The organism is Duganella sp. 1224 (genome assembly GCF_013408245.1).
Lineage (GTDB): Bacteria > Pseudomonadota > Gammaproteobacteria > Burkholderiales > Burkholderiaceae_D > Rugamonas.
This window is the reverse complement of the sequence record NZ_JACBYS010000001.1, coordinates 1,025,534-1,083,204: the sequence shown is the minus strand read 5'-3', so window position 1 is coordinate 1,083,204 and position 57,671 is coordinate 1,025,534. Positions and strand designations below refer to the sequence as shown.

Genomic DNA, 57,671 nt, shown 5'->3' with positions numbered 1-57,671 from the left:
GCGCGCGCCATCGGATTGCTCTCTTCCACCATGCCCTTGAGTTTCTGGCTGGCGTGGAAGGTCACGACGCGGCGCGCCGTGATCGGGATCTCTTCACCGGTCTTGGGGTTGCGGCCCGGCCGCTGCGGCTTGTCGCGCAGCTGGAAGTTGCCGAAACCGGAGAGTTTGACGGCCTCGCCGCGCTCCAGCGCATTGCGGATCTCGTCAAAGAAGGTCTCCACCATGTCCTTGGCCTCGCGCTTGTTCAGGCCGACCTGCTCGAACAACAGTTCGGCCAGTTCCGCCTTGGTCAGCGTGGGCAAATCTTTTTCCGCATCCTGGCGCACTTTGGCAACCTGCATGGCCCGGTGCAAATCGGCAGCCAATGCGGATTGGAGTACGGCGGAATCAACGTCGTTGTTATTAATTTTCCAGCCCTGCCTTATAGTAAAAATGAACAAGTCCGGCATGGCCGGACTCCGGTAACAACGTCATTCCGGCCGCCGGAACGACGCCGGGCGCCTCAAGAACGCAGACGCGCAGCGTGTTTCTGCCTGGCGGCGTCGCCGGCGGCGGCCATGACGGCTTCCACCACATCGTCCTGCAGCGTGTTTTGAGTATCTTGCAAGCTAAAGCGGAAAGCAAGCGATTTTTCGTCAGCCTCCAAACCTTTACCACGATATTCATCAAACAAAACAATAGCTTGCACAATTTTTCCTTGTGGCAACTCTTGCACGGCAGCATTAAATGCATCCAGCAGATCCTGCGCCGGGACCGCCTGCTTGACGACCACCGCCAGGTCACGGGTGGCGCCCGGGAACTTGGAGATCTCATCATACTTTGGCACCGGTCGTTGCTGCAAGGCAATCGCATCCAGTTCGAACACGATCGGCGCGTGCGGCAACTCGTATTTCTGCAGCCAGCGCGGATGCAGCTCGCCGATGAAGCCGATGACCTTGCCATCCAGCAGCACGTGCGCCGCGCGGCCGGGGTGCAGCGCCGGGTGCTCCGCCTTGACGAAGCGCAGTTGCAGCGGCGCGAACAAGTGCTCCAGGTCGGCCTTGACGTCGAAGAAATCGACCGCGCGGGTGTCCAGGCCCCATTGCTCGTCGGCCACCGGGCCGTAGGCGATGCCGGCCACGCGTTTCGGCTGGTGGTAGCCGGCCACGGTCAGCGGGCCGTCGGCCACGCTGGCGTCGCGCTGGTAGATGGCGCCGATTTCGAAGGCGCGCACGCGGCTGGCCTTGCGGTTCAGGTTGTAGCGGACGTTGGCCACCAGGCTGCCCACCAGCGTCGAACGCATCACGCTCAGCTGGCTGGCGATCGGGTTCTGCAGCTTGATCGGGTTGTCGTTGCCGGCGAAATCCTGCTCCCAGGCGGCTTCCACGAAGCTCATGTTGACCACTTCCTGGTAACCGAGGTCGGCCAGCTGGTGGCGCACGGCGAACAGCGAACGGGTGTTTTCCGGCGCGATGATCATGGTGTTGGCCGCCACCGGCGCCACGGTCGGAATGTTCTCAAAGCCGTAGACGCGCGCCACTTCCTCGATCAGGTCTTCCTCGATTTCGATGTCGAAGCGGTACGACGGCGCGGTCACCGAGAACACGCCATTCTCCAGCGTGAACGGCAGCGCCAGGCGGGTGAAGATATCGGCGATGACTTGATCGTCCAGCGCCACGCCGATGACCTTTTGCGCGCGCGCGGTGCGCATCTGCACGGGAGCGCGCTGCGGCACGTTGACGATCTGGTCGTCGATCGGGCCGACCCTGGTGTGGGCGGTGCCGCAGATCTCGATCAGCAGCGCGGTGATGCGCTCGATGTGCTCGACGGTGGTGGCGTAGTCGACGCCCCGCTCGAAGCGGTGCGCCGCGTCGGTCGAGAAGTTGTACTTGCGGGCGCGGCCCTGGATGGCGTTCGGCCACCAGAACGCGGCTTCCAGGTAGATGTTTTCGGTGTCCAGCGAGACGGCGGTGGCGTCGCCGCCCATGATGCCGGCCAGCGATTCGATTTCCTGGTCGTCGGCGATCACACCCACCCACTCGTCCACCGCCACGGTGTTACCATTCAGCAGCTTCAGCGATTCGCCCTGGCGGCCCCAGCGCACGTCCAGCCCGCCGTGGATCTTGTCCAGGTCGAACACGTGGGTCGGACGGCCCAGTTCCAGCATCACGTAGTTGGAGATGTCCACCAGCGCCGACACCGAACGCTGGCCGCTGCGCTCCAGGCGCTGCTTCATCCAGTCCGGCGTGGCGGCCTTGGCGTTCAGGCCGCGGATCACGCGGCCCGAGAAACGGCCGCACAGGTCCGGCGCCGAGATTTTCACCGGCAGCTTTTCGTCCAGGTTGACCGCGACCGGACGGCAGGTCGGCGCGTTCAGCGCCACGCCGGTCAGCGCCGACACTTCGCGCGCCACACCCAGCACCGACAGGCAGTCCGCCTTGTTCGGGGTCAGCTTGATGGTGAATTTGAGGTCGTTCAACGCGTAGTAGTCGCGGAAGTTCTTGCCGATCGGCGCGTCGTCCGGCAGCTCCAGCAGGCCGCTGCCCTCTTCCGACAGTTTCAGTTCCTTGGCCGAGCACAGCATGCCCTGCGACTCGACGCCGCGCAGCTGGCCCACCTTGATGTGGAACGGCTTGCCGTCGGCGCCCGGCGGCAGCACGGCGCCGGCCATCGCGCACACGACTTTCAGGCCCGGGCGCACGTTCGGCGCGCCGCAGACGATGTTCAGCAGCGTGCCGGTGCCGACGTCGACCTGGCAGACGTTCAGGCGGTCGGCGTTCGGGTGCTTCATCATTTCGCGCACGTGACCCACGACCACGTTGGAGAACGGCGGCGCCACCGGTTCCACTTCTTCCACTTCCAGCCCGGACATCGTCAACAGATGGGCCAGTTCGTCCGAAGTCATCTTCGGATCGACCATGGTACGCAGCCAATTTTCAGAGAATTGCATAATCAAACCTTTTGTATGTGCCGTCGTACCGGCGCAGGCCGGTACCCATGGAACGCATGCTCAGCATGGGTCCCGGCGTTCGCCGGGACGACAGTGGCCGTGTTAGTTGAACTGCTTCAGGAAACGCAAATCGCCTTCATAGAACAGGCGCAGGTCGTTGATCCCGTAGCGCAGCATGGTCAGGCGCTCCAGGCCGGAGCCGAACGCGAAACCGATGTACTTTTCCGGGTCCAGGCCGAAGTTGCGCACCACCGACGGGTGCACCTGGCCCGAGCCGGACACTTCCAGCCAGCGGCCCTTCAGCGGCCCGGAGCCGAACGCGATGTCGATCTCGGCCGACGGTTCGGTGAACGGGAAGTACGACGGACGGAAGCGCACCTGCAGGTCGTCGGTCTCGAAGAAGGCCTTGACGAAGTTCAGGTACACGCCCTTGAGGTCGGCGAAGCTGATGTTCTCGGCGATCCACAGGCCTTCGACCTGGTGGAACATCGGCGAGTGGGTGGCGTCGCTGTCGACGCGGTAGGTGCGGCCCGGCGCGATCACCTTGATCGGCGGCGTGTGGCTGCGCGCGTAACGGACCTGCATCGGCGAGGTGTGGGTGCGCAGCAGCAGCGGCTTGCCCTGGCTGTCGTTGCCTTCGATGTAGAAGGTGTCCTGCATCGAACGGGCCGGATGATTTTCCGGGCTGTTGAGCGCGGTGAAGTTGGTCCAGTCGGTCTCGATTTCCGGGCCGTCGGCCACGTCGAAACCAATGGAGCGGAAGATTTCTTCCACACGTTCCCAGGTGCGCATCACTGGATGGATGCCACCGCCGGCGCGGCCGCGGCCTGGCAAGGTGACATCGATCGCTTCGGCGTTCAGGCGGGCTTGCAGCTGGGCTTCGGCCAGCGCGTCACGGCGCGCGGTCAGCGCGGCTTCGATCTGCTGCTTGGCGGCGTTGATCAGCGCGCCCTGGGCCTTCTTGGCGTCCGGGTCGAGCTTGCCCAGACCCTTCATCAATTCGGTGATCTGGCCGGTCTTGCCCAGGTATTTGGCTTTGGCGTTTTCCAGTGCGGCGGCGTCATCTTTGGCCGCGTCGAAGTCCTGCACTGCGGAGGCGACGAGTTGTTCCAGGGAGTCCATGCGTTTTTCTTATCCTTGAATCAAAAACGGGGCACAGGTGTGACCCTTGCCCCGTTCTCTTGCGTAAATCAGCGCTTAGAAATTAAGCAGCGATTTTAGCTTTAACGACGTTGACAATCGCAGCGAACGCTGGTTTGTCCATCACAGCCATATCGGCCAGAACCTTACGGTCCAGCTCGATCGAAGCTTTCTTCAGACCGTTCATGAAGGCGCTGTAGGTCACGCCATGCTCACGGGAAGCGGCGTTGATACGAGCGATCCACAGACGACGGAAGACGCGCTTCTTGTTACGACGGTCGCGGTAGGCGTACTGGCCAGCGCGCATCACTGCTTGCTTGGCAATACGGTATACCTTGCTGCGACGGCCGCGATAGCCTTTGGCCAGGTTCAGTACTTTTTTGTGACGGGCACGCGCAGTAACCCCACGTTTTACTCGAGGCATAGTAGCTCCTTAAATGAGTGTGAGATTAAGCGGATGGCATCATTGCGTAGACGCGCTGGACGTCGGTCGCATCGATGTTACGGGTGCCGCGCAGTTGACGCTTGTTCTTGGTCGTCTTCTTGGTCAGGATGTGGCGCTTGAAAGCCATACCCGATTTAACGGTACCACCTGGACGCACGCGAAAACGCTTTTTCGCGGAGCTCTTGGTTTTCATTTTTGGCATAGATGTTCTGCCCTCTCGGACAGCTCCTATTAAACAGGATTACAGGTGGTGGCCCACTGCCACGCTTAGATGCCTGCTCTCACTTGTTTTTGCAGCGGATGCGAGTCCACTACATTTACTACAGCCGACGATTATATATCAGCTTTCACCCCAAAGCAACAAAGGGTCAGACCCCGTACGGGGTCTGACCCTACAATCGCGGCAGCACACCCGTTGGGGCGGCCGTGGGTTACTTCTTTTTCTTCGGCGCCAGCACCATGATCATCTGACGGCCTTCCATTTTCGGGAACTGCTCGACCTGGCCATGCGGCTCCAGGTCGGCCTTCAGACGTTCCAGCATACGGAAACCAATATCCTGGTGCGCCATCTCGCGGCCGCGGAAGCGCAGGGTGATCTTGGTTTTGTCACCGTCTTCCAGGAACTTGATCAGGTTACGCAGCTTGATATTGTAGTCGCCGTCATCGGTACCCGGACGGAATTTGACTTCCTTCACGGAGATGACTTTTTGCTTCAATTTCGCTTCGTGAGCCTTTTTCTGCTCCGAATACTTGAATTTGCCGTAGTCCATCAAACGGCAGACCGGCGGGTTCGCGTTAGGCGCGATTTCCACCAGGTCGACGTTTGCCTCTTCCGCGAGGCGGAAGGCTTCGGCCAAAGTCACGATACCGAGCGGCTCGTTATCGACCCCAGTTAAACGCATTTCAGGGGCAGTGATTTCGCCATTGATGCGATGCGACTTGTCAGTAGCTATGGTGATTCCTTTTAAAATCTAATGAAATGCCAGTGCGCTCAGGCCTTGGTGGCGACGTCTTGCTGAAGTCGCTCTATCAGGGCATCGACGGACATGACGCCCAGATCGACATTGCCCCGTGCCCGCACGGCGACGGTGTTGGCATCCCGCTCCTTGTCGCCCACCACGAGGATGTACGGCAGTTTTTGGACGGAATGTTCACGTATTTTATAGTTTATTTTCTCGTTGCGCAAATCGGTCTGTACGCGGAACCCGCTGCGACGCAGCTTTTCAGCCACTTGGGAGACATATTCGGCCTGCGCATCGGAGATGTTGAGCACCGAAACCTGCACCGGCGCCAGCCACGCCGGCAGCGCGCCCGCATAGTTTTCGATCAGGATGCCGATGAAACGCTCCATCGAACCGACGATCGCGCGGTGCAGCATGACCGGCACCTGGCGGGTGTTGTCGGCCGCCACGTACTCGGCGCCCAGGCGCTCCGGCATGAAGAAGTCGACCTGCATGGTGCCGACCTGCCATGGGCGGCCCAGCGAATCCTTCAGGTGGTACTCGATCTTCGGACCGTAGAACGCGCCCTCGCCCGGCAGCTCGGTCCAGGTCACGCCGCAGGCGCGCAGGCCGGCCCGCAGCGCCTCTTCGGCCTCGTCCCAGATGGTGTCCGAGCCGATGCGGTTGTCCGGACGCAGCGCCAGCTTGACCTCGATGTTATGAAAATGGAAATCCGAATACACTTCCATCGCTTGCGTGTGGAAAGCCACCACTTCCGGCTGGATCTGCTCGTGGGTGCAGAAGATGTGGCCATCGTCCTGGGTGAAGCCGCGCACGCGCATGATGCCGTGCAGCGCGCCCGACGGCTCGTTGCGGTGGCACTGGCCGAACTCGCCGTAGCGCAGCGGCAGGTCGCGGTACGAACGCATGTTGCTGTTGAAGATCTGCACGTGACCCGGGCAGTTCATCGGCTTCAGCGCGTACGAGCGGTTTTCCGATTCGGTGACGAACATGTTTTCGCGGTAGTTGTCCCAGTGGCCGGTCTTGCCCCACAGGCTGGCGTCCAGGATCTGCGGCGCCTTGACTTCCTGGTAGCCGTTGACTTGGTACTTGTTGCGCATGTACTGCTCCACCTGCTGCCAGATGGTCCAGCCCTTCGGATGCCAGAACACCAGGCCCGGCGCCTCGTCCTGGAAGTGGAAGAAGTCCAGCTGCTTGCCCAGCTTGCGGTGGTCGCGCTTCTCCGCCTCTTCCAGCATGTGCAGGTACTGCTCCTGGTCTTCCTTTTTCGCCCAGGCGGTGCCGTAGACCCGCTGCAGCATCTCGTTCTTGCTGTCGCCGCGCCAGTAGGCGCCAGCCAGCTTCATCAGCTTGAAGACTTTCAGCTTACCGGTCGATGGCACGTGCGGACCGCGGCACAGGTCGGTGAAGTTGCCCTCGCTGTACAGCGACACGTCCTCGCCTGCCGGAATCGAAGCGATGATTTCCGCCTTGTAGTCTTCGCCGATGGATTTGAAGTAGGCAACCGCCTCGTCGCGCGGCAGCACCTTGCGGGTGACCGGCTCGTCCTTCTTGGCCAGCTCGGTCATTTTCTTTTCGATGGCGACCAGGTCGTCCGGCGTGAACGGGCGCTTGTAGGAGAAGTCGTAGTAGAAACCGTTGTCGATGACCGGGCCGATGGTCACTTGCGCGTCCGGGAACAATTCCTTGACGGCGTAGGCCAGCAAGTGCGCGGTCGAGTGACGGATCACATCCAGGCCTTCTGGATCCTTGTCGGTGACGATGGCCAGATCGACGTTCTTGTCGATCAGGTAGGACGTATCGACGACTTTACCGTCGACCTTGCCAGCCAGCGCGGCCTTGCCGAGGCTGGTGGCGATGCTGGACGCCACTTGAGCAACGGTGACTGGACCGTCGAATTCACGGGCGGAACCATCAGGAAGGCGAACTGAAATCATGGTGATCTCCAATGCCGGCGCGCGGGCCGGTGTTTAAAAAATGCAGACGAAAAAAAACGCGGGCTAGCCGCGTTTTTCTCTTTTCTTCAAGCAAAAGAATCCCGTTGACTAGCGTCACTCCCAAAGCTTGGTAGTAGTTCGCGGTGTCATAACCGTGATTGCCTTTCTCGCTCTTACATATACTGGTGGGCGGTGAGGAATTCGAATCCCCGACCCCTTGGATGTCGACCAAGTATTCTAACCAGCTGAACTAACCGCCCGTTGACCTGCTCAATTGTACTGCTTTACTACGAATTCTGGTGGGCGGTGAGGAATTCGAATCCCCGACCCCTTGGATGTCGACCAAGTATTCTAACCAGCTGAACTAACCGCCCGAAGACCAGCATTATAGAGAGCGATCGGAAGAAAAACAAGGGTAATCATCGGAAACATTTCTATTTCTCCTATGAAGACATCAAACCATGGCCGGGCGGACATACATTACACTATTGCTATTCCCATTCGACAAGCCGTCCATGCAAGCACACACCTCGCCCTCGCCGTCCGCCCATCTGCACGAACACCGCGCCGGCGACGCCCGCTATAAACACTACACCGTGCAGCGCAGCCAGTCGGTGCTGGCGTGGTCGCTGCTGCTGACGCTGGGCTTCGCCGTGGTGGAAGTGGTGACCGGCTTCATGTCCAATTCGCTGGCGCTGATTTCCGACGCCGGCCACATGGTCACCGACGCCGCCGCGCTCGGCCTGGCGCTGCTGGCGCAGGTCATCGCCAAGCGGCCGCCATCGGCGCGCCACTCGTTCGGCTTCGGCCGCGCCGAGGCGCTGGCGGCGTTCGTCAACAGCCTGGTACTGCTGTTGCTGGTCGGCTGGATCGGCTACGAGGCGCTGAGCCGCTTCTCGCGTCCGGAACAGGTACATGGCGCCACCGTGTTCATCGTCGCCGGCATCGGCCTGGCGGTGAACCTGGTGCTGGCCTGGCTGCTGTCGCGCGGCGATAGCAATATGAATACGCGGGCGGCGCTGGTCAACGTGCTGGGCGACCTGCTTGGCTCGGTGGCGGCGCTGGTATCGGGCGCGGTGATCTATTACACCGGCTGGATGCAGATCGACCCGTTGCTGTCGCTGTTCGTGGCGCTGCTGATACTGCGCTCGACTGTCGGCGTGCTGCGCGAGTCCTATCACTTCCTGATGGGCGGCGTGCCCGAGCAGATCGACTACATCAAGGTCGGCGCCGACCTGGAGCAGGTGGAAGGCGTGTGCTCGGTGCACGATCTGCACGTGTGGGATATGTCGCCGGGCGAACCGGCGCTGATAGGCCACGTCGAAATCACCGATCTGGCGCGCTGGCCGGACATCCTCCACCGCATCAAGGCCATGCTGCTGGAAAAGCACGGCATCGATCACACCACGCTGCAGGCGGAAGTCGCGCCGCAAGGCAAAGCCCCTTACTGATCGCCATGAAAAAACTTCTGTGCCTGCTGCTGCTGACCGCCCTGCCCGCGCTGGCGCAGCCACTGGAGGAGGTGCTGGCACGCTGGGATCGCGACCAACATCCCGACCTGCGCAGCGTGCTGGTGATGCGCGACGGCGTCATCGTCGCCGAGCGCTACTACAACGGCGAAACCGCCGACACGCTGCACGACATCCGCTCGGCCGGCAAAAGCATCACCGCCCTGCTGGTCGGCGCGGCCGCCGACCGTGGCAAACTCAGCCCGGACGGCCGCATCGACAGTTACTGGCCCGCCGCCAAAGGCACGGCGCTGCAAGGCGTCACGCTGGACCAGGTGCTGACCATGCGCTCCGGCCTGGCCGCCTTCGACGAGGACCCCGCCTCGCCCGGCAACGAGGACAAACTGGACGAGGCCGCCGATCCAATCGCCTTCGCGCTGGCGGTGCCGGCCGACGCCACGCCCGGCACCCGCTACCGCTACAACTCGCTGACCTCGTACGTGGCCGGCATCACCATCGAACAGGCGACCGGCATGGACCTGGAAGCGTTCGCGCGCGAAGCGCTGTTCGCGCCGCTCGGCATCACGCGCTGGCAATGGCTGCGTGACGCCGCCCATCATCCCAAGGGCCAGGGCAACTTGTTCCTGCGCACGCGCGACCTGGCCCGCATCGGCCAGATGGTGCTGGACCAGGGCATGTACCAGGGCCGCCGCGTGATCAGCGCCGCCTGGCTGCGAGCCGCGCTCGCGCCGCGCGTGGCCATTGGCGAGGTGGACCGCTACGCCGACCACTACGGCTATTTCTGGTACCAGAAGACATACGGCAACACCGTCGTGCATTTCGCCTCCGGCAACGGCGGCAACAAGATCTACGTGATTCCCGCCTCGCGGTCGGTGGTGGTGGTGACCTCCAGCGCCTATGGCAAGGGCTACGGCCAGCGCCGCTCCGCCGCCATCCTGCAAGCCATTCTCGACACGCCTCCATGAAACGACGCCACTTCCTGTGCGGCAGCGCCGCCACGCTACTGGGCGCCAGCGCCTTCGCCAACAACCCGGTCGCCGAAGCCTTCGCCGCCAGGCAGCCTTTCTACGGCCTCGTCATGCTGGCGCGGCGCGGGATGCCGGTGTCCGTACAAACCTTCGGGCTGTCGAACATTGAAGACGGCACGCCGGTGCGCGAGGACACGCGCTTTGCCGTCGGCTCCATCTCCAAGTGGCTGACCACCACCACCGTGCTCAAGTTGGTCGAAAGCGGCAAGCTGGACCTGGACGTCACCATCGGCAAGCTGCTGCCGTGGTATCGCGCAGACGGCGCCGACAAGGTAACGTTGCGGCACCTGCTATCCAACGCCAGCGGCATTCCCAACCAGTTTACGCCGGCGCTGAAAGCCGATCCGGAAGTACGCTTCCTGCCGCTGACCACGCGCCAGGCCATCGACCGCTTCTGTTCGGGCGAGCTGATCTTCCCACCCGGCAGCCGCTTCGACTACGTCTCGACCAACTGGTACATCGTCATCGGCATCATCGAAGCAGCGACCGGCATGCCCTACCAGCAAGCGATGCGCGCCATCACGCTTGATCCGCTGAACCTGTCGGCCACCAGCACCGACCGTGCCGGCGCGGCCGAAGCCTACGCCACCATCCAGCCGCCGGCGCGCAAGGTGGACGCGCACCAGCACTACATGGTGGCCTCCGGCGGCTACTACAGCAGCGCCACCGACCTCCTGAACGCCGCCCGCGCCGTCTTCAACGGCGGCTTCCTCAGTCCGCAATCGCTGCAAGCGATGACGCACATTGAAGTGCCGAGCGAAAACTACACGCTGGGCGGCCGCGTCAAAACGCTGGAGCGCAACGGCCAGCGCCACACCTACGCCTGGGAAACCGGCCGCACCGGCGGCTACCGCGCCGTCCTTGGCCACCGCCTCGACGGCGAAGAAACAGTCATCATCCTCAACAACACCGACCTGTCGCAAAAAACGATGGACGAGTTTGCGTATGACCTGCTGGGAGCGACGCTGCCGAAATGAGGCCGACCGCTATAATGCTGTCGCCTCACGAATGAACCACGCCATCTATGCAGAATTTTGAAAAACGCCGCGACCGATACAACGCTTTTGCGTCGTTCGAAAACCCATTGGTCAACCTGAGCTTCGAGCTGGAAGTGCCGGACTTCCGGCCTTACTGCAAAGCGCGCGGGCTGCCGAGCTTCCACTTCTTCTTGTACCACGTGCTGCATGCGATCAAGGGCATCGACAACTACATGTACCGTATCTACCAGGGCGAAGTGATCAAGATCGACGACTTCTGGGCCTCGTATACCGTGCTCAACCAGGACCACAACCTCAACTTCGCGCGCTTCGTGATGACCGACGACCTGAACGAGTTCATCGCCCGCAGCGTCGCTGCAGCCCAGCAAGCGGCAACCTCCACCAAGCTGATCAACACGGCCGAAGGCCTCAGCGAATACGAGCAGCGCCGCAACATCTACATCACCTGCATGCCGTGGCTAAAGCTGTCCGCGATCGAACACCCGATCTACGAGCACAAGACCTACGACATCCCCTCGTTGGCCTGGGGCCGCTACAGCGCCCCGCGCGACGACGGCAAGCTGACCATGACCATGGCCGTGCAAGCCCACCACGGCTTCGTCGACGGCTACCACGTCCACCTGCTGGCCCAAGCGATCGCCACCCGCATCGCCCAAACAATGGCATAAAAGACGGGGTCAGGTCCTCCATTTCTACACGGCCTCAACCGCAACGCGGTTGAGGCCGTGTAGAAATGGAGGACCTGACCCCGGAGTTACGGAGTTACAACTCGCGCAGGAACGCTTGCACCGCCGGCGAAGCGCGGCCGGCGCGAGAGCACACGAGGCCGAATTCGCGATAGAGCCGCGGCTGCAATTGCATCATCCGCAAGCCGCGCTGGTCCTGCGGCAAGGCTGATTCCGGTATCACAGACACGCCCAAGCCCTCGCGCACCAGCACCGCGGCACTGGCCAGATCACGGACCGTGACGCGAATATCGGCCAGCGTCACGCCGGCCTGCTGCGCCAGACGTTGCGCGTGGACATCGCAGCCGCCGGTGGCCAGCACAAACGGCTGGTCGGCCAGCTCCTGCCACGTCACGCCCTGTTCGCTGGAGCGGCGCCCGAGCGCATGCTGCGCCGGCAGCAGCGCCACCCATGCATCGCGGCCGATGATCACCGCCTCGCGTTGCGGCGCCGGATTCAGCACCACGCCCAGCTCGATCGTATCGGCCGCCAGCCACGCCTCCACCTCCTCATCCGTCCCCTCCAGCGCCACCACATCGATGCCGGGATGACGCCGCCTGAACGCCGCCAGCAGTCCCGGCAACACGGTGGCCAACACCGACGGAAATGTCGCCAGCCGGATGCGGCCGGCCTGCAGGCCGCGCGCCGCGTCGCCCAGCGCGCGGATCGCGTCGAATTCCGACAGCATGGTGCGCGCATGCCGCATTACCTGCTCGCCGAACGCCGTCAGGCTGACCTCCCGTTTCTCACGCACCAGCAGGGGTGCGCCCAGCGACGCTTCCATCTGCGCAATCGCCTGACTGGCAGCAGACTGCGACAAGCCGACCTGCTCCGCAGCGCGCGAGATATTGCGCAAGTCCGCCACTGCGGCCAGCAAGCGCCAATGGCCCAAATTCATCATTAGAAAAACTGATAGATAGTTTCTGAAGTATTCATTTTACAGCGGACCGGCGCGCTGGCTACAGTGACGGCTCACCATGAAAGGAAGCCACAATGAAGCTGTATTACGCACCGCAGACCTGCTCGCTGTCGCCGCTGATCGTCCTGCACGAGCTGGGCCTGCCGCATGCATTAATCAAGGTCGACAACCACACCAAGCGCACCGCTGACAACAGGGACTTTCGCACCATCAATCCGAAAGGCTACGTGGCGGCACTGGAACTGGACAATGGAGAAATTCTGACGGAAGGACCGGTCATCCTTCAATATCTGGCCGACCTGAAGCCGGAGGCAAGGCTGGCTCCGCCGCCCGGCAGCTGGCCGCGTGTACGGTTGCAGGAAATGCTGAACTTCATCACCAGCGAGATCCACGCCGGCATCACGCCGCTATTTAACAGCGACCTGCCCGAAGCCGCTCAGGCGATCGTCCGCGAGCGCCTGCTCCGCCGCGTGCCGATACTGGACACCACGCTGCAGCGGCAAGCATGGCTGGTGGGCGACAGCTACACCGTCGCCGATGCTTATCTGTACACCGTCCTGGGCTGGTTCCGCTTCTTTGACATCAGCCTGGACCAATGGCCGGCCATCGCCAGCCACACAAAACGCGTCGCCGCGCGCCCCGCCACGCTGGCCGCAGAGCAAGCGCACGCATAAAAGACGGGGTCAGGTCCTCCATTTCTACACGGCCTCAACCGCAACGCGGTTGAGGCCGTGTAGAAATGGAGGACCTGACCCCGGAGTTAGGCGCGGCGGGCTTCCTGGACGCCGGTGACTTCGGCGATGGCGTTCAGGGCTTTCTGCAGCTGCGCGGTGGCGCCGATTTCAGCCGTGAAGGTCATGCGGGCGAAGCCTTTGGCAGACTGGGTGTTCACGCCGATCACGTTGATTTTCTCGCGCGAGAAGATCTCGGAAATGTCGCGCAGCAGGCCCTGGCGGTCGTTGGCCAGGATGAAGATGTCGACCGGGTAGACCGTGTCGGCGCCGGCGCGGCCCCACTCGGTCACGATCACCCGCTCCGGTGCCTTGGCGCGCATTTCGGCGAAGTTCTTGCACGTGGCGCGGTGGATCGACACGCCCTTGCCGCGCGTGACGAAGCCGACGATGCCGTCCGGCGGCGCCGGTTTGCAGCACTTGGCCAGCTGCGTCATCAAGCCATCCGTCCCCACCACCAGCACGCCCGACTTGGCGCCCTGCTCGACGCTCGATGCCCGGCTCTTGCCGAGGAAGACTTCGTCCACCGGCTCGGCCGGCTCGCCGCTGTCGTGCAGCGCCTGCTCGATGTGGCGCAGGCTGAACTCGTCCTTGCCGACCGACAGGAACAAATCGTCCACCTTGGCGAAGCCGAGCTTGTTGGCCAGCGCCTCCAGGTTGACCGCCGTCTTGCCTTCGCGCTGCAGCGTTTTTTCCACCATGGCGCGGCCGTGCGACAGCGTTTCCTGCATGTCGATGGCGTGGAACCAGGCGCGGATTTTCGAGCGGGTACGGGTCGCCACCGTGTATTCGTCGCTCAGCCAGTCGCGCGACGGGCCGGCGGTGCCGGGGGCGCCCTTGGCGGTGATGATTTCGCAGGTCTGGCCGTTTTTCAGCGGCGTGTTGAGCGGCACCATGATGCCGTCCACGCGCGCGCCACGGCAGCGGTGGCCGACGTCGCTGTGCAGGTGATAGGCGAAGTCGATCGGCGTGGCGCCGACCGGCAGTTCGATCACGCGCGCTTGCGGCGTCAGCACGAAGATGCGGTCGTCCAGCGCCGCGGCCTTGAGTTTTTCCACCCACTCGCGCTGCTGGTCTTCCTCGCCGACCACGGCGTCGGCGACGTCGGTCTTCCACGCCAGCAGCTGGCGCAGCCAGGCGATTTTTTCGTCGTACTGCTGGGCGGTGAAGGTGGAGCCGCCGGTTTCCTTGTAGCGCCAGTGCGCGGCCACGCCGTATTCGGCGAAGCTGTGCATCTCCTGCGTGCGGATCTGCACTTCCAAGGGCCGGCCATCTTCGGCCGTCACCACCGTGTGCAACGACTGGTAGCCGTTCGGCTTGGGTCGCGAGATGTAGTCGTCGAATTCCTTGGGAATCGGCGTCCAGATATTGTGCACCACGCCCAGCACGGTGTAGCAGGTCTTGACGTCGGCGACGATCACGCGGAAGGCGCGCACGTCGTACAGGTCGGTAAAGTCCAGCTCCTTGCCCTTCATCTTGCTCCAGATGGAGTAGATGTGCTTGGGCCGGCCGAACACCTCTGCCTGGATGCCGGCCGCCGCCATCTCCGCTTGCAGCCGCGCGATGGCGTTGGTGACGAAGCCTTCGCGCATCATGCGCTTTTCTTCCAGCATCTTGGCGATGCGCTTGTACGTTTCCGGTTCGATGAAGCGGAACGACAGGTCCTCCAGCTCCCATTTCAGCTGCCAGATGCCGAGACGGTTGGCCAGCGGCGCGTACAGGTCCAGCGTTTCGCGGCCGTAGGCGGCGGTCATGTCGTTGAACAGCTTGATGTCGGCAAAATAGCGCAGCGTGGTCACGCACGACGCCAGCCGCACCAGCACCACGCGCATGTCGGAGGCCATGGCCAGCAGCATCTTGCGCAGTGTTTCGACCTGCGCCACCGCCAGTTGCTGGGCGTTGCGGCCACGGCCGGGCGCGGCGGCGCCGCTTTGATTTTGCGTCAGCTCACGCAGGCGGATCAGCTGGCGCACGCCGGACACCAGCTCGTTGACGTCCTGGCCGAAGCGCGGCTCGATGACGGCGGCCTGTTCGGTGTCCAGCACGGTCAGCTCGAACATCAGGCCGGCCAGGCGCGTTTCCAGGTCGGTGCGCAGAAAGGCCAGCGTGCCGGCCACGCCGACCGCGAAGTCGAGCGCCGGCTGGCCGCTGCTGCATAATTTGTCGGCGTAGGCGGTGCTGGCGAATTCCAGCGCCGCCAGCATGCGGGCGCTTTCGTCGGGCGTCAGGCCTTGCACCAACTGCTCCGACGTGACGCTGTTCAGCGCAGTGGTCGATACCATGATGTTCCTAGCGCTGCGCGGCGATGACGACGATTTCCACCAGCCACTTCGGATCGGCCAGCTTGGCCTCGACCGTGGCGCGCGGCGGCGTGTGGCCCTGCGGCACCCAGGCGTCCCACTCCTCGTTCATGCCGGCGAAGTTGGCCAGGTCGCTGATGTAGATCTGGCAGCTGAGGATGCAGGTCTTGTCGCTGCCGGCTTCGGCCAGCAGACGGTCGACGTGGCCCAGCACCTCGCGCGTCTGGCCGCGGATGTCGGCCGAGGTGTCCTCGGCGATCTGGCCGGCCAGGTAGACGGTGTTGTTGTGAATCGCCACTTCGGACAGGCGCTTGCCCACGTGCAGTCGTTTGATTTCCATACTTGTTTAACCTAACAGGAATTGCTTTGCTATTTGAATCTGGTCGTCGTGGATGAAGGTCGGCGCGTGGCCGACGTTCGGAATTTCCACCAGTTGCGCCTTGGGGCCGCGCTGCGTCATCTGCTGCGCCGTTTCCGGCGACAGCAGGTCCGACTGGGCGCCGCGCAGCAACAGCGTCGGACAGGTGATGGCGTCGTAGGCGGCCCACAGCATGGCCTGGTCAGCCTCGGCCTTCTCGGGCGTGGCCGAGCGGAACGGCAGGGCCAAGCCCATATCGTAATGGCGCACCCACTTGCCGTCCTTGTCCTGGCGCAGCACGTCGGCGGCCAGCTTGTGCCATTCGTCCTCGGTATGCTCGCCGAAGGAGACGGACACGTCGCGCACAAACCTGGCGCCCTGCTCAAAGCTGTCGAAGCGCAGGTCCTGGCCGATGTAGTCGCCGATGCGCTGCATGGCCTGCGTGGCCAGCGTCGGGCCGATGTCGTTCAGCACCAGCTTGCGGATCGGGTTGCCCGGCAGCGACGCCAGCCCCATGCCGATCAGGCCGCCCATCGAGGTGCCGAACCAGTCGACTTGCTGATGCTCGTCCGGCAGCACGCGTGCCAGCAGCGTCACGATGTCGCTGACGTACTGCGGAATCACGTACAGCTGCGGGTTGCGCAGCCAGTCCGAGCGGCCGCGGCCGACGATATCCGGGCAAATCACGCGGTAATCGCTGGCGAAGGCGCGCGCCATACTGTCGAAGTCGTCGCCGACGCGGGTCACGCCGTGGACGCACAGCAGCACATTGGGATTGCCCTCATCCCCCCATTCTTTGTAGGACATGCGATGCAGGCCGGCCAGCGACAGACATTGAACGGACTTTATTTTTGCTTCGAGCATGCGGTTCCCTTAATGGTTATTTAAACTTATGCAGATGTTCAGACATACCATTTTACCGCGTTGTGGCTAAAATCTTAGCGAAGTGTAACGCAGCGCGCATTCAATCACCAACCCTCCAGAGGACAGTATGGCAAACAAGACTTTGAACGGCAAAACGGCACTGGTCACCGGATCGACCTCCGGCATCGGTTTGGGCATTGCCCGCGCACTGGCGGCGGACGGCGCCAACGTGCTGCTGAACGGCTTTGGCGACGCCGGCGAGATCGAGCGGCTGCGGGCCGATCTGGCCGCGGAGTTTGGGGTGCAGGTCGCCTATCACAACGCCGACATGACCAAGCCGGACGACATCGAGGCCATGATCCGCTACGCAGAAGACAAGTTCGGCGGCGTGGATGTGCTGGTGAATAACGCCGGCATCCAGCACGTGGCCAACGTCGAGGACTTCCCGGTGGCCAAATGGGACGCCATCATCGCCATCAACCTGAGCTCGGCGTTCCATACCTCGCGGCTGGTGCTGCCGCGCATGCGCGAGAAAAACTGGGGCCGCATCATCAACCTGGCGTCCACCCACGGACTGGTGGCATCGGCCGGCAAATCGGCCTACGTCGCCGCCAAGCACGGCCTGATCGGCCTGACCAAGGCCAACGCGCTGGAAACCGCCACGACCGGCGTGACGGTCAACGCCATCTGTCCCGGCTTCGTGCTGACGCCGCTGGTACAGAAACAGGTCGACGACCGCGCCACCCGGGACGGCATCAGCAACGAGCAGGCCAAAAAAGCGCTGTTAGCGGACAAACAACCTTCCGGCGAGTTCGTCACGCCGGAAGAACTGGGCGCGCTGGCGGTCTTCCTGTGTTCCGACGCGGCCAGGCAAGTGCGCGGGGTGGCATGGAACATGGACGGCGGCTGGGTCGCCCAATAAGGGGCGCGGACGGCGCCGTCCCACCCCGCACACCGCGGCAGCCAGGGTCTGCCCCCGCACGGGGCCAGACCTTTCCGTCCGGGGTACTGCAAGCAGGCGCAGATATCACCACCGCGAATTTGCGGGTTTCCACAATAGTGATATCTGTCCGCCTGAGCGATGATGCACTCCTCACAGAAACACACGAGGAGACCCCGTGAAAAAACCATTCTATAAAGTCCTGTACGTACAGGTCCTGTTCGCCATCGCCTGCGGCATTCTGCTGGGCGTGTTCTACCCGGACAGTGGCGTGGCCATGAAACCGCTGGGCGACGGCTTTATCAAACTGATCAAAATGATCATCGCCCCGGTGATCTTCTGCACCGTGGTATCCGGCATCGCCGGCATGCAGGACGTGAAGAAGATCGGCCGCGTGGGCGGCAAGGCGCTGTTGTACTTCGAAGTGATTTCCACCTTCGCGCTGGTGATCGGCCTGTTCGTGGCCAACCTGGTCAAGCCGGGCGCCGGCTTCAACGCCACTGCCGCCACGCTGGACACCAAGGCCATCGAGCAGTACACCACCAAGGCGCACCCGCTGACCACCACCGACTTCCTGATGAACATCATCCCGAACACGGTGGTCGACGCCTTCGCCAAGGGCGACATCCTGCAAGTGCTGCTGATCGCCATCCTGTTCGGCTTCGCCATCTCGCTGCTGGGCGAGCGCGGCAAGCCGCTGGTCAAGCTGATCGACGACGCCTCGCACGCCATCTTCGGCGTGGTCAACATCGTCATGAAAGTCGCCCCGATCGGCGCGTTTGGCGCCATGGCCTTCACCATCGGCAAATACGGCATCAAATCGCTGCTGCCGCTGGCCACCCTGATGGGCTGCTTCTACGCCACCTGCGCCATCTTCGTCATCGTGGTGCTGGGCACCGTGGCACGCCTGACCGGCTTCTCGATCGGCCGCTTTATCCTGTACATCAAGGAAGAACTGCTGATCGTGCTGGGCACCAGCTCGTCGGAATCGGCGCTGCCATCGCTGATGCGCAAACTGGAACGCCTGGGCTGCCCGAAATCGGTGGTGGGCCTGGTGGTCCCGACCGGCTACTCGTTCAACCTGGACGGCACCAACATCTACATGACCATGGCCGCCCTGTTCGTGGCCCAGGCCACCAACACCGAGCTGACGCTGCTGCAGGAACTGACCATCCTCGGCGTGGCGATGCTGACCTCGAAAGGCGCGTCGGGCATCACCGGCGCCGGCTTCATCACGCTGGCCGCGACGCTGCACGTGGTGCCGGACATTCCGGTGGCCGGCATGGCGCTGATCCTGGGCATCGACCGCTTCATGTCGGAATGCCGCGCGCTGACCAACTTCGTCGGCAACGGCGTGGCCGCGATGGTCGTGTCGAACTGGGAAAAAGAACTGGACCACGACAAGATGAAGGCCGAACTGGCCAATCCAGGCTCGACCGTGCAAGCCGACGACCTGGAACCAATGGAGCCGGTGCGCGCTTAAGCCCGTCCGTTTCCACTGAACGCCCCGCCCGGCAACACGCCGCGCGGGGCGTTTTTTGATACCGCGTCGCAAAATCTAGCGCTCATGGTTTATTTAGACAAGCAGCTTAGAAGCGTGCGTTTCACCGGGGCCGTATGGTTCTAGTGACGCTATCCCACAATGCCAACATCCCTGCTTCGTCCTTTGCACTATTTCCTTTTACTGTCATTTCGAAGTGAATTTTAGGCGCGGCCGGCGACGGTGCCGCTCGCATCGTTTCCAGGGTAAAGCCTAGTTGTTTTTCTTTCTCCTCCCCCAACTCGACAGAAGCCCCCCATTCCTGGGCTTTCATGCCAGACACCGTCAATTCACCTTTTCGCAGCACCGATTCTCTGGCCTCAAATTTTCTTAGCAAAGAGTCTGGGCCGCCAACGCGCTGCAATAGCGATTCAGCATCATCGGGACGGAAGGTGTCGACATCGACGGCAAATACGATGTCGGGCGAAGCAGGGTTCTTAAAGCGTAAGGTGGCCGATTCGGCGCGATATGACCCGCTCACGCTTAGTCCACTAAAACAAAATGATCCTGGCGCATCGTTTGGCGTCTCTTGAGGCGCAATATTTTTCATCAGCGCAAACAGCAATTCTTCGGCCTGCGGAGCCTGATTTTTATATGAGTGAATGGTCGCGACCAAGTACTGATCGCGAAGCAGCCAATGGATCTCGCTCTGATAGGCGTCGGCTATCTCATTGACCCGATACAGCACTGCGCCATCGGGCAACTCACGGGTGAGCGTCAGCTTGTCCGTCTCGCCGTGGCTAGCATCTGCCAACTCCGCTTGGCGTGTCTTGATCGCTGCAACGAACGCGGTCTGGTTTTCTATTGGTTTGACACGCACATCGATTCGGGCGCTTTCGACCGCAACCTGTTGAGGAGTAAATGCGGCTGAGGCACCGGACTTTAGGCCGTACCCGTCCGGCAAGTCCACAAGACTACGTCCAATACACTGTGTTTTCATGACTGAATTTGTTTTTATGTGGGTTACAGGGGCATTTTTTCTTGCGTCACATCCGACAACAAGCAAAAAAAAGAATACGCTGACAAAAAATTTCATAGTTGAGCCAATGCGACTATCTTTGTTATTGCATAGTGGGTGACACGTTGTGCAGTCGGATCTTTATAAGATGGTTCATGTGAAAAGCCATGTAGCCGGAACTGCTGGCGAATATGGCTTCCACCATCACGTCGAGGCGCCATGCCGGAGCTTGCGGGCACGGTACCATCTCCCCTGCCATCTTGCATGGCACATTGAATTTCCCAAAAACTGGTGTCATAGGTAACCACGCTCCCACCGAACGGGCCGTAAGTTGACTGTACTTCGGTTGCCCCTCCAACAAAGATCTTATTTTTGCCTGACTCTCGCACCATATTGTGCGTGTAGACGGTAGCCTGACGCTCTGTCGGTGGTTTCCCCTGCTCTGGCAGCAAGCCTTTACGCATCTGCCACTTGATGTTCTCAAAACTGGCTTGCGCGCCCTCTCCCGCACCATAGTAAATGAATGTATGCGGATGATAACGCCCGGAGATTTTGTTATGAAAATCTTTCGCTCGCATGACGTTTTTGCTGAACTCATTCCAGTCTATCGGCGTTCCGTTAGCCGGCGATAACCACTCTTCCCTCACCAGTCCCCACCAACGGTCTTTAACCAAATAAATTTCTTCATAGGGATCAGCAGCGGGCAGATTCAGAATGTTCTTGCCCTGTGAATCGGATACCGATAGCCAGCGTGGCCGATACCCATGCGCCGGCAATAATTGCAGCGCTCCCGGCGCTTGCGCAAATACAGCAGTCACCTCTTGCCCCGAAGAGCCTATCACCAGCGCCGCGCCAAAATCCTCGTCTCGCATTCCCACCTTGCAACGTCGATAGGCAACGGCAGCGCCGACAGCAGGCATAACACCATGGACAACACCCGCGATTTTATCCTGCATGCCAGGTAACTGTGCGCAAAAGCGGGCAACGAGTCCTCCCATTGAATGAGTAACTAATATCACCTGATGACACTTGTAAGCTCCTCTGTTATTTTCCGCGATAATTTTTTCTATTCGCGCCTTAAGCCTTGCTCCGGCCACTTCATTGGAGGCAAGCCAGTTGTAGCCACAGGCATAAACAGGGAAGCGGCATTTAGCGCGCTTTAATAAATCATCAGACATAATCGGAGCGGTGACATGCCCTTCCTCGGCCATCACAGGCAAACCATTCATTACCATGGGAATGCCGGGATAAAGTTTGGGTTCAGGGCGGGGCGCTCCGGGTGTCGGCGTGGCACTGATGGAAGTGTAAAAAAAGTCCTGCCATTGAGCTGGATTAAACCCTTGCCCGTTCATCTTATCTTCTAACCAAAGCAAGAATTCATGATAGCTGGTTTCACCTACCTCTCCCCAACCACGTTCCGTGTAAGTCTCGCGGCGGCTGACTGACCCCGCGATTTTCTTGGGCACATTCCCGTCCTTGTAGACATTCGTCCGCTGTGGATGTAATACTTGCTGGCGCGCCCCCGGGCCTTTGCTAGCCCAGCGCCATGCCAACCCGATCGGCTGTCCTCTTGTACTGTTAAGCAGCCAAACTGGCTCTCCGTCCAAATCAGCTAAATTGCTGCCCATAATCCCGGGCACAAAAATAATCGGCAGCGAAACCATAGGCGGCAAAGTCAGCTTGACTGTATCGAGCAAGCTGCTGCCGGTCAGTTGCCAGTCGAAGGTCGGCTTGCCATTGGCGTCGAATCGCGCCTGTTGGCCACGCTCTCTGTTGGGTGGTACTGATGACATCACGAGTCCTTATTTCGCAACACCTAGAATAACGATTTGCAAATTCTCCGGCCTGAAGCCGCTCTGCAGTGGAATTCGGCCTTCGCCGTCGGTGACACCTTCAATACGGCCGCCGTCCTCCTTGACGATGGCATAGCGCATGTTTTTGATAGGATCGCCAGCGGGATCCAACAGTTGGAACTTTTCATCGAACGCCAATGTCCCGCGTGGCAACAAAGGCATGTCCGCGCTAAGGCTGGCCGCGCCACCAAAATTTTTCTTGCCGGCATGGATAGTCAACTTGCCGGGGCACTGCACCGTGATGTTGCCGCCCTCGATGGTGATGTTGGCGCCGCCGGCGGTGGACAGGCTGATGCGCTTGGCCGCCGCCCAGTCCACGCTGGCGTTAGCGCTGACGATGTTGATGTCGTCGCGCGCCTGCACTTTCAGTTCGTCGGCCTGGGCCTGGACGTCAATGGCGTCCTTGGCGGCGACCAGCTGCATGCCCAGCCCGCCCTCGCCGGCCTTGACCGCGCCGCCCAGCACGCCGATAGCCTGGCCGCTGTGCGCGCGCAGCTGGCCGCCGACCATGAGCTGGCTGTCGTTGCCGCTCATGAGCGAAATGGTTTCGCCGCTGGCCATTTGCACCGCCGCGCCGGAGGTGACGCCGATGCCGCGCTTGCCGCTGATGGCGATGATCGGCGCGCTGGCGTGCGGCAACTGGTCGTCGCCCGGTGCGGTTTTCTTTTCCGCAGCATCGGCCTTGGCCGCGTCGAGGCTGGCGTTGCCGACCATACCCGACACCGCCGTCAGCATCGCCTGCAGCGGCGGCGCGTTCGGATCGAGCGTGCTGGCGTTCGCCTTGGCCGCGCCGATATGGCCGGCCAGCGCCACGGTTTCATGCGTCTTGGCCGCGTCACTAAAGGTTTCCCCTAGCTTGACGGCTTGCTTGAGCAACGCGATGCCGGCGGCGTTGTCGCCGGCCGGATCGCGCCGCATGGCGCTGTGATCGAGTTTGTAGCTGGAGATCAATAGGCCGGCGCCGGCGCGCACTGCGCCGTAAGCATCGGTGCGCAACTCGGCGCCCTGTCCGCGCAGACTGCCGCGATAGTTGTCGGCGCTGTGGATCAGGTGGCCCAGATTCAGTTCGCTGGCGGCGTGGGTGGAGCGTAGCTGCACGCGGCCTTGGGCGTCGGTGTCGTCGAATAGCAGCTGGTTATAGCCGGAGCCGCCGAATTCCTTGCTGCGCACGCCCCACAGCGCGGCGGCGTTACGGTGGCCGCTACTGTCGCCCGACGCACCGTGCCACAGCGGGCTGTTGCCGCCGGCAATGTTGCCTTGGGCAGACACCGCATGATCCGAGGCGGGCTGGAAGATCGATGATGCGTCGTCACCGTCGTTGGCGCCCCCTGGCGTAGGCGCCACACCGCCCTCGCCCTGGCCGTTGTACAGCGCACCGATGATGATGGGCCGGTCGATGTCGTTCTCGATGAATTGCACCAGCACCTCCTGGCCGATGCGCGGCAGGAACTGGCTGCCCATGCCGCCGCCCGCCGAGCGCTGCGCCACGCGCACCCAGCAGGTGGCGCCGCCGCTGTCTTGCCAGTGGTAGCGGATGCGCACGCGGCCCAGCTTGTCGCAGTACAGTTCGTCGGCGCCGGCCGGGTGGCTCAGGCCATCAGCGCCGACCACGATCGCGCTCTGGGCGCCGCGCGCGGTCGGCTTCGGATGGCTGCGGCCGTCGCTGCCCGGCAATTGCGGACGCCAGATGACGTCGGCCGCCACCGCGTCAAAACGGTTGGCGTAGCCGCTCTGGCGCGCTTGGGCGATGGTCAGGGCGAAGTCGTCGGGGGCGTCGGCGGCTACCCCTTGCAACAGTTCAGGAATCGGCCCGAACAACTCGGCCAGCGCCTGCTGCGCCGGCGACGGCAGGTTGTTGACGCCGACGCTACGTACGCGCAGCAGAACGTAGGCCTGCTCGCCGTCTGTGCTCAGCGGCCCTTGTGTGAGCGTGAAGCGGGTGCCGGCGGCCATGGTGCGCACGGTCGAGCGGCCATGCCACAGCTGGGCGGCGGCTTCCCGGCCCTGCATCTGGATGTCGGCATAGCGCTGCGCCTGCGCGGCGTTGGCGTAGGCATATTGGCCGGGCACGTCGTAACTTTCCAGCGGCGGCAGCTTGCCGGATGGCAGCCGCGACGGCGTGCTGGCGTTGACGGCTTGCTTGGCCTTGTAATCGTAGCTGAGCAAGGTGGTGAGCGATGCCGTCACGCGGCGCCGCGCCTGCAGCGCCTGAATGGTGTCGGACGCCTCACCGACGCGCGCGCCGTGAAAGCGGATGCCCCCGCCGGCCACGCTGCTGGCGTCTTCCGGCGTGGCGCTGAGCTGGCTGCTGTCGGCAAACAGCACCACGGCCACGCCGTCGTCGGTGTGTTCGTAGCGCCAGGCCAGGCCTTCTTCGGTCAGCAGGCGTTGCACGAACTCCAGGTCGGATTCGCGGTATTGGCAGCAGTAGCTGCGCGCGACGGCGTCGGCCATGAACGGTTCAGTTTCCTCGCTCCAGCGCCATTGCGCCCGCGGCGCATAGCCTTCGAAGATTTCGTCGACGATTTCCACTACCGTGCGGTCTTGCCACACGCGGCTGTTGCGGACCTGGCCCAGGCGCCACAGCCACGGCGTCAGGCGCAGGCGGAAGCGCGCCAGGCCACCTTCGCTGCCCAGCATGGCGGCTTGCGTGATTTCGCCGCGGAAGTGGGTGCGCGTGCCATCGGCCAGGCTGACGGCCAGCGCGGCCTGCTTGCCCAGCAGCGGCGCCAGTTCAACCGAAGCGTTGGTGGACAGCACGATAACGTCGCGCGGGCCGACGCCCTGCACGCTGTCGTCGGCGGCAAACGCTTCGACCAGCAGGCCGCCGGAGCCCAAGTCGGTGTCGTCGTCGCCACCCAGGCTCAGTTCGTACAGACGGGTGGCGCTGGAGAACTGGGCCAGTGTGGACAGGACTGTTTGAAGCGCGGCACTCATGATTCGGCAGCAGTTTTCACCGCCGCCGGCTGCTTGCACTCAGGCTCCTTGCTGGCGGTGGTCGCGCACAGGTGGGCGCGGCATTGGGCGGCGCCCGCTTCGTTCATGCGGCCGCATTGCTTCAGCTGGTAGGCCGGCGTCGAGGGTTCCTTGGATGGCGTCTTGGCCGACTGCACATGGGTCATCAGCGCGGCCAGCAGCGTGACGTCGTTATCCGGCTGCGCTTTGGGCTTGGGCTTGGCCTCGGTCTTCTTGGCGACCTGCGCCGGCTTTTGCGCCGCCTTCTCGGTTTTCTTGTGCTCCGGCTTGTGCGGCTTTTCCAACGCCGCCGTCAACTCGGCGTGCGGCGCCTTGGGCGGAATGTCGTTCAGCACCTCTTTCAGCGAACGGGCGTCAGCTGGCGCACTGACGGCGGCCGTGTCTTCGACGATAGTGGCGGCGGGCGCTGCCGGCGCCGATGCGGCGGCGGACGGCGCAGCCGGCGCAGGCGCAGCCGCCGGCGCGGCGGCCACGGTCAATACCGGTTCCGGCTCGGCGGCCAGCCAGATGCCAATACCGGCGGCCAGCACCACGATGCCAACGGCAGCCGCCAGTAGCACGGGCTTGCGGGCCCGCTTGGCGGCCGGCGCGGCCGACGCGCCGCCTGCTGGCCGGCGTTCCAGGCCATCAAACACGCTGGTGCGCCCAGATTCCGCCTGCGGCGCCTGCGACAGCAGGCTGGGACGGCCGCTGGACGGACGGCGGTCTTCTTCACGTTGCAAAATCAGCTCCCTTGTTAATTTCGCACGACTTTACGACAAACAAGAAAAATGTGCCGCACGACTCGGCAATTCAATCGTGCGCGGGCTTGTCAGATCCCTAATATATACTCAGAGCAATGCTTTTTAGACATTAGTCTGCGCTGAGGGTGATGTGTTTTTACTGGTGGTAACTCTTTATTTTGTGCTCGCGTGCTTCATCAGCTGGATGGTGCTGTTCCCGTCCGGGCGCGAATTCGTGGTGTCGGCACTGGCCGGGGCCAATGCGCGCCTGCAGCAAAAGCTGGGCCGTCTGGCCGATCGCCGCCGCGCCGAACTGGGTGCGTTGGGTCGCACCGGCAAGGCATCGGTGGGCGGTCTGCGCGACTTTTTCGCCGAGCATTACCTGCTGTGCCTGGGCGGCCTGGCGCTGCTGACGATGCCGCCGCTGCTGGCGCTGTTGCTGGCGCGGCCGTCGCTGAATGGCTTCGACAGCTCGACGCGCGAGGTCAACACGCAAGTGGCCGGGCTATTGGCGGGCGAGCAGCTGGTGCCGCCGCCTGCGCTGCCGCCGCTGGTGTTCACCACCGCCGAGGTGCAGCTGGAGCGGCCGATGCTGGTGTCGGCCAGCCGCGACTGGGCGCTGCTGGACAGCGTCTACGCGCAGCGCCTGTTGATGGTGTTCCGCATCATGAAGGAAAAATATGGCTATGACATGGCGCTGCTGGAAGGTTACCGCAGCCCGGAGCGCCAGAACACGCTGGCGGCGATGGGGTCGAGCGTGACCAATGCCGCCGCTTTCCAGAGCTGGCACCAATATGGCCTGGCTGCCGACTGCGCATTCCTGCGCGACGGCAAGCTGGTCATTTCAGAACGCGATCCGTGGGCCATGCGCGGCTATCAGCTGTACGGTGAAGTGGCCGAATCGATGGGGCTGACTTGGGGCGGGCGCTGGAAGATGATGGACTTCGGGCACACGGAGCTGCGCCGCACCGGCGTGATGAAATAAGAGGAGACGACAAGTAATGGTCTGGTTACGCAACGTTGCCTTGACTGCCCTCGCGTTTGGCGGCAGCTGGGGCGGCGCCATCTGGTTCTGGCGCGAGACAAATCGCATGCCGGCCACCAGTGAACTGGTGCTGTACCTGCTGGTGCTGCCGCTGCTGCTGCTGACGGCGTGGTGGGCCGGCCGCAAGGCATGGGCACGCGCCACCGCACCAGCCGCGCCAGAGGCCAGCACCATCGCCGGCAACGCCAGCACCGCGACCGAGGCCCTGGCTGCCGCGCCGCTGCCGGCCGCGTTGACCATCGCCGCCACCGCGGTGCGCGCGCCGCACGGTGAATCGGTCGACGAATTGCGCGCCGCGCTGGCCGAACACCGGGCCCGCCCCCAGCTCGACAGCGAACTGTATGACGACGAGGGCTACCCTATCCTGAGCGCGCGCCTGCCCGACGCCGGCGATGCGGCGCTGCGCGAGGAACTGGAGCAATGGCGCCGTCAGCAGCAGCTGGACGATCCGCGCCTGGACGCCGCCCAGTGGCGCGCGCTTGGCGCGGCCAGCGCGGTGCTGACCGATCTGATGGCGCACACCACGCTGCACCGCGACCTGGCGCCGTGGCTGGAGCAGCAGCAGGCGCGCCAGCAGGGCCGCCTGCCACCCGACACCCCGGCTGCGGTGGCGCCGCCGGTGCTGCAGCTGCTGGTCTTGTGGCCGGCGGAATGGCAACCGGCGCAGCGCGACCTCGGCTGGCAATGGCTACGCCTGCTGGCCACGCAGGCCGGCTGGCCGCAGTCGCTGATTGCGCCCGCGATGCCGCAGCAGGACGACGATGCCGGCGCGCTGCTGGCGCAACTGCTGCAGCGCGCCGCCAATCCGCGGCAACCGACGCTGGCGCTGGTGATGGCCGCCGCTTCGCAGCTCAGCGACAGCGCCGTCAGCCGCCTGTCCAATCAAAACGCCTTGTACACCGCCGCGCGCCCGCAGGGTCACATACCGGGCGAAGGCGCGGCCGGCCTGCTGCTGGCCGACGCCGTGGTGGCGCGGCAGCTCGACGCCGACGGCTGCGTGCTGCAGGCGGTGCACACCGGCCGCCGCGCCGCCTCCGCCGACACCGTCAAGCGCGACACCGACACCTGCCTGTCCAGCGCCATCGCCGACGTGCTGAAGGAAGCGCAGGTGGACGGCGCCGCCATCGAACTGGTGACCGCCGACACCGGCCACCGCACCACCCGCGTGACAGAACTGATGCACGTGGTGACGGCGGCCGCGCCGCAGCTCGATCCCGGCGCGGACGTCATCAGCATGGGCACGGGCAGCGGCAGTTGCGGCGCCGTCGCCTGGCTGACCGCGCTGGCGGTGGCCGACGCCGAGGTGCGGCAGCGCGGCGGCCCGGCGCTCAGCATCAGCAACGAAGATCCTTACCGCCGCAGCGCCGCGCTGGTTCGTCCGGCGCCAGCGGCATGACATTCCAAAGCAACCGAGTCCAATCATGATGCAAAAATTCTGGCTGTTTCTGACCCAACGCCGCACGCTGATCGTCATCGGCTGGCTGGCCTTCGCGGCGCTGCTGTTCCTCGCCAGCGCGCTGCTGCAATGGCCGCCGTCGGTGCCGTGGATCGTGCTGGCGATCGCGCTGGCGTTTGGCGCCATCGTCTGGTACTGGCGCTACCGCAAGACCCAGCGCGCCGCCGGCAAGCTGGGGGACATGCTGGAGCAGCAGGCGTCCAAGCCGGTCAAGGCCGATCCGGCCCAACGCCAGGAAACCGAGGCGCTGCGCACCCGCATGCTGGAGGCCATCAACACCATCAAAAATTCCAAGCTGGGGCAAACCTCCGGCAACGCGGCGCTGTACGAACTGCCGTGGTACATGATCATCGGGAATCCGGCCGCCGGCAAAAGCACGGCGGTGGCCAGCTCCGGCCTGCAGTTCCCTTTCGCCGACAGCAAAATCGTGCAAGGCGTGGGCGGCACCCGCAACTGCGACTGGTTCTTCACCACCGACGGCATCCTGCTCGATACCGCCGGCCGCTATTCGGTGGTGGATGAAGACCGCGGCGAGTGGTTCGGCTTCCTCGACCTGCTGAAAAAATACCGCAAGAAGGCGCCGATCAACGGCATCATCATCGCCGTCAGCGTGGCGGAACTGACCCGCAACCGTCCCGAGTTCGCCATCAACCTGGCCAAGAATCTGCGCCAGCGCGTGCAGGAACTGACCGAACGGCTGGAGGTGCACGCCCCGGTCTACGTGCTGTTCACCAAGGCCGACCTGATCACCGGTTTCAATGAATTCTTCCAGGACGCCGAGCGCGGCGAGCGCGACAAAGTCTGGGGCGCCACCCTGCCCTACAGCCGCAACACCAGCAGCGAGGAAGTGCTGAACCAGTTCGATGCCCGCTTCGACGAACTGTATGAAGGCCTGAAAGACCTGAGCGCGGCCAACATGGCGCTGCAATGGCGTGAGCGCATGCCGCCGGGCGTGTTCACCTTCCCGCTCGAATTCAGCTCCATCAAGCCGGCGCTGCGCACGTTTGTGGCCACGCTGTTCGAGGAAAATCCATTCCAGTTCAAGCCCGTGTTCCGCGGCTTCTACTTCACCAGCGCGCTGCAGGAAGGCGAAACCGTATCCGCTTCGTCGCAACGCGTGGCGCAGCGCTTCGACCTGCAACTGAAGCCCGCCGAACACGAGGAAGCCCACCAGCAACAGGGCTACTTCCTGCTTAACCTGTTCCGCAAGGTGATCTTTGCCGACAAGGACCTGGTGGCCCAATACGCCAGCCCGGCCAAGACGCGCATGCGCTATGTGGCCTTCTTCGCCGCCACGGCGCTGGCCGGCCTGGCGCTGGCCGGCTGGAGCTGGTCGTACATGAACAACCGCCAGCTGGTGGCCAACGTGCAGGCGGACCTGGACCAGGCCATCAAGGTGCAGGAAAAGTCGATGGACCTGCAATCGCGCTTTGCCGCGCTGGAGATCCTGCAGGACCGCATCGAGCAACTGGACAAGTATGAAGAAAACCGGCCGCTGTCGTTGAGCTTCGGCCTGTATCAAGGCTCGCTGCTGGACCGCAAGCTGCGCGAGGAATACTTCAATGGCGTGCGCGAGGTGATGCTGAAACCAGTCGGCCAGACGCTGGAAGCCTTCCTCGGGGAGGTCAACAATGGCGCGGCGCAGCTGCAGCCGATGTCGCGTCCACTGACGGCCAGCGGCAGCGGCAGCAACTCGGCGCCGCCGAATGCCACCCCGGCCGAAGCCGCTGCCGCCATCAACAACAGCGCGCAACAGTTCAAGGATGCGTCGCCAAGCGACGCGGAAGACGCCTACAACGCGCTCAAGACCTACCTGATGCTGGGCGATAAATCGCGCGCCGAAGCCGGCCACCTGAACGACCAGATCACCCGCTTCTGGCGCGTCTGGCTGGACACCAACCGAGGCACCATGTCGCGCGAGCAGATGATCCGCAGCGCCGAGCGCATGATCTCGTTCTACCTGGCGCAGATCAACGACACCTCGTGGCCCCAGATCGATACCCGCCTGGCGCTGGTCGACCAGACCCGCGACAACCTGCGCCGCGTGGTGCGCGGCATGCCGGCCCGCGAGCGCGTCTACGCCGACGTGAAGGCCCGCGCGGCCACCCGCTTCCCGGCGGTGACGGTGGCCTCCATCGTCGGCGATCAGGACAAGGAACTGGTGCTGGGCAGCTACGCCGTGCCGGGCAGCTTTACCCGCGCCGCATGGCAGGGCTTCGTGCAGGACGCGTTCCGCGAGGCCGCCAACAAGGAATTGCAAAGCGCCGACTGGGTACTGAAAACCTCGTCCAAGGATGACCTGACGCTGGAAGGCAGCCCTGAGCAAATCCAGAAATCGCTGGTGGACCTGTACAAAAACGACTACGCGCGCGAATGGCAGAAGTTCGTGCAGGGCGTGACCGTGCGCGACATGGGCAACTTCGACCAGGCGGCCACCGCGATGAACCGCCTCGGCGATCCGCAAAATTCGCCACTGAATAAGCTGATGAACACCGTGTATGAGCAGACCTCCTGGGACAATCCATCGCTACTGGACGCTGGCCTGCAACGCGCGCAGCGCGGCGTCAGCGGCTGGTTCAAGGAGACCATCCTGCGCCAGAAGCCGTCGCACGTGAACATCAACATGCCAAGCGGCGGCGTGCAGAACGCCAATCTGCCGCTGGGCCCTGTCGGCCGCGAGTTCTCCGGCGTCGCGCGCCTGGTGGTCGCCAAGGACAAGGATGCGTCGCTGATGCGCGGTTATATGGATCAATTGTCCAAGCTGCGCGGACGCTTCAACCAGATCAAGAATCAGGGCGACCCCGGTCCCGGCGCCAAGCAGCTGATGCAGCAGACGCTGGACGGCAATGGCTCGGAGCTGGCCGACGCGCTGAAATACGTCGATGAGCAAATGCTGACCGGGATGACCGACGCGCAGAAGACGGCCATCCGCCCGCTGCTGGTGCGGCCGCTGATCCAGACCTTCGCCGTCATCGTCCAGCCAACCGAAACCGAAATCAACAAGGTGTGGGCGGCGCAGGTGTTGCAGCCTTTCCGCCAGACGCTGGCCGCCAAGTACCCGTTTGCCACCGAGTCCAAGGCGGAAGCCAGCAACGCGGAAATCGGCACGGTGTTTGGGCCGGATGGCGCCATCGCCAAGTTCTTCAATACCACGCTTGGCCCACTGGTGGTGCGCCGTGGCGACACGGTCAGCGCCCGCACTTGGGCCAATATGGGCATCAACCTTGCGCCGCCGGTGGTGGCCAGCTTCCCGGGCTGGGTCGCGCCGCTGGCCGCCAACGGTGTCGCCAATGCGGCCGCGTCGAGCGGCGGCGAGGGCCAGACCAACTTTGACCTGCAGGCGCTAGGCGCCGTCAGCGCCACCGAGTTCACCATCGAGATCGATGGCCAGGCGTTGCGCTGGCGCGGCCAGCCGCAGCCCTGGGTGCACATGGCGTGGCCGAATCCCGCCGGTGTGCCGGGCGCGAAAATCACCGCCATCACGCCGGAAGGCCGTAGCATGGTGATCTTCAATGAGCCGGGTCATTTCGGCCTGAAGAAAATGATCGACGCCGCCAAGCGCAAACGCAAGGACAACGGCGCCTTTGAGCTGACCTGGGATAACGCGGGTGTGTCGGTCACGGCCAACCTGAAGATCGTTGGCACCACGCCGGCACCAGTGCAGGCACAAGCCGCCGCGCCATCGTCGGCCGGCTTCAAGCGCCTGCGCCTGCCGGATACGGTGACGGCACCAGCGCCGCAACCGGCGGCGGCGACGGCCGATGCACCGGCCGCGCCAGCGCCAGCACCAGGCTCGCCGGCGCAAGGAGCGCCCACGCCGGGTGCCCCGGCATCACCAGCGCGCAGCGCGCCGGTTTCGTCGCCAGCGCCTGCCCGCCCGCCAGCGCCGGCGCCGGCCACCATGCCGACGCCCCAGCCGGGTAACGTGATCCGCACTGCGGGAGCCCAACCATGAGCCGCGGCGCCACCATCGCCCACATCGGCTACTTCGGCAAGGTGCCCGGACGCGGCGACTTCGTCAAAGGCGGCGACAGCCCGGCCCTGATCAAGGTGCTGGACGACTGGCTCGCCCAGGCCATGGACCTGATGAGCACCGACGCCCGCTGGAAGCTGAACTACGACGCCGTCGCGCCGCTGCACTTCGCCTTTGTCGGCCCGCGCCGGCGTCACGCCATCGCCGGCCATATCGTCGCCAGCAGCGACCAGTCGCAGCGCCGCTTCCCGTTCCTGATGACCAGCAGCGTGGAAGTGGCCGAGCCATCCACCTTCGTGCAAACCGCGCCGCTGGTATTCAACCGGCTGTGGAACCGGCTGGCGACACTGAGCGGCAGCGTGGTTGGCGCCAGCGATCCGACCGTGCCGCTGCAAATGGCGGCCGCCGAAGCGATCGAAATCGATCTGCGCAGCGCCGCCTACGAGGCCACGTTTATCGACTTCCTGGAACTGCAAACCGTCGGTGGCCTGGATACGCTGCTGTCGCAGGCCGGTTTTCGCGGCTCATCGCGCCAGGTGCTGCTGGCGCTCGGCATGCTGCTGCAGCCGGTCCTGGCGAGCAGTTCCAGCCGCCTGGATAAAACCCTGCTGCTGCCGCTGCCGCAAGACCCGATGTACCGCAACCTGGTCGCCGCGTTCTGGCTGCACCTGATCACGCCCTTCCTGGCGCGCGCCGACTTCGAACTGGCGCTGTTCATGACGCGCCAGCGCGAACAGCCGGTGCTGCTGGTCGGCTTTAGCGGCGCCTCGCCGGCCACGCTGCACGGCATCATGGATCCGCAGATCGCGCTGGAACAGCACATCACGTTTGAACAACTGGACTGGGTGGAGGAACAGGCCGACAGCGACTACGCCGTCAAGAAGCTGTCCACCTACCTGTCGCAACCCACCCTGTCACTCAAGTCCGCGCTGGAGTCGGTCAGCACGGCGTTTATCGGAACCTGAATCATGCGTACTCTTTTATTTAGCAGCTTGCTGTTGGCCGCCGGCGCCGCGTTCGGGCAAGCCAATGTGGTGCAGCCGGGGCAGGTGCTGGCCGCCGGCACCCTGCCCGATGAAGCCAGCAAGGCCGCCGTGCTGGCCAAGCTGCGCGAGGTCTACGGCGCCGACAAGGTGGTCGATCAGATTTCGATCGACAAGGTGGCCACGCCGGCCAACTGGAACACCTACGTGCAGAAGCTGATTACCCCGGACCTGAAGCAGATCAGCCGCGGCCAGCTGAAGATCGACGGCAGCACCGTCAGCCTGCGCGGCGAGGTGGGCAACGAGGCGGTCAAGCAGAAAATTGCCAGCAATATCGCCACCAGCTTGAATCCGACCTACACGGTCAACAACGGTTTGCGCGTGTCGGCCGCCGATCAGGGCTTGCTGGATAGCGCGCTGGCCAACCGCATCGTGGAATTCGAAAGCGGCAAGGCGGAGCTGACGCCGGCCGGCAAGGCGATCCTGGACGAGATGGTGGTGGCGCTGCGCAAGCTGAATAACCGCAAGGTGGACATCATCGGCCACACCGACAGTGCCGGCCTGCGCGCCACCAACCAGGGCCTGAGCCAGGCGCGCGCGGAGGCGGTCAAGGCCTACCTGGCCAGCCATGGCATCAATGGCGACCTGCTGACCGCCAGCGGCCAGGGTCCGGACCGCCCGATCGCCAGCAATGACACCGCCGAAGGCCGCGCGCGCAACCGCCGCATCGAATTCCGTATGGCGCAGTAAGAGGACATTATGTATTCCGCACAAGAGCTTTTAGCACCGATTTCCGACAGCCAGCCGGCTGGCGCGGACCTGTCGTTTTCACCTGAACTGGACGCCATTGCGCAGGCGCGCAAGTTCGACGATCCCTCGCTGGACCAGGGTGAATGGGTGACCGAATTGAAGGAGGCCGATTGGCCGTTCGTGGTGGACCGTTGCGCGCAGTTGCTGAAGACGGCCAGCAAGGACTTGCGGCTGGCGGTGTGGCTGACCGAGGCCGGGGCGCGTGTCCATCATCTGCGCGGTCTGGGCGAGGGGTACCTGCTGCTGGCTGGTTTGTGTGACCAGTATTGGGACAAGGGCTTGTACCCGGAGGCGGAAGATGGCGATAACGATCAGCGTATCGGTAATCTGCGCTGGATTCTGTCGCGCACGCCGGCGCTGGTGCGCGAGATCGGCCTGACCGAGAATGGCGATTATTCGACCATCGATTTTGAGGAGGCGCGCAAGCGGGCCAGCAGCGGTAACGAGGAGTTGCAGAACCGGGCGCCGAAGCTGGCGGATATGGAGACGGCCAAGCGCAATAACTCGGCGCAGTTTACGACGGCGTTCCGGGCGGATGCGCAGTTCTGCGTTGAGGCGCTGGAACAGCTGGAGCGCGTGGCGGATGCGCGGTTGGGGAACGATGCGCCGGGCTTTTCCGCGGCGCGGGATGCGGTGAAGGCAATGCTGCATGCGATGCCGGCGGCGGTTGCTTCGACTGCACCGGAGCTGGCGTCGCCGGCGCAGGAGGAGGAAGTGGTGGAGGAAGCTACCGGGGCGGTGGCGGAGGCCGTGGCGCCGGCCAGGCCAGGGGTGATTGGTAGCCGTGCGCAGGCCGTGGCGCAGTTGCGGGCTGTGGCGGAATTCTTCCGCCGCACCGAACCCCATAGCCCCGCGTCGTACTTTGCCGAGAAAGCCGCGCAGGCGGCGCAGCAGGATCTGCACACCTGGCTGCGCTCCGTGGTCAAGGACCAGGCCTCGCTGGCGCACATCGAGGAACTCCTCGGCGTGCCGCCTGCAGACGCTTAACCCGCACTGCGGCAGGCAGGGGTCTGACCCCGTACGGGGTCAGACCCCGCGGCTTGCGTTTCGCTTGGGGTCTCAATCGGCGGGCGTTTACTTTACCGTGTATTTGAACTGCCCCTGCTTGTTGGCGCTGACCTTGATCTTGCCGATCGCGGCGCCTTCCGCCATCCGGGCCAGCACCGATTCCGCGATTTCAGGCAGCAGCGTGCCGTTCAGGATGTTGTCCACGTTGCGGGCGCCGGAGTCCACTTCCGTGCAACGTGCCAGCACCGCTTCCACCAGCGCTTCGTCGTAGCTGAATTCCGCTTTATGGTTGGCGGCGATGCGCCGTTCGATCTTGCCCAGTTTGAGCTTGATGATGTCCACCAGCACATCGTCAGGAATCGGGTAGAACGGAATCACCTTCAGGCGCCCCAGGAATGCAGGCTTGAACTGCTTCATCAGCGCCGGACGAATCAGCTGCTCCAGTTCCTCCACCGACGGCAGTTCTTCCGGCGTCTTGTTCAGGCAAGCCTGCATCATCGCGCCCGAAGCCACGTTGGAGGTCAGGATGATGATGGTGTTCTTGAAGTCGATCTCGCGCCCTTCCGCATCGTCCATCACGCCCTTGTCGAACACCTGGAAGAACAGTTCCATCACGTCCGGATGTGCCTTTTCCACTTCGTCCAGCAGCACCACGCTGTAGGGATTGCGGCGCACGGCCTCGGTCAGCACGCCACCCTCGCCGTAGCCCACATAGCCCGGCGGCGAACCTTTCAGGCCGGAGACGCTGTGCGCTTCCTGGTACTCGCTCATGTTGATGGTGATGAGTTTGCGCTCGCCGCCATACAGCGCATCGGCCAGCGCCAGCGCCGTTTCGGTCTTGCCGATGCCCGACGGGCCGACGAACAGGAACACGCCTTTTGGCTTGTTCGGGTCGTCCAGGTTCGCGCGCGAGGTGCGCACGCGCTGCGCCACCGCATCTATGGCGTGCGGTTGGCCCAGCACGCGCTGCTCCAGGTTTTCTTTCAGGCGCAGCACGGTCTTGATTTCGTCCTTGACCATTTTGCCGAGCGGGATGCCGGTCCAGCCGGCGACGATTTCGGCTACCACGTGGCCGTCCACCTGCACCGGCACCATCGGTGTTTCGCCTTGCAATCCGCGCAGTGCTGCCACCATGGCCTGAATGTCGCGTGCCTGGCCGCCCTCTCCCGCCGGCTGCGCGCCAGCCGATGCGCCGCCCGCCGCGGCCGTTGGCGCCGCGGTGGCGGCGCGCGCAGCGATGATCTGCGCCGTCAGCGCCTTTTCCTTCTCCCAGCGCTCGGACAGCGATTTGTGCTGCTCGTCCGCCGTCGCGCGCGCCTCGCGCAACTCGCTCAGGCGTGCGGCCGATGCGGCGCCGCCTTCGGTCTGCTCACGCTCCAGCGCGGCCGCCTCGGCGTCGATGCGCTCGATCTTGCGCGCCAGTTCCTCGATGCGCGCCGGCGTGGCGTTCTGGCCCAGCGCCACCTTGGCGCAGGCGGTGTCCAGCACGCTGATCGCCTTGTCCGGCAGCTGCCGGCCCATGATGTAGCGATGCGACAGCCGAACCGCCTCGGTGATCGCCTCGTCGTACACGCGCACGCCAAAGTGCTTCTCCATCAGCGGCGCCATGCCGCGCAACATGGCGCAGGCCAGTTCCTCGCTCGGCTCCTCGACCTTGACCACCTGGAAGCGCCGCGCCAGCGCCGCATCCTTTTCGAAATACTTCTTGTACTCGCCCCATGTGGTGGCAGCGATGGTGCGCAGCTCACCGCGCGCCAGCGCGGGCTTCAGCAGGTTGGCGGCGTCGTTCTGGCCGGCCGTGCCGCCGGCGCCGATCATGGTGTGTGCCTCGTCGATGAACAGGATGATGGCGTGCGGGCTTTTCTTCACCTCGTCGATGACGTTTTTCAAGCGGTTTTCAAACTCGCCCTTGACCGAGGCGCCGGCTTGCAACAGGCCCATATCCAGCGTGTGGATCTCCACACCCTTCAGCACGTCCGGCACGTCGTTCTGCGCGATGCGCAGCGCCAGGCCTTCCACCACGGCGGTCTTGCCGACGCCGGCCTCGCCGGTCAGGATGGGATTGTTCTGCCGGCGGCGCATCAGGATGTCGATGGCCTGGCGGATTTCCAGATCGCGGCCGATCACCGGGTCGACCTTGCCGTCGCGCGCGCGCTGCGTCAGGTTGGTGGTGAACTGGTCGAGCGCCGGCGTCTTGCTGGCCGCGCGGGCTTGCAGGTCGCCGACCGGATCGCCGCCTTCTTCGCCGGCGGCCGCCGGACGCGCCACCGGCGTCTCTTCCGAACCGGCGGTGATCTTGTCCAGGTTGTGCTTGATCTGCTCCAGATCGAAACGGGCGAACAGCCTGGAACTGCGCGCCGCCAGTTGCGACAATTCGGTATCGGTCAGCAGTGCCTGCAGCAGATGGCCGCTGCGGATCTGCGCATGCGCATCATCCTGCAAATCCAGCGAGGCGATCAGCCACGCGTTCTCGAACAGTTTCGGCAGGCGCGCCGAGAACACCGGCGTACGCGTATTGCCATTCTTGAAGCGCCCCACTTCCGCGCGCAGGTCCGCCTCCAGCTGGGTGATGCTGATGTCGCTGTGGCGGGCGATCAGCGACACGTCGCTCTTCGGCTGTTCCAGCAGCGCCAGGAACAGGTGCTCAACATCCACTTCATACTGGCCGAGCGACACGCACAGGCTGGCCGCGCGGGTGGCGGCGGCGCGGCTGGTGTCATTCAATTTGCCGATCAGCGTTTTCAGATTGATGCTCATGTTGTTGTCCTTTTTATGATGTGTGTATCTCGTAGCGGACATCGCTGCGGTCCTGCTGCTGCGCTTCGGTGACCAGGAAGCTGTCCCAGCCCAGGCGCCCGCCGCTGCGGTCATCGTCCAGCCGCGCGCCCTGAACATCCTCGGCGCGCAGCACCAGCTGCACTTCATATTCCAGCGTGAGGCCGGTGAACATGGTCAGCATGCTCTCCAGCGCGCGCGCCGCTTTAGCGCCGGGCAGGAAGGATTCGTAGCCTTCCCGGTCCAGCGGGCCTATCACCAGCCGCATGCGCAGGTCGCGCTGCCACACGCGCTCGCCGGCCATCGCGCCGCCGCCCAGAACGGCGTTGGTCATGCCCAGCATGGTCTGCTGGCCGGCCGGCACGTCGTACCAGGCGCCGATGAACTGCTCGGCGCGCACCGGCTGGCAGAAATACTCCGACAGCACGCGCGCGATCTGCACGGCGGACGCGGGCCGCTGCCGCATGGCGGTGGCGAAGTACGCCACCGATTCATCCAGCACGCCCTCACCGCCGTCCGACAGGCGCCGGCGCAGGGACGGATTGTGCATGCCGGCCAGCGACAGCAGCAGCGGCAGGAATTCGTCCTTGCCGCGCACCTGGTACTTCAGCTCCAGCCGGTACTTGCGCCAGGCTTCGTAGAACAGCGCCAGCGCCCGATTCGAGAACGTATCGAGAAATGCGCGTGGTCCTTCGTCCTTCTGGTACAGCGCGTGGGCGGCGATGCGTTCGGTGTAATGCGCCGGCAGCGTGCCGCTGTTGCCCAGAAAGCCCATGAACGCCGGCGTGATGCGGATGTAGCGCAGCTGCGCGGTCTTCAGCGCTTCGCCCAGGCTGCGGGCATCGGTGGCCATCTCGCGCGGCTCCGGCTGCAGCGCCTCCAGCTGGCTGGCGGGGAAGCTGAGCGAGGTCGAATTCTGGAAGCGCAGGAAGTTGGCCACCGCGCTCTCGTGCGGCGCGCCGTGCTTCTTGAGCCACAGCTCCAGCATGCGCACCGCCTGGAAGTATTCGAAGCGATGCGGCTGCGCGAACAGCCGCTCGATTACAGCAGGCTCAAATCGCCGCTTCGTGGCAAGCATCGCAGCAGTTCCTCTCCGTTTTTATTCGACTTGATGACCAGCTGCGTGAAGCTGTTGGCGTGCACGTACAGGCCCAGGAAGCGCTCGACGATCTGCGCAAACGCATGGACACCGCTGCCGACGAAGGCTTCTTCATCCACCGTCAGCGTGACCTCGATGCCGCGCACCAGGCAGGCGAAGGGATTCCCCGGCAGCCAGGTGTTGGCCGCCTTGTGCGACACGGCGACAATGCCGCCGATCTGCCGCTGCGACGCCGGCGAACGCGGCAAATCGTACAGCGTGAGCATCTCGCGGAAGGCATCCAGGCCGCCGCCGGCCAGCGATAAATGGTTGAGCGACAGGTGCGAAATCAGCCGCCAGTGCGCGCCACGGCCGCGCGCGAAGCGGTACGAGGGCGTTGGCTTGCGCAGGAAGCTGATGGCGCGCACGCTCGATCCGCCTTCCAGGAACAAATCGCCGCCGCGCATGCCGTAGCTGAGCAGCGACGGCAGGTCGCGGTTGGTGCAGCTCAGTTCCAGGCTCAGGGTGTCGGTTTCCACCTCGGCCGGGTCGAAGTCGATGTCGACGATGGAGATCTGCGTTTCGTAGCCGGGGCTTTTCTCGGCGATGTCCTCGTCGCGGCGGGCCACCCAGTAGTGGCCGTTTTTCTCCGGCGTCTGGCCGTGGCGCAGCGAATAGAACGGACGGAATTCCTGCACCGATTCGCCTTGCGGCGTCTGGCGCACCAGTTTGACCGACTCGATGGCCTGCACCTCGTAGGCGAAGGCGCGGCGGGCGTCGGCCAGCACCGGATAGCTGGCGGTGGCGTGCGTCAGGCGGACAGGCTCGCCGCGCTGGCGGAACAGGTTGACCACCGGCGTGCAGCCCAGCAGCACATTGTTGGTGGACAGCGTGGCCAGCATGCGCGCCAGGTTGGAGTCGGTACGCATGCCGGTCAGCGCCAGGTGCAGCGTCACGGACTTGCAGCCGGCCGGCACCACGCCGCTGACGGCGTGCAGGTCGATGTCGAAGAAGTTGAATTTTTCGGGGAAGCAGAAGTACTCCGTCAGCAGCCGGTAGGCGGTGTGCGAGCGCGCCGAGAAATCGATCAGGGCCTCGTCTTCCGCGAAGCCGGCTGGCGCCAGCGGCACCTTGTGCAGCGGCGTCCAGCGGCCGTTGTCGTCCACTTCCACGTAGGCGGCGATGGCGCGGGTGAACAGCGCGTCGCGCAGCGCGGCACAGAACGACGGTTCGCCGTCGATAAACACGCGCAGCTTGCCGACGCCCAGCTGTGCCAGCGTCACCTGCTCCGCCGTGCAGGACAGCGTCAGGCTGATGCTCGATGTGGCGTTGGCGGGCGGGCGCGTGGCTTCCGGCGCGGCGATGATCGGCGCGAAGCTGGCGGCGCTCAGCGCCAGCGGCGCCACCGTGACCGGATAGGCGGTGCGGAAGGTGCAAGTGGCGCCGCGCACCGGGCGCGTGGTCAGCTGCGTGCCGCGCGGGATCTCGCTGGCGGTGGTCAGCTGCGCGGCGGCGCCGCTGAAATCCATGCGCGCGATCGAACACGATGGGAAAGGCCGCAGGTAGTGCGGGTACAGCACTTCAAACAGCGCTTCGGTAAATTCGGGGTAGTCGTCGTCGAGGCGCTTGGCGATGCGGGAGTTCAGCAGCGCGAAGGACTCGATCATGCGTTCGATGTGCGGGTCTTCGCACACCTCGCCGCCGATCAGCAGGCGGCCGGCAATCTTCGGGTAGCGTTCCGAGAATTCGCGCGAGTAGCGGCGCAGGAATCCCAGCTCCCTTTCGTAATACGGCAGTAATTGTTCCAAGATCTCAGGCTCCCAGCGGTGTCGCGCTCACGCGGCGCGCCTTGCTGATGGTGTACTGCAGGCTTGAGGGCTGCAGGACCGCGTCAAAATTGACCGGCTCGTGCGCGCTGTTGACGACCAGCAGCGCGGTAATGGCAAAGTTCAAACGGTTGACGGCGTCCGCCCGCAACTCCAGCGACGCCTGCACATTGCGCAGGCGTGGCTCGTGGCGGGCGATCGCCCTTTCCAGACTGCGGCAGATGAAGGCACGGTCGTCTGTGCTCGACAGCGACAGGCCGGCAAAGTCATTCAGGCCATAGGTCGCAATCGACCGGCCGCACTCCGGAAAGCGTTTCAGGACTTCCTCCGGGATCACGGTGCGTGTGTTCAGCAGCGCTTCGAGATCGCGTGCCACCGAGTCCTTCATGTCCTCGATCGACAGGCGCGACACCGTGCCGCTGGATGCGCCGTTCACCGGCACATCCATCAGACGGTCGAACAAGCCCGGAGTAAATCCTCTCATGACAAATTACGCCGTCTTGTTGGCCGACAGGTCCCAACCGCCCGAGGTGTTACCACCCGAACCGCCACCCACCTTCTGCTGGGTGTACTTCCACTTCACTTTCGAGTACTTCAGCGACACGTCCTCGGTCAGGATGTTGCCTGGTTCGACCGCTGGCGCCACGCTGGAGATCAGCACGTTTTCCAGTTCGATTTCGAAGTACTTCACGCGGTCGCCGTTGCCGTCGGCGCGCAGGAATTCCAGCTTCGCTTTCGGCAGGGTTTTGCCCGACGAGCAGTTTTGCAGCAGCAGCGGCGTGGCCAGGTCGGCCAGCTTGCTCACCACGATGTCTTTGTGCTCGGTACGTTCGGCGGTGTGACCACCACCAGTCGACGCGGTGGCCGATTTCGGTTGCAGCACTTCCCACTGGACCGATTTGACTTCGATCCAGTCCTTGTGGGCGGTGTCTGCCGATTCGCCTTTGATGCCGTCGATTTGCAGGTAGACGTCGATTGCCATGGTATTCCTTTCAGTTTAAAAAAGAGTTAGTGCGACTACTTAGGTTTTGGTCGATGCCGGAAGCTCCGCGACCAACCGGAGGGAAACGGACAGCTCGTCAAGCTGGAAGTGCGGACGCAGGAACGACACCGCGCGGTACACGCCCGGACGGCCCGGCACTTCCGACACCTGCACCGACGCTTCGCGCAGCGGGAACTGCGCTTTCTGTTCCTGGCTGGCGTTATCGTCCAGCAGCACGTACTGGGTTAGCCAGCGGTTCAGGAAGTCTTCCACGTTCGAAGCGGCGGCAAAGCTGCCGATCTTGTCGCGCATCATGGCCTTCATGTAGTGCGCGATGCGCGACACGGCGAAGATGTACTGCAGCTGCGCCGACAGCACCGCGTTGGCGTTGGCGGCGTCGTTGTTGTACTTCTTCGCTTTCTGCGTCGACTGGGCGCCGAAGAAGGCGGCATAGTCGGTGTTTTTGCAGTGGACCAGCGAGATGAAACCGAGGTCGCTCAGCTCTTTCTCGCGGCGGTCGGTGATGGCGATTTCGGTCGGGCACTTGAGCGCCACTTCGCCCTCGTCGGTCTTGAAGGTGTGGGTCGGCAGGTCCTCCACCAGGCCGCCGCCCTCGACGCCGCGGATGGCTGCGCACCAGCCGTAGTCCTCGAAGGCCGCGGTCAGCTTGGTGCCGAACGCGTAGGCGGCGTTGCACCACAGGTACTTGTGGTGGTCGGTGCCGTCCACGTCCTCGACGAAGTTGAAGCCCTCGACGGTGGCGCCATCGGCCGGATTGAACGGCAGGCGGCCGAGGAAGCGCGGCAGCGTCAGGCCGACGTAGCGCGAGTCTTCCGATTCACGGAACGACTTCCATTTCGCGTATTCGACGGTGTCGAACACCTTCGACAGGTCGCGCGGCTTGCCCAGCTCACTGTAGCTCTCCAGGCCAAACAGCTCCGGCGACGCGGCCGAGATGAACGGCGCGTGCGCGGCGGCCGCCACGTGCGACATCTGCTCGATGAAGTACATGTCTTCCGGCTGGCGGGTGATTTCGTAATCGCCGATCAGCGCGCCGAACGGGGCGCCGCCGAAGGTGCCGAATTCCTCTTCGTAGACCTTGCGGAACATGGTGCTCTGGTCGAACTCCAGCGCCGACTGGAAGTCCTTCACCAGTTCTTTCTTGGTGGCGTTGAGCATCTTGATCTTCAGATTCTGGCCGGTGGCGCTGTTCTTCACCAGGTAGTGCAAGCCGGTCCAGCTGCTTTCCAGCTTCTGGAATTCCGGCGCGTGCATCACGGCCGACAGCTGCGCGGAAATCAGGCGGTCCAGTTCCGCCACGCGGGCATCGATGGTGGCGGCCAGGTTGTCGGACACCACCACGGTGCCCTCCATGACCTGGTTGACCAGTTCCGCGATCAGGTCCTTGGCGCGCGCATGTTCGGTGCTGGACTTGGCCACCTTGCTTTGCTCGACGATCTGGTCCAGCAGCGCCACTTCGGTGGCGGCCGGCGCGCCGCCGGGAGTCAGTTGTGCGGACATGATCAGCCCTCCTTCTTGTCGGCGTTTTGCTGGCTGATCTCAGCCAGTTTTTCGGTGCTGTGCAGGACGTCGTTGAGGATGTCTTCCAGCTTGTCGTTGCCGGCCAGCTTGTTGCGCAGGTCGGCCAGCTTGGTGCGCGCCTCCAGCAGCTTGCGCAGCGGCTCGACCTGCTGCACCACCGACTCCGGACGGAAGTCGTCCATCGACTTGAACTTGAGGTCCACCGCGAACTCGCCGCCCTCCTCACCGAGTTCGTTCTTGACGCGGAAGTTGGCGCGCGGCTCCACACCCTTCAGCACCTCGTCGAAGTTGTCGCGGTCGACGTTGACGAACTTGCGCTCCTTCAGGCGCTTCTGCTCGACTTCCGAGTTGCCGCCGAAATCGCCGACGACACCCATGACGAACGGCAGTTCCTTGTTCTCGATGGCGTCGCCGATTTCGACGTCATAGGTCATCTGCACCCGTGGAGGGCGGATTTTCTGCAGTTTCTTCTGCACGCTGGTGCTCTTGGACATGGCTGTATTCCCTTCTTCGGTTATTTCAAGGCGTCAAACGGATTGGCGCTGTTGTCTTCCTGCCTGGCCTTGCCGCCTTTCTTGGTGGCGACCTTGCCGCGCGCCGGCGGCGTGGGGGCGGCGGCCGGCGCGGCGGGCGGCACCAGCACGGTTTCGCCCAGGCTTTCGCGCAGCAGCTTGGCCAGGTCCTGCGACTCGGTACGGATCGAGCCGGACAGATTGTTCTGGCGGCTCAGATCGGCCAGCGAGCGGGTCGACAGGCGCAGGCCGCTGATGGCGATGATGCTGTTGGCCAGCGTATCGTTGGGGTCGCGCACCAGCACTTCCTGGGCGTTGACGATGGCGTCGCCGTACTGGCCGGCTTCATAGCGGGTCTGGGCGATACTCAGCCATGGCGACTTGTCGGCCGGGTAGGCTTCCGCCGCCTGCTTCCACAGCTTGACGGCCTGCTCCTTCTGGCCGGTGCTGGACGCGGTGCCGGCCTGGGCCAGCATGGATTGAAGACTGGGTTTGGCTGCGACTGGCGGCGTGACCGGCGCGGTGGTGGTGCAAGCGCTCAGCGCCACGACAGAGACAATGGCTCCAGCCAGTTGCGCGGCGCGGCCAAGGGAGAGTACGGTTGTCATGCTTACCTCAGATTTCGATATAAATAAACCAATATTTAAAAAACAATTCTGCAACTGGGCGCCACGTTATCAGAAATCTATTATTGACGACGTTCAATTGAACTCAACCGTGCGCGCACCGTAGAAACTCATCCGTGCGCCTCTTTTTTAAAAGAAATGTTACCGTTCTGATACTTTCAAAACGGATAACGGTATGAGCAGCAAAATACTCTGGGGCGAAGGTCTTTTCCTCCGTCCGCAACACTTTCAACAGCAGGACCGCTACCACGAACACCGCCTCCACCAGAGCGTGCAAGCGCTGCACCCCTATGCCTGGGGCGTGAACCAGATCCAGGTGGACCGCGACGCGCTGGCCAACAACGGCCTGCGCCTGCTGGAACTGTCGCTGCGCTTCCAGGACGGCGAGTTCTACGACGCCCCCGGCGCCGACGACCTGCCCGACCCGGTCGACCTGAGCCAGCTGCCGCAGTCGCAACAGACCATCACCTACTACGCCGCCCTGCCCGCCTTCAAACCGTTCGGCGGCAACTTCGGCGACAGCAGCCACGCCGTGCGCTACCAGCAGAACAACCAGGACACGCCGGACCTGTACACCCACGCCGCCCCCGCGCAACTGAGCTACCTGAAGAAGACGCTGCGCCTGGTGTCCGAGTTCGAACCGCGCGATTCCTACACCCACTTCCCGCTGCTGTGCCTGCGCCGCGCGGCCACCGGCGGCTTCGAGCTGGACGCGTCCTTCGTGCCGCCCAGCATGTCGGTGCGCAGCGCGCCGCTGCTGTTCCTGCAACTGCGCCGCCTGCTCGACGCGCTGCAGGCCAAGGTCAGCGCGCTGTACGGCCACCACCGCGAGCCCAGCAAGCACGTGATCGAATTCCGCTCGGGTGACATGTCCTCGTTCTGGCTGCTGCACACCGCCAGCTCGGCGTACGCGTCGCTGACGCACTACTTCCAGCACCCGGCGCTGCACCCGGAACGGCTGTACGAACAGCTGCTCGGCCTGGCCGGCGCGCTGATGACCTTCTCGAAAAGCTGGACCCTGGCCGACCTGCCGGCCTACTCGCACAACGACCCCGGCCCCGCCTTCGCCACGCTGCACCAGATCATCCGCGAGCTGCTGGACACGGTGATCTCGTCGCGCTACTTCGCCATCGCGCTGCGCGAGGTCAAGCCGTCCTACCACCACGGCATGCTGGACTCCGGCAAGATCGACGACAAAACCACCTTCTACATCGCCGTCTCGGCCGCCATGCCGGCCGCCGAACTGGTGGACGTGGTGCCGCTGCGCTTCAAGGTCGGCGCGCCGGACGACGTCGACAAATTCGTACTGTCGGCCATGCCCGGCGTGCGCCTGCAGCACGCGCCGCAGGTGCCGGCCGCCGTGCCGGTGCGGCCGGACGCGATGTACTTCTCGATCGAGCCCAAGGGCCAGATGTACGAGCGCATGCTGCAGGCCCAATCGATCTCCATTTACGTCCCTGGCGGCATACACGACCTGAATCTGGACCTGGTCGCCGTCACATCCTGAACCGAGGCAGAGCACCATGAATACCGTAACCGCTCCTTCCCTGATGGGCGCCGCGCCGGCGCCAGCGGCCAGCACCGCGCCGCAAACCCTGCTGGACCTGATGTATGACGGCTTCTACGCGCTGTTCATGCTGAAGAACGGCAACGGCCCGGCCGAAAACGCCGAATTCGCCAGCAAGATGACGCAGTTCCTCGACGACTTCGGCCGCGCCGCCCGCAAGCACGGCGCCTCGCCGGACGACATCGACGCCGCCAAGTACGCCTTCTGCGCGGCGGTGGACGAGATCATCCTGCGCTCGCCGTTCGCCATCCGCGACGCCTGGGAGCGCCGTCCGCTGCAACTGGTGCTGTTCGGCGAACAGCTGGCCGGCGAAAACTTCTTCCACCGGCTGGAAGCGCTGCGCGCGCGCGGCAGCGCCCACCTGCAGGCGCTGGAGGTATTCCACATGTGCCTGCTGCTCGGCTTCCAGGGCCGCTACATCCTCGAAGGCTCGGAAAAGCTGAACTACCTGACCGCGCGCCTGGGCGACGAAATCGCCCACATGAAAGGCAAGCGCGGCGGCTTTGCGCCGCACGCCGAGCGGCCGGACCAGATCGTCCACAAGCTGCGCAGCGACCTGCCGCTGTGGGTGTTGTGCTCGGTGTTCGGCCTGATCTGCGTGCTCGGCTACATCGGCCTGCGCACCTCGCTCGACCGCAACACCGAACACCAGGTGGCGGCCTATAACGACGTCGTCAAGCTGGCGCCGCGCCAGGCCAACCTGACCATTACGCTGCCGTAAATGGACATTGCATCACTCATCCCCTCGGCACTGGGGCTGTTTGGCACCGGACTGAGCCAGCACGCGCGGTTGATCACGCTGGCCAGCGCGCAGGACACGTCGCTGCCGGAAGCGCTGATGGCCGAGCGCTTCAGCGGCCGCGAGGGCGTCAACGAACTGTACGCGTTCGAGGTGGACGCGCTCAGCACCTCGACCGATCTCGACCTGAACCAGTTCATCGGCGAGGAACTGACGGTGACGCTGCTGCAGGCGGACGGCGCGCGCCGCGCCTGGCACGGCATCTGCACCGAGGCCGCGTGGCTGGGCGCCGACGGCGGCACGGCGCGCTACCGCCTGCTGCTGGAACCGGCGCTGGCGCTGCTGCGGCTGCGCCGCGACAGTTACATTTTCCAGGACAAGAACGTCCAGGACATCATCACCGAGCTGCTGGCCGACTACCCGCAACTGCGCTTCGAATTTGACGTCACCCAATCGCTGGCCACGCGCGCCATCTGCACCCAATACCGCGAGAGCGACCTGGAATTCTTCCAGCGCCTGCTGGCTTCGGAAGGATTGAACTGGCGCTTCGAACACGACCAGCCCGCCGACGACGCCACCGACGGCCAGGCAAAACACAAGCTGGTGATCTTCGACAGCCAGGCCAAAGCGCCCGACATGCCCGGCGGCGCCGACATCCGCTTCCACGGCGTGCGCGCCAGCGACAGCGCCGACGCCATCGACCAGTTTGCCGCGCGCCGGCAGGTGCGGGCCAACGCCGTCAGCATCAGCAGCTGGGATCCGGCGCAACTGATGGCGCCAGCGGCCGAACAACAATCGGCGCTGGACGCCGGCGAACTGCCATCGCTGCCGGTGTACGACGGCGCCGGCGAACGCATCGCCAGCGCCAGCGACACGGCCGACCAGCATAGCCAACTGATGCTGCAGGCGCTGGAACTGGATAACAAACTCTTCGATGGTGCCGGCGCGGCACGCCAACTGGCGCCCGGCCACGCCTTCGCGCTGACGCAGCACGAGCGCTACGCGGCCGACAACCGCTTCACCGTGCTATGGGTGCGGCACGAAGCGCGCAACAACTTCACGTCGCAGGTCAAGCAGGCGGCCAGCCTGATCGAGGCCGGCACCTACCGCAACAGCTTCGGCTGTGCGCGCGCAGCCGTGGCCATCGTGCCGCGCGCCATCGCCGCCCCGCAGGCCGCCACCGCGCTGGGACCGCAGACCGCCATCGTGGTCGGCGTACCGGACGCGGTGGCCACCAGCACCCGCGACCACCAGGTGCGCATCCAGTTCGCCTGGCAGCGCGGCCAGGGCGCCAATCCCGGCGGCATCGCCCACGACACCGACGCCAAGGGCAGCGCGCCCGGCGACGACAGCAGCGGCACCTGGGTGCGCGTGGCCGAGGCGCTCGCCGGTCCCAACTGGGGCACGCAATTCACGCCGCGCATCGGCACCGAGGTGCTGGTCGACTTCATCGACAACGACATGGACCGGCCGCTGGTGGTGGCGCAGCTGTACACCGGTTCGGACACGCCGCCCTACGCCGCCGGCGAGGATTCCGGCGCCAACCACGCCGGCACGCTGTCCGGCATCCACAGCAACAACTTCGACGGCGGCGGCTACAACCAATGGCAGCTGGATGACACGCCAGGCCAGGTGCGCATGCGGCTGGCCACCAGCACCGCCGCCACCCAGCTCAACCTCGGCTACCTGATCGCGCAAGCGCCCGGCTCGGCACAACGCGGTGCATATCGCGGCTCGGGCTTCGAACTGCGCACCGACGCCTGGGCCGTGGTGCGCGGCGGCGACGGCGTGCTGCTGACCACCAGCGCCCGCCCCGCGCAGGGCGCTGGCGTCACCTCGACGCAAATGGACGCGGCAGAAGCGGTGCGCGCGCTGAAGGCGGCGCACGAGTTGGGCAAGACGCTGGCCGACGCCGCCACCCGCCAGCAGGCGCTGACCAGCGCCAGCGCCGCCAACGCCCAGCAGGAACTGCTGTCGCGCATCGATCCCAAGGACAAAGGCAAGCACGACGGCGCGGTCAACGGCCAGGAAGCCAGCAAGGCGCAGCCCGGCGCACGCACGCTGGACGCGGCGCAGCCGGTGGAGAAGTTTGCCGATCCGCTGGTGCTGATGGACGCCCCGGCCAGCATCAACTGGGCCACGCCGGCTTCGACCGTGCTGTTCGCCGGCGAACAGCTGCACTGGACCACGCAAGGCGATATGCACATCACGGCGGCGCACACGTTGTCGTCGGTCGCCGCCCACGCCGCCGGCTACTTCAGCCACAGCGGCGGCATCCAGGCGATCGCCGCCAACGGCCCGGTATCGCTGCAGGCGCATACCGACCAGCTGGAGATCTTGGCGGACAAGGCGGTCAAGGTCATCTCGGTCAACGACAGCATCGAGATCAAGGCCAACCAGAAGATCGTGCTGCAGGCTGGTCAGTCGTCGATCACGCTGGAAGGCGGCGACATTACGTTCGCCTGTCCTGGCAACTTCACCGTCAAGGGGGCGCAGCACGTGTTTGATGGCGGTAGCGACACCTACACCAGTACACCGCCCTTGCCTGCAGACCTGCTCCCAATACCTGTATTGCCGATCGATAAACCCAAAGCCTCGCAGGTCATCGTACTCACCGATCTCGATGGTCACTTATTGAAAAACCGTCCATATCGTATCTGGATGAAGGATGGCACCTTCATGGAAGGCACAACCGACAAGAACGGGTGCTCAGAACTGCTGACATCAAAAATGGCAACTGTCGCCGAAATTCAAATTCTTAAACGTATTAGCTGAATATGCCTACACACAAAGTCAGGGATGGAGAAAGCATCTCGTCCATCGCGAAACTATTTCATGTGGATAAAGCGTCACTGATCGAGGCGAACCATATCAAGGACCCGGACAGAATCCACACGGGACAAGTGTTAACCATCCCCAAAAAGCGCGAACAACAAGCGCCTCCAGCTGTCACGCCTCCTGCAAAACCCTCACCCGCACCTGCAGCACGTGAAAAGTCACTTTCGGAGCAGGTGGACGAGGCCATGCTTCATGCAAGAGAACTCAGTCTGCAATGGATTGAAAACCTGCTGCAGAAACTGCGTACCGACGAAGCCAATGAACGGGTGCAAAAAGAGGAGAAAGCTGATGTTCCGAAGGACACAAAACCCCCGGAGCATAAGCAGACGCCACCTGCGAAAAAAGGTAGCCGTAGCACACGACAGCTGAGCGATGTAAAGGAGAATTTAAAGGAGAGGTTGGGAAAGGAAGCCCACGTCGTTCAGTTCGGCGGCGTAAAATTGACTGACAACGAGAAAAAACAGATCGTCGCGGCAGTAGCGGTTTGCGAAATGAATGCGGATGGGTTTGGCAGCATTAACACCGACCAAGAGTTCGTTGGCCGCAAATATGGCAAAAAAGGAATAGGCGGTTTAACCTATTCACGCATCGTGCACATCGGTCTGTCTTATGGGGTTATTCAGTACACCCAGGATAGCGGTAGTCTGGGTGACCTGCTGGTCAAAATGAAAGCCAAGAACGGGGCGAAATTTACTGAGGTATTTGGTGGGGGCGACTCGGCGATAGCGGACAGTTTGATCACCTTGACCACAACAGGGCGTGCCGATTTGGCCAACAACGCCACCATCCCGATGTCGGGACAGGCGTATTGGAATTCCATCCGACGCAAACCAGAAGGCAAGGAGTTAGCCAGACTGGCCAACGGCCCTACACAATCAGACTTACCAGTGTCGCGCGAAATTCGCGGTAAACGCGTGCAACCGATTCCTGCTCAAAAAGGCGCAACGGCGACAGACCTCTGGACTGGCACGTGGAAAGAGCGTTTTCTGGCTGCCGGAAAAGTACTGGACTTCCAGGAAGTTCAGCTGGACTTTGCAGTGGAGCGCTATTTCAATCCGCTCCTGCAACTTGCCAAAACCAATAACGTGCGTTCCGCATTAGGATTAGCGTTTTTGGCTGCATGCAATATTCGAGGCGGCGTGGGACAAAAGCTGTCGCGCCTCCTGTACAGCGTTGCCGATGAACTCAAGGTACAAAGGCCATTCAAGTCCTCAGAAGACGAACGAAAGTGCTTGGACGCCATTGCCGCTGCAAAAGGTAAGATAGGTGACACGGAGGTACACGAAGATGAGTCGCGGCGCGTTAAGTTATTGATTAAAGATGAACTTGGCTTTTTGGCTGAGGACTTGTATGACACATCAACTTACTGAATCATGAAAAAATTTCTGAATATACTTGTATTGTTGTTTTGCTGCTCATCCATTCTGGCTTTCGCAGAATGCAAGAACGATTGCGTATTAAAAAATCGCTCGCAAGATCAAGATTGCAAGCTCGACAATACTCCTCTTAGTCGTTGCGAAAATTACGCGGCATACGTGAAGGAGGATAAAAAACTCAACAAGGAATACAAAGAGCTAATTAAAGTGTTGTCCAAAGAAGATGTTGCCGATCTGCGTAAAACACAAAGGAGCTGGCTAGACTGGCGGCTGGAAAAATGTGAAGAAGTTGATCAGAATGCCAATTGCGACAACGGCGTCTGCGCGGGAGTTGCCCACGATGAATGTATTGTATCTTTACTCACACAGCGCGCTAATGAGCTAAACAAGTTCCGACAAAATGTGACGGGGGCTAGGTCCAGTCGTTTTGCCTTCTCAAAAAAATACGATTACTAGCATGGCGTGTGGCTGTACCGAGCAGCGGTGCTGGACATCGATCCGGCGAATTTCGATTCGGGTCTCCGGTTGCCTGTCAGACTGCCGCCGTTGGCAGGTTACCGGTTTATTCGGTATTAGTAAGAATGATGATAAAGAAAATTCTGCTTTTAGTTGCTGCCGCGAGCGGCTTCGCACGTGCTGCACCGCGTCCGCCGAGGAGGCACTGCGGGCGCAGCTGTCCGGCCCTGCGGCGGTGGAAGGCTGGAGACTGATCGACACTTTACTGTGCGCGCCCAAGTCGGCGGCCAGCAAGGCCTATATCGCCAGCCACGCGGTCCGCAAGATCAACTATCAGTCGTCTGGCACTGGGGAAGAGCAGGAAGAAGCCTGCTCAATCCCGGTCACGAAGGACGTCATCAATGCCTTGCTGGCGGCATGGGAAGCATGGAATGCCACGGTGCAAGCCAGCCCGGCAGAAATCCAGCTCAGCTATTATCCGAACGAAGCCTGCATCCACAGCCGCACGCTGGAACTGGTCAAGGGTAAATGGCGGATCACCGCCATGGGCTCGGCCTGCGACTAGACCGCGCTGTCCGAAAACGAACAACGCGGACGTTCATTTCCGCACACCTTCGCGCGCCTCAGCCATAATTGGCCGTGGCACAAGACTTGCAGTTCCCTTAGCGATCAATCAACAAGGAGACATCATGCATGAGCTACCCCTGGGCGCGCGCGGCACCGAAGCCAGCATCGCCGTCGATATCAACGCACGTGGCCAGATGGCTGGCATCATCGAGGACGAGTACGGGCACCAGCGCGCCATCCTGTTTGACAAGCGTCCGGTGGAACTGGGCACGCTGGGCGGCAGCGAGGGTTTCACCAGGGGCATCAACGCCAACGGCGACGTGGTCGGGACGGCGCAAAATGCCGCCGGATACTGGCGCGCCTTCGTGGTCCGTCACGGCCAGCGCATGCAGGACGTCGGCACGCTGGGTGGCAACAGCAGCTACGGCGCGGCGATCAACAACGCCGGCCAGGTGGCCGGCTTTTCGGATACCAGCGACGGCTATTACCGCGCCTTCGTCAGCGGCGGCGACGGCGCGCTGCGCGACCTCGGCACGCTGGGCGGCAAGATCAGCTACGCGGCCGGCATCAATAATCAAGGCGCGGTGGTTGGCACGGCCGCCCGCGCCGACGGCTACCGTCATGCCTTCCTGACCGAACCGGGCGGCAGCATGCAGGATCTCGGCACGCTGGGCGGACGGATCAGCAGCGCCAGCGCCATCAACGATAACGGCGTGGTGGTCGGCGCGTCGGAAATGCCGGATCGCCGCTGGCATGCTTTTATGTGGAACAAGGGCAAGATGGTCGACCTTGGTGCGCTGATCGGCTATGGCGATAGTTACGCCACCGCCGTCAACCAGGCTGGCCATGTGGTGGGCAGCATCCGCGTCGGCGATGAACGCCGCTCTTTTGTCTACCGAGACGGCAAGATGACGGTCCATCGCGGCGGCTACGGCCTGTATCTGGTCAACGCCATCAACGACCAGGAACTGGTGATCGGCGCTTACAGCGTCGGCAACAAGTTTAACGCCGCCACCATGGTCTCCAGCCAGCCGGCGGTGGTCACGCACGGCGGCCAGGATTTGCTGGGCCTGATCGCCTTGGTGTTGCTGGCGGCCACCGGCGTGGTGGCGTACCGCCGCCGCTACCGTGGCATCGCCTTGCGGACAACGATGGGCTAGCAGGCCTTACCGCGGTCGCTACAGAAGCGGACGTCGCTTTCCATGCCAGCGCCGCAGTGCTTGCATACCGGAAGCGCCGCCATGACCGCTGGCGCCGGCCTGTGCCCACCCAGCAGTTCTACCGTTTCCAGCGCGGCCTGGCCGGCAAGCACTTTGCCGATCAGCGCCATGTTGTGCGCTCGAGATCCTGCTGCGACGATGGCGCCACACTAAGTTAAAGCGTCGAGAAGTCCAGCTTGACGCCAGTGGCGGCCTGGATCTGCTCCTTGCTGACGCCCGGCGCCAGTTCGGTCACCTTCAGGCCGTGGTCGGTCACTTCCATCACGCCGAGGTCGGTGATGACCAGGTCCACCACGCCGACGCCGGTCAGCGGCAGGTCGCACTTCGGCAGCAGCTTGTGGGACGTCGAGCCGTCCTTGGCGGTGGCCACGTGCTCCATCAGCACCACCACTTTCTTGACGCCGGCCACCAGGTCCATCGCGCCGCCCATGCCCTTGACCATTTTGCCAGGGATCATCCAGTTGGCCAGGTCGCCCTGTTCCGACACCTGCATCGCGCCCAGGATGGCCAGGTTGATCTTGCCGCCGCGGATCATGCCGAACGAGTCGGCCGAGCTGAAGTAGGCCGCGCCCGGCAGCGCCGTCACGGTCTGCTTGCCAGCGTTGATCAGGTCGGCGTCGATTTCGGCTTCGGTCGGGAATGGGCCGATGCCCAGCAAGCCGTTTTCCGACTGCAGGAATACTTCGATGCCGCTCGGCACGTAGTTGGCCACCAGCGTCGGCAGGCCGATGCCGAGGTTGACGTAGAAACCGTCCTGCAGTTCCTTGGCCGCGCGCGCGGCCATTTCATCACGAGTCCATGCCATGTTCTATCTCCGATGTTCTTTAGTTGGCGGCGCGGATGGTGCGCTGCTCGATGCGTTTTTCCGGCGTGGCGTTGACCACGATGCGGTGCACATAGATGCTTGGCAGGTGTACCTGGTCGGGATCGATCTCGCCGGTTTCCACCAGCTGTTCGACCTCGACGATGCAGACCTTGCCGGCCATGGCGGCGTTGGGGTTGAAGTTGCGGGCGGTCTTGCGGAACACCAGGTTGCCGGCCTTGTCGGCCTTCCAGGCCTTGACCAGCGCCACGTCGGCCACCAGCGCGCGCTCCATCACGTACTGCTCGCCGTCGAACTCGCGGATTTCCTTGCCGTCAGCAACAATGGTGCCGACGCCGGTTTTGGTGAAGAAGGCCGGGATGCCGGCGCCGCCGGCGCGCAGCTTTTCGGCCAGCGTGCCCTGCGGCGTGAATTCCAGTTCCAGCTCGCCGGCCAGGTACTGGCGCGCAAACTCCTTGTTTTCGCCCACGTAGGAAGCGATCATCTTTTTAATCTGGCGGGTTTCCAGCAACTGGCCAAGGCCGAAACCGTCGACGCCGGCGTTGTTGGAGATGGCGGTCAGGCCGGTGACGCCGGAATCGCGCAGCGCGCCGATCAGCGCCTCGGGGATGCCGCACAGGCCGAAGCCGCCGACGGCGATGGTCTGGCCGTTCTGGACCACGCCGTTCAGCGCGGCAGCGGCGTCGGGATAGATCTTGTTCATGGTGTCCCTTTAATGATTTATGTTGCGTGTGCCTTGCCAACGTTGTTAAATACGTTAGCGATGCGGCGATCCAGCATAGAATACGCCCACCGAAAGTTCAATACCGTAGAAATACCTGCTCATCCATGCACGCTCAGCCGATTATTGATTACGAATCGATTTTCCTCCATGCGCCGGTAGGCATGTGCATCTCGGAAAACCGCACCATCCAGACCTGCAACGCCGCGCTGGCCGAGATGTTCGGCTACACCCGCGAGCAGTTGGAAGGCCTGTCCTTCCTGGCGCTGTACCCGACCATGGACGAGTTCCTGCGCACCGGCGACCGCATCATTCCCATCATGAACGCCAAGGGCCGCTATTCCGACGAGCGCATCATGCGCCGCGCCGATGGCGAGCTGTTCTGGTGCCACGTCACCGGCCACGCGATGCGCGCCGACGCCCCGCTCGGCGCCGGCATCTGGACCTTCGAGGACGTCAGCGAAAAACGCCCGGTCACCGCCGAGCTGACGCCGCGCGAGCGCGAAATCGCCGCCCTGCTGGTCGAGGGCAAGACCAGCAAGACCATCGCCCGCCAGGTCGACCTCAGCCCGCGCACGGTGGAAATGCACCGGGCGCGGCTGATGCGCAAGTTTTCCGCCTCCACCTCGTCCGAGCTGGTGCACAAGCTGGTCGGCGTGCAGCTTTAGCCCGTCGTCCCGGCGCAAGCCGGGCCCCATGCCGAGTGTAATGGTCCGCGCGCTCGGCATGGATACCGGCTTGCGCCGGCATGACGTCAGGTGGCGGTCATGCCGTCGTCGGCCGAGATGATGGCGCCGTTGATGAAGTTGGAATCCTCGCCGGCCAGCAGCAACAGCAGGCCGTCCAGGTCTTCCGGCTTGCCGGGCCGCTTGCGCGGCAGCATGCCGATCAGCTTCTGGCCCTGCTCGCTGGCGAAATACTCCTCGTTGATCTCGGTCGAAATATAGCCGGGGCAGATGGCGTTGGTGTTGATGCCGTACTTGCCCCACTCCACCGCCATGGCCTTGGTCATCTGCACCACGCCGGCCTTGCTCATGCAGTACACGCCGATCTGCGGCAGCACGCGCAGCCCGGCCACCGAGGCGATGTTGATGATGCGGTGCTGCTTGGCCGGATCGCCCTTGGCGCGCGCGATCATGCGCTTGGCGGTTTCCTGCGCCACGAAAAAGGCGCCGCGCAGGTTGGTGTCCATGACGAAGGCGTAGTCTTCCGGCGTCACGTCCACCAGCCGCTGGGTGGTCGACACGCCGGAGTTGTTGACCAGGATGTCGATCGGGCCGGCCTCGGTCTCGGCATGGGCGATGGCTGATTTGATGCTGGCGTAGTCGGTCACGTCGAGGCTGACCACGTGGGCGGCGCCGCCGTCGGCCTCGATTTCGGCGCGCAGCTCCTTCAGGCGCTCGGTGCGGCGCGAGGCCAGCACCACCTGCGCGCCGGCCTGGGCCAGCACCTTGGCGAAGCGCGCCCCCAGTCCGCTGGAGGCGCCGGTGATCAGCGCGATTTTCCCTTCAAAGTTGACTTCTATGCCCACGGTGACTCCTTTTGTTCCGGACGGTGTTTAACCGTAATCATTACACAAAAAGCCAGTATTAGATTGCGGTGTCTAATAATGTCGCGGACAATGGCGCCACAATTGCAATCCGGACGAAAAAAAGGCACACTCGTGCTAAATTTCTTCCTTTATCAAAACCACTATAACAATAGACCATGACACAGCCTCAAACCCTAGTAGAACAGTACGGCCCACGCGATGCGATGGAGTATGACGTCGTGATCGTCGGCGGCGGCCCGGCAGGCTTGTCGGCGGCAATCAAGATCAAACAGCTGGCCGCCGAAAAAGGCCAGGAAGTGTCGGTCGTCGTGCTGGAAAAAGGCGGCGAACTGGGCGCGCACATCCTGTCCGGCGCGGTGATGGATCCGAAGGCGCTGACCGAGCTGATCCCCGACTGGAAGGAAAAAGGCGCGCCGCTCAACACCCCGGTGACCGAGGACCGCGTGCTGTTCCTGACCGAAACCGGCTCCTTCAAAACGCCCAACATGCTGCTGCCGAAGTGCTTTGAAAACCACGGCAACTACGTGATCTCGCTGGGTAACGTGGTGCGCTGGCTGGGGCAGCAGGCCGAGGCGCTGGGGGTGGAGATCTTCCCCGGCTTCGCCGCCGCCGAGATCCTGTACCACGACGATGGCTCGGTCAAGGGCATCGCCACCGGCAACATGGGCGTCAGGCGCGACGGCGAGCCGGGCCCGGAATTCCAGCTGGGCATGGAACTGCACGGCAAGTACACGCTGTTCGCCGAGGGTTCGCGCGGCCACCTGGGCAAGCAGCTGATGGCCAAATACGACCTGAACAAGGGCAAGGATCCGCAGTCGTACGGCATCGGCATCAAGGAACTGTGGGAAATCGATCCGGCCAAGCACCAGCCCGGCCTGGTGATCCACACCACCGGCTGGCCGCTGGACAGCAAGACCTATGGCGGCTCGTTCCTGTATCACCTGGAAAACAACCAGGTGGTGGTCGGCTACGTGGTCGGCCTGAACTACGCCAATCCTTACCTGTCGCCGTACGAGGAATTCCAGCGCTACAAGACCCACCCGGAAATCCGCACCTTCCTCGAAGGCGGCAAGCGCATCTCGTACGGCGCCCGCGCCATCACCGCCGGCGGTCTGCAATCGCTGCCGAAACTGGTGTTCCCGGGCGGCGCGCTGATCGGCTGCGACGCCGGCTTCCTCAACATGAGCCGCATCAAGGGCTCGCACGCCGCCATCAAGTCCGGCATGCTGGCCGCCGACGCGGTGTTCGCGGCGCTGGGCGCCGGCCGCCAGGGCGACGAGCTGGCCGCCTACCCGGCCGCGTTCGAGCAATCGTGGCTGCACGAGGAACTGCACGTGGCGCGCAACGTCAAGCCGTGGCTGAACAAGGGCCTGTACCTGGGTTCGCTGATGACCGGCATCGA

General features: G+C 63.4%; 48 protein-coding genes and 2 tRNA genes (2 of these 50 running past the window's edge). 22 read left to right on the top strand and 28 right to left on the bottom strand.

Features of this window, described 5'->3' with window-relative positions; translation table 11 throughout:
* The 9 genes from FHW58_RS04935 to FHW58_RS04895 all read right to left on the bottom strand — a co-directional run.
* A protein-coding gene (locus FHW58_RS04935; protein WP_019919772.1) for an integration host factor subunit alpha crosses the window boundary here: on the bottom strand, nt 1-341 show its 5' portion. Its footprint begins 7 nt before the window's first position; 341 of the gene's 348 nt are visible here — the first part of the coding sequence; the start codon lies at nt 339-341; the stop codon falls past the left edge of the window.
* Nucleotides 342-502: 161 nt separating this feature from the next.
* Nucleotides 503-2,929: a phenylalanine--tRNA ligase subunit beta gene (gene pheT / locus FHW58_RS04930; RefSeq protein WP_179671924.1), complete on the bottom strand. Its 2,427-nt coding sequence runs from the start codon at nt 2,927-2,929 to the stop codon at nt 503-505.
* Between the two features lie 102 nt (nt 2,930-3,031).
* Entirely contained in the window at nt 3,032-4,051 is a 1,020-nt protein-coding gene (gene pheS / locus FHW58_RS04925) for a phenylalanine--tRNA ligase subunit alpha (RefSeq protein WP_179671923.1), read from the bottom strand.
* A gap of 82 nt (nt 4,052-4,133) precedes the next feature.
* A complete protein-coding gene (rplT, locus tag FHW58_RS04920) occupies nt 4,134-4,493 on the bottom strand; it encodes a 50S ribosomal protein L20 (protein WP_092271776.1) in 360 nt (119 codons plus the stop codon).
* 25 nt (nt 4,494-4,518) lie between these two features.
* Complete coding sequence (rpmI, locus tag FHW58_RS04915; RefSeq protein ID WP_056156036.1) at nt 4,519-4,716, bottom strand: 50S ribosomal protein L35; 198 nt, start codon at nt 4,714-4,716, stop codon at nt 4,519-4,521.
* 229 nt (nt 4,717-4,945) lie between these two features.
* Entirely contained in the window at nt 4,946-5,485 is a 540-nt protein-coding gene (gene infC / locus FHW58_RS04910; RefSeq protein WP_373996663.1) for a translation initiation factor IF-3, read from the bottom strand.
* A gap of 20 nt (nt 5,486-5,505) precedes the next feature.
* A complete protein-coding gene (thrS, locus tag FHW58_RS04905) occupies nt 5,506-7,413 on the bottom strand; it encodes a threonine--tRNA ligase (RefSeq protein WP_179671922.1) in 1,908 nt (635 codons plus the stop codon).
* A gap of 183 nt (nt 7,414-7,596) precedes the next feature.
* Nucleotides 7,597-7,673 (bottom strand) — tRNA-Val (locus FHW58_RS04900).
* Between the two features lie 37 nt (nt 7,674-7,710).
* Nucleotides 7,711-7,787: transfer RNA gene (locus FHW58_RS04895), tRNA-Val, on the bottom strand.
* 141 nt (nt 7,788-7,928) lie between these two features.
* On the opposite strand from FHW58_RS04895, the gene FHW58_RS04890 reads away from it, so the two are divergent.
* Genes FHW58_RS04890 through FHW58_RS04875 form a run of 4 tightly spaced genes read left to right on the top strand, consistent with a single transcriptional unit; the run spans nt 7,929 to nt 11,576 of the window.
* On the top strand, nt 7,929-8,864 hold the full coding sequence (locus FHW58_RS04890; protein ID WP_179671921.1) for a cation diffusion facilitator family transporter: 936 nt from the start codon (nt 7,929-7,931) through the stop codon (nt 8,862-8,864).
* 5 nt (nt 8,865-8,869) lie between these two features.
* Nucleotides 8,870-9,847, top strand: a complete 978-nt coding sequence (locus FHW58_RS04885) for a serine hydrolase (protein WP_179671920.1) — start codon at nt 8,870-8,872, stop codon at nt 9,845-9,847.
* Nucleotides 9,844-10,887, top strand: coding sequence for a serine hydrolase (locus tag FHW58_RS04880; RefSeq protein ID WP_179671919.1), 1,044 nt, complete (start codon nt 9,844-9,846; stop codon nt 10,885-10,887). The genes FHW58_RS04885 and FHW58_RS04880 overlap by 4 nt, the downstream gene beginning before the upstream one ends.
* Nucleotides 10,888-10,934: 47 nt before the next feature.
* Complete coding sequence (locus FHW58_RS04875; protein ID WP_179671918.1) at nt 10,935-11,576, top strand: CatA-like O-acetyltransferase; 642 nt, start codon at nt 10,935-10,937, stop codon at nt 11,574-11,576.
* Between the two features lie 94 nt (nt 11,577-11,670).
* On the opposite strand, the gene FHW58_RS04870 is transcribed toward FHW58_RS04875, so the two are convergent.
* A complete protein-coding gene (locus FHW58_RS04870; protein WP_179671917.1) occupies nt 11,671-12,534 on the bottom strand; it encodes a LysR family transcriptional regulator in 864 nt (287 codons plus the stop codon).
* 92 nt (nt 12,535-12,626) lie between these two features.
* On the opposite strand from FHW58_RS04870, the gene gstA reads away from it, so the two are divergent.
* On the top strand, nt 12,627-13,226 hold the full coding sequence (gstA, locus tag FHW58_RS04865; RefSeq protein ID WP_179671916.1) for a glutathione transferase GstA: 600 nt from the start codon (nt 12,627-12,629) through the stop codon (nt 13,224-13,226).
* Nucleotides 13,227-13,312: 86 nt separating this feature from the next.
* Here the strand turns inward: gstA and FHW58_RS04860 are convergent, their stop codons facing one another.
* From FHW58_RS04860 to FHW58_RS04850, 3 genes are read right to left on the bottom strand one after another with little or no spacing between them, the layout of a single operon-like run.
* The gene (locus FHW58_RS04860) at nt 13,313-15,565 is read right to left on the bottom strand and encodes a bifunctional (p)ppGpp synthetase/guanosine-3',5'-bis(diphosphate) 3'-pyrophosphohydrolase (RefSeq protein WP_179671915.1); all 2,253 of its coding nucleotides are present in this window, start codon (nt 15,563-15,565) and stop codon (nt 13,313-13,315) included.
* 7 nt (nt 15,566-15,572) lie between these two features.
* A complete protein-coding gene (locus FHW58_RS04855) occupies nt 15,573-15,923 on the bottom strand; it encodes a RidA family protein (protein WP_179671914.1) in 351 nt (116 codons plus the stop codon).
* Between the two features lie 6 nt (nt 15,924-15,929).
* A complete protein-coding gene (locus FHW58_RS04850; RefSeq protein WP_179671913.1) occupies nt 15,930-16,805 on the bottom strand; it encodes an alpha/beta fold hydrolase in 876 nt (291 codons plus the stop codon).
* A gap of 127 nt (nt 16,806-16,932) precedes the next feature.
* Between FHW58_RS04850 and FHW58_RS04845 the strand changes: the two genes are divergently transcribed.
* A complete protein-coding gene (locus tag FHW58_RS04845) occupies nt 16,933-17,727 on the top strand; it encodes a 3-hydroxybutyrate dehydrogenase (protein ID WP_179671912.1) in 795 nt (264 codons plus the stop codon).
* A 196-nt stretch (nt 17,728-17,923) separates the two neighbouring features.
* Nucleotides 17,924-19,228, top strand: a complete 1,305-nt coding sequence (locus tag FHW58_RS04840) for a dicarboxylate/amino acid:cation symporter (protein ID WP_179671911.1) — start codon at nt 17,924-17,926, stop codon at nt 19,226-19,228.
* Nucleotides 19,229-19,349: 121 nt separating this feature from the next.
* Here FHW58_RS04840 and FHW58_RS04835 read toward each other — a convergent pair whose 3' ends face one another.
* From FHW58_RS04835 to FHW58_RS04820, 4 genes are read right to left on the bottom strand one after another with little or no spacing between them, the layout of a single operon-like run.
* On the bottom strand, nt 19,350-20,321 hold the full coding sequence (locus tag FHW58_RS04835) for a T6SS immunity protein Tli4 family protein (protein WP_179671910.1): 972 nt from the start codon (nt 20,319-20,321) through the stop codon (nt 19,350-19,352).
* On the bottom strand, nt 20,318-22,036 hold the full coding sequence (locus FHW58_RS04830; protein WP_179671909.1) for a triacylglycerol lipase: 1,719 nt from the start codon (nt 22,034-22,036) through the stop codon (nt 20,318-20,320). The genes FHW58_RS04835 and FHW58_RS04830 overlap by 4 nt, the downstream gene beginning before the upstream one ends.
* Before the next feature lie 9 nt (nt 22,037-22,045).
* Nucleotides 22,046-25,033 (bottom strand): type VI secretion system Vgr family protein, encoded by a 2,988-nt coding sequence (locus FHW58_RS04825; protein ID WP_179671908.1) that lies wholly within the window; start codon nt 25,031-25,033, stop codon nt 22,046-22,048.
* On the bottom strand, nt 25,030-25,794 hold the full coding sequence (locus tag FHW58_RS04820; protein ID WP_179671907.1) for a hypothetical protein: 765 nt from the start codon (nt 25,792-25,794) through the stop codon (nt 25,030-25,032). Before FHW58_RS04820 ends, FHW58_RS04825 begins: the two co-directional genes overlap by 4 nt.
* 151 nt (nt 25,795-25,945) lie before the next feature.
* Between FHW58_RS04820 and FHW58_RS04815 the strand changes: the two genes are divergently transcribed.
* From FHW58_RS04815 to tssA, 6 genes are read left to right on the top strand one after another with little or no spacing between them, the layout of a single operon-like run.
* Nucleotides 25,946-26,779: a M15 family metallopeptidase gene (locus FHW58_RS04815; protein WP_179671906.1), complete on the top strand. Its 834-nt coding sequence runs from the start codon at nt 25,946-25,948 to the stop codon at nt 26,777-26,779.
* Between the two features lie 16 nt (nt 26,780-26,795).
* The gene (locus tag FHW58_RS04810; protein WP_179671905.1) at nt 26,796-28,235 is read left to right on the top strand and encodes a hypothetical protein; all 1,440 of its coding nucleotides are present in this window, start codon (nt 26,796-26,798) and stop codon (nt 28,233-28,235) included.
* A gap of 28 nt (nt 28,236-28,263) precedes the next feature.
* Entirely contained in the window at nt 28,264-32,250 is a 3,987-nt protein-coding gene (gene tssM, locus FHW58_RS04805; RefSeq protein ID WP_179673278.1) for a type VI secretion system membrane subunit TssM, read from the top strand.
* Nucleotides 32,247-33,233, top strand: a complete 987-nt coding sequence (gene tagF / locus FHW58_RS04800) for a type VI secretion system-associated protein TagF (protein ID WP_179671904.1) — start codon at nt 32,247-32,249, stop codon at nt 33,231-33,233. Before tssM ends, tagF begins: the two co-directional genes overlap by 4 nt.
* Before the next feature lie 3 nt (nt 33,234-33,236).
* The gene (locus FHW58_RS04795) at nt 33,237-34,001 is read left to right on the top strand and encodes an OmpA family protein (RefSeq protein WP_179671903.1); all 765 of its coding nucleotides are present in this window, start codon (nt 33,237-33,239) and stop codon (nt 33,999-34,001) included.
* 9 nt (nt 34,002-34,010) lie between these two features.
* Nucleotides 34,011-35,048 (top strand): type VI secretion system protein TssA, encoded by a 1,038-nt coding sequence (tssA, locus tag FHW58_RS04790; RefSeq protein WP_179671902.1) that lies wholly within the window; start codon nt 34,011-34,013, stop codon nt 35,046-35,048.
* A gap of 87 nt (nt 35,049-35,135) precedes the next feature.
* Here tssA and tssH read toward each other — a convergent pair whose 3' ends face one another.
* Genes tssH through FHW58_RS04750 form a run of 8 tightly spaced genes read right to left on the bottom strand, consistent with a single transcriptional unit; the run spans nt 35,136 to nt 44,392 of the window.
* Nucleotides 35,136-37,826: a type VI secretion system ATPase TssH gene (gene tssH / locus FHW58_RS04785; RefSeq protein ID WP_179671901.1), complete on the bottom strand. Its 2,691-nt coding sequence runs from the start codon at nt 37,824-37,826 to the stop codon at nt 35,136-35,138.
* Between the two features lie 13 nt (nt 37,827-37,839).
* Nucleotides 37,840-38,922: a type VI secretion system baseplate subunit TssG gene (tssG, locus tag FHW58_RS04780; protein ID WP_179671900.1), complete on the bottom strand. Its 1,083-nt coding sequence runs from the start codon at nt 38,920-38,922 to the stop codon at nt 37,840-37,842.
* Nucleotides 38,886-40,730, bottom strand: a complete 1,845-nt coding sequence (gene tssF, locus FHW58_RS04775) for a type VI secretion system baseplate subunit TssF (RefSeq protein WP_179671899.1) — start codon at nt 40,728-40,730, stop codon at nt 38,886-38,888. Before tssF ends, tssG begins: the two co-directional genes overlap by 37 nt.
* A gap of 4 nt (nt 40,731-40,734) precedes the next feature.
* On the bottom strand, nt 40,735-41,232 hold the full coding sequence (tssE, locus tag FHW58_RS04770) for a type VI secretion system baseplate subunit TssE (protein WP_179671898.1): 498 nt from the start codon (nt 41,230-41,232) through the stop codon (nt 40,735-40,737).
* A gap of 6 nt (nt 41,233-41,238) precedes the next feature.
* Nucleotides 41,239-41,730, bottom strand: a complete 492-nt coding sequence (locus tag FHW58_RS04765) for a type VI secretion system tube protein Hcp (RefSeq protein ID WP_179671897.1) — start codon at nt 41,728-41,730, stop codon at nt 41,239-41,241.
* Between the two features lie 39 nt (nt 41,731-41,769).
* The gene (tssC, locus tag FHW58_RS04760) at nt 41,770-43,251 is read right to left on the bottom strand and encodes a type VI secretion system contractile sheath large subunit (RefSeq protein WP_179671896.1); all 1,482 of its coding nucleotides are present in this window, start codon (nt 43,249-43,251) and stop codon (nt 41,770-41,772) included.
* Nucleotides 43,252-43,253: 2 nt separating this feature from the next.
* Nucleotides 43,254-43,766: a type VI secretion system contractile sheath small subunit gene (tssB, locus tag FHW58_RS04755; protein WP_179671895.1), complete on the bottom strand. Its 513-nt coding sequence runs from the start codon at nt 43,764-43,766 to the stop codon at nt 43,254-43,256.
* 20 nt (nt 43,767-43,786) lie between these two features.
* Nucleotides 43,787-44,392, bottom strand: a complete 606-nt coding sequence (locus FHW58_RS04750) for a M48 family metallopeptidase (protein WP_179671894.1) — start codon at nt 44,390-44,392, stop codon at nt 43,787-43,789.
* A gap of 193 nt (nt 44,393-44,585) precedes the next feature.
* Between FHW58_RS04750 and tssK the strand changes: the two genes are divergently transcribed.
* From tssK to FHW58_RS04715, 7 genes are all read left to right on the top strand, one after another.
* Nucleotides 44,586-45,917 (top strand): type VI secretion system baseplate subunit TssK, encoded by a 1,332-nt coding sequence (gene tssK / locus FHW58_RS04745; RefSeq protein WP_179671893.1) that lies wholly within the window; start codon nt 44,586-44,588, stop codon nt 45,915-45,917.
* A gap of 16 nt (nt 45,918-45,933) precedes the next feature.
* Nucleotides 45,934-46,698 (top strand): type IVB secretion system protein IcmH/DotU, encoded by a 765-nt coding sequence (icmH, locus tag FHW58_RS04740; RefSeq protein WP_179671892.1) that lies wholly within the window; start codon nt 45,934-45,936, stop codon nt 46,696-46,698.
* The gene (locus tag FHW58_RS04735; protein ID WP_179671891.1) at nt 46,699-49,491 is read left to right on the top strand and encodes a type VI secretion system Vgr family protein; all 2,793 of its coding nucleotides are present in this window, start codon (nt 46,699-46,701) and stop codon (nt 49,489-49,491) included.
* A gap of 2 nt (nt 49,492-49,493) precedes the next feature.
* A complete protein-coding gene (locus FHW58_RS04730; protein WP_179671890.1) occupies nt 49,494-50,924 on the top strand; it encodes a LysM peptidoglycan-binding domain-containing protein in 1,431 nt (476 codons plus the stop codon).
* A gap of 3 nt (nt 50,925-50,927) precedes the next feature.
* On the top strand, nt 50,928-51,386 hold the full coding sequence (locus FHW58_RS04725) for a lysozyme inhibitor LprI family protein (RefSeq protein ID WP_179671889.1): 459 nt from the start codon (nt 50,928-50,930) through the stop codon (nt 51,384-51,386).
* A gap of 235 nt (nt 51,387-51,621) precedes the next feature.
* On the top strand, nt 51,622-51,951 hold the full coding sequence (locus FHW58_RS04720; RefSeq protein WP_179671888.1) for a hypothetical protein: 330 nt from the start codon (nt 51,622-51,624) through the stop codon (nt 51,949-51,951).
* A 124-nt stretch (nt 51,952-52,075) separates the two neighbouring features.
* Nucleotides 52,076-53,113, top strand: a complete 1,038-nt coding sequence (locus tag FHW58_RS04715; protein WP_179671887.1) for an HAF repeat-containing protein — start codon at nt 52,076-52,078, stop codon at nt 53,111-53,113.
* A gap of 214 nt (nt 53,114-53,327) precedes the next feature.
* Here the strand turns inward: FHW58_RS04715 and FHW58_RS04710 are convergent, their stop codons facing one another.
* Together FHW58_RS04710 and FHW58_RS04705 are read right to left on the bottom strand one after the other, a co-directional pair.
* The gene (locus FHW58_RS04710; RefSeq protein WP_179671886.1) at nt 53,328-53,978 is read right to left on the bottom strand and encodes a CoA transferase subunit B; all 651 of its coding nucleotides are present in this window, start codon (nt 53,976-53,978) and stop codon (nt 53,328-53,330) included.
* A 19-nt stretch (nt 53,979-53,997) separates the two neighbouring features.
* Nucleotides 53,998-54,699: a CoA transferase subunit A gene (locus tag FHW58_RS04705; protein WP_179671885.1), complete on the bottom strand. Its 702-nt coding sequence runs from the start codon at nt 54,697-54,699 to the stop codon at nt 53,998-54,000.
* A 125-nt stretch (nt 54,700-54,824) separates the two neighbouring features.
* Here FHW58_RS04705 and FHW58_RS04700 point away from each other — a divergent pair, with 125 nt between their 5' ends.
* Nucleotides 54,825-55,385 (top strand): PAS and helix-turn-helix domain-containing protein, encoded by a 561-nt coding sequence (locus FHW58_RS04700; protein WP_179671884.1) that lies wholly within the window; start codon nt 54,825-54,827, stop codon nt 55,383-55,385.
* 86 nt (nt 55,386-55,471) lie between these two features.
* Here FHW58_RS04700 and FHW58_RS04695 read toward each other — a convergent pair whose 3' ends face one another.
* Entirely contained in the window at nt 55,472-56,248 is a 777-nt protein-coding gene (locus FHW58_RS04695) for an SDR family oxidoreductase (protein WP_179671883.1), read from the bottom strand.
* 176 nt (nt 56,249-56,424) lie between these two features.
* Here FHW58_RS04695 and FHW58_RS04690 point away from each other — a divergent pair, with 176 nt between their 5' ends.
* On the top strand, nt 56,425-57,671 hold the 5' portion of the coding sequence (locus tag FHW58_RS04690) for an electron transfer flavoprotein-ubiquinone oxidoreductase (RefSeq protein WP_179671882.1). It continues 430 nt past the right edge of the window; only the first 1,247 of its 1,677 coding nucleotides appear in the window; the start codon lies at nt 56,425-56,427; its stop codon lies beyond the right edge, outside the window.

Bases quoted from the DNA above. Each gene is read 5' to 3' on its own strand.
- FHW58_RS04735 (WP_179671891.1), top strand. From the start codon at position 46,699: ATGGACATTGCATCACTCATCCCCTCGGCACTGGGGCTGTTTGGCACC.
- pheS (WP_179671923.1), bottom strand. From the start codon at position 4,051: ATGGACTCCCTGGAACAACTCGTCGCCTCCGCAGTGCAGGACTTCGAC.
- tssG (WP_179671900.1), bottom strand. From the start codon at position 38,922: ATGCTTGCCACGAAGCGGCGATTTGAGCCTGCTGTAATCGAGCGGCTG.
- FHW58_RS04765 (WP_179671897.1), bottom strand. From the start codon at position 41,730: ATGGCAATCGACGTCTACCTGCAAATCGACGGCATCAAAGGCGAATCG.
- FHW58_RS04860 (WP_179671915.1), bottom strand. From the start codon at position 15,565: ATGGTATCGACCACTGCGCTGAACAGCGTCACGTCGGAGCAGTTGGTG.
- FHW58_RS04750 (WP_179671894.1), bottom strand. From the start codon at position 44,392: ATGACAACCGTACTCTCCCTTGGCCGCGCCGCGCAACTGGCTGGAGCC.
- FHW58_RS04880 (WP_179671919.1), top strand. From the start codon at position 9,844: ATGAAACGACGCCACTTCCTGTGCGGCAGCGCCGCCACGCTACTGGGC.
- icmH (WP_179671892.1), top strand. From the start codon at position 45,934: ATGAATACCGTAACCGCTCCTTCCCTGATGGGCGCCGCGCCGGCGCCA.
- rplT (WP_092271776.1), bottom strand. From the start codon at position 4,493: ATGCCTCGAGTAAAACGTGGGGTTACTGCGCGTGCCCGTCACAAAAAA.
- FHW58_RS04700 (WP_179671884.1), top strand. From the start codon at position 54,825: ATGCACGCTCAGCCGATTATTGATTACGAATCGATTTTCCTCCATGCG.
- tagF (WP_179671904.1), top strand. From the start codon at position 32,247: ATGAGCCGCGGCGCCACCATCGCCCACATCGGCTACTTCGGCAAGGTG.
- FHW58_RS04890 (WP_179671921.1), top strand. From the start codon at position 7,929: ATGCAAGCACACACCTCGCCCTCGCCGTCCGCCCATCTGCACGAACAC.
- tssM (WP_179673278.1), top strand. From the start codon at position 28,264: ATGCAAAAATTCTGGCTGTTTCTGACCCAACGCCGCACGCTGATCGTC.
- tssE (WP_179671898.1), bottom strand. From the start codon at position 41,232: ATGAGAGGATTTACTCCGGGCTTGTTCGACCGTCTGATGGATGTGCCG.
- FHW58_RS04725 (WP_179671889.1), top strand. From the start codon at position 50,928: ATGAAAAAATTTCTGAATATACTTGTATTGTTGTTTTGCTGCTCATCC.
- pheT (WP_179671924.1), bottom strand. From the start codon at position 2,929: ATGCAATTCTCTGAAAATTGGCTGCGTACCATGGTCGATCCGAAGATG.
- tssB (WP_179671895.1), bottom strand. From the start codon at position 43,766: ATGTCCAAGAGCACCAGCGTGCAGAAGAAACTGCAGAAAATCCGCCCT.
- rpmI (WP_056156036.1), bottom strand. From the start codon at position 4,716: ATGCCAAAAATGAAAACCAAGAGCTCCGCGAAAAAGCGTTTTCGCGTG.
- tssC (WP_179671896.1), bottom strand. From the start codon at position 43,251: ATGTCCGCACAACTGACTCCCGGCGGCGCGCCGGCCGCCACCGAAGTG.
- FHW58_RS04845 (WP_179671912.1), top strand. From the start codon at position 16,933: ATGGCAAACAAGACTTTGAACGGCAAAACGGCACTGGTCACCGGATCG.
- FHW58_RS04885 (WP_179671920.1), top strand. From the start codon at position 8,870: ATGAAAAAACTTCTGTGCCTGCTGCTGCTGACCGCCCTGCCCGCGCTG.
- FHW58_RS04715 (WP_179671887.1), top strand. From the start codon at position 52,076: ATGCATGAGCTACCCCTGGGCGCGCGCGGCACCGAAGCCAGCATCGCC.
- FHW58_RS04795 (WP_179671903.1), top strand. From the start codon at position 33,237: ATGCGTACTCTTTTATTTAGCAGCTTGCTGTTGGCCGCCGGCGCCGCG.
- tssK (WP_179671893.1), top strand. From the start codon at position 44,586: ATGAGCAGCAAAATACTCTGGGGCGAAGGTCTTTTCCTCCGTCCGCAA.
- FHW58_RS04710 (WP_179671886.1), bottom strand. From the start codon at position 53,978: ATGGCATGGACTCGTGATGAAATGGCCGCGCGCGCGGCCAAGGAACTG.
- FHW58_RS04835 (WP_179671910.1), bottom strand. From the start codon at position 20,321: ATGAAATTTTTTGTCAGCGTATTCTTTTTTTTGCTTGTTGTCGGATGT.
- FHW58_RS04705 (WP_179671885.1), bottom strand. From the start codon at position 54,699: ATGAACAAGATCTATCCCGACGCCGCTGCCGCGCTGAACGGCGTGGTC.
- FHW58_RS04875 (WP_179671918.1), top strand. From the start codon at position 10,935: ATGCAGAATTTTGAAAAACGCCGCGACCGATACAACGCTTTTGCGTCG.
- tssH (WP_179671901.1), bottom strand. From the start codon at position 37,826: ATGAGCATCAATCTGAAAACGCTGATCGGCAAATTGAATGACACCAGC.
- FHW58_RS04850 (WP_179671913.1), bottom strand. From the start codon at position 16,805: ATGCTCGAAGCAAAAATAAAGTCCGTTCAATGTCTGTCGCTGGCCGGC.
- FHW58_RS04830 (WP_179671909.1), bottom strand. From the start codon at position 22,036: ATGTCATCAGTACCACCCAACAGAGAGCGTGGCCAACAGGCGCGATTC.
- FHW58_RS04730 (WP_179671890.1), top strand. From the start codon at position 49,494: ATGCCTACACACAAAGTCAGGGATGGAGAAAGCATCTCGTCCATCGCG.
- FHW58_RS04855 (WP_179671914.1), bottom strand. From the start codon at position 15,923: ATGGAAATCAAACGACTGCACGTGGGCAAGCGCCTGTCCGAAGTGGCG.
- gstA (WP_179671916.1), top strand. From the start codon at position 12,627: ATGAAGCTGTATTACGCACCGCAGACCTGCTCGCTGTCGCCGCTGATC.
- FHW58_RS04810 (WP_179671905.1), top strand. From the start codon at position 26,796: ATGGTCTGGTTACGCAACGTTGCCTTGACTGCCCTCGCGTTTGGCGGC.
- FHW58_RS04870 (WP_179671917.1), bottom strand. From the start codon at position 12,534: ATGATGAATTTGGGCCATTGGCGCTTGCTGGCCGCAGTGGCGGACTTG.
- FHW58_RS04825 (WP_179671908.1), bottom strand. From the start codon at position 25,033: ATGAGTGCCGCGCTTCAAACAGTCCTGTCCACACTGGCCCAGTTCTCC.
- tssA (WP_179671902.1), top strand. From the start codon at position 34,011: ATGTATTCCGCACAAGAGCTTTTAGCACCGATTTCCGACAGCCAGCCG.
- thrS (WP_179671922.1), bottom strand. From the start codon at position 7,413: ATGATTTCAGTTCGCCTTCCTGATGGTTCCGCCCGTGAATTCGACGGT.